The following is a 57,671-nucleotide window of genomic DNA, read 5'->3' on the forward strand; positions in this document are numbered from 1 at the left end:
CATATTGTGGCGGCAAAAGAATTAATTAATCAAATTTATCTTGACGAAAAGATCGAAAAATATATTCTGGATATGGTGTTTGCAACACGTTTTCCGGAAAATTACGGTCTTTCTGAATTGAAAAATTATATCAGCTTTGGAGCTTCTCCGAGAGCGTCTATTAACTTGGCAATCGCTTCAAGAGCACACGCATTTTTAAAAGGAAGGGCTTTTGTAATTCCTGAAGATGTAAAAGAGCTGGCAAAAGATGTGCTGAGACATAGAATTGGTTTAACGTTCGAAGCTGAAGCTGAAGAGATCTCATCAGAAGAAATTGTTAACAGAATTTTAGCTAAAATCCAGGCTCCGTAATGAGTGAAGTGATCATTAGAAAAGCGGTTCAGGAAGATTGTGCTCCAATGTTGGAGCTAATCAAAGAATTGGCTGATTATGAAAAAGCGTTGCATGAAGTAACCTTAACTTTGGAGCAATTCATTGAAGACGGATTCGGAAAATCGCCTGTTTGGGGAGCTTTTGTAGCCGAATTTAATGAAGAAATCGTTGGGATTTCTTTATATTATGACAGATATTCAACCTGGAAGGGAAGAAGATTGTATCTGGAAGATTTGGTAGTGACAGAAAAATTAAGAGGAAAACAAATTGGAAAGAATTTATTTGAAGCAACGATAGAACACGGAAAATCTAATCAATACAGCGGAATGGTTTTTCAGGTCTTAAACTGGAACGAGCCGGCCATTAATTTCTACAAAAAATACAGTCCGAAATTTGATGATGAATGGTTTAATGTTTCAATTGAGTTTTAAGTTATAAATTTCCTGCAAACTATCATCTAAAACCTGCAACCTAAAATGAAAATAAAAGATATTGTAAAAAAAGTCAAGCAAATAGAAATTCGAACTCGCAAGAAGACGGAGGCTACACTGATGGGGCAATATCACAGTGCTTTTAAAGGACAGGGGATGACTTTCTCGGAAGTTCGTCCTTATCAGTTTGGAGATGAGATCCGCAGAATCGACTGGAATAAAACAGCGCGTTTCCGCGAACCTTTTGTAAAGGTAATGGAGGAAGAAAGAGAGCTGACGATGATGTTGGTTGTCGATATTTCTGCCTCAATGGATTACGGAACAAAAACTCAGTTGAAAAGAGAATATGTTGCAGAAATCGCTGCAAGTTTAGGATTTTCAGCGGCAGGAAATAATGATAAAGTGGGATTGATTTTATTTGCGGATAAAGTCTATAAAGTGATTCCGCCACAAAAAGGGAGAAAACATATTCTTTCTATTATCAGTACTATTTTAATGGCAGATTATGTTCCTGCAGTTTCAAAAATCGATAAGGCGATGGAGTACATGATGGGAATTTTCAAGAGGAAATCTTTGGTTTTTCTTTTCTCTGATTTTGAAGATGAATATGATTCCAAAATGTTGAGAGTGGCTTCCAAAAAACACCAATTGCTGGGAATGAGAATTTTCGATGAAAAGGATAATGAAATTCCAGACGTTGGTTATACCTTATTATATGATGCCGAAACGGGTAAGCAGGTTTGGGCAAATACTTCAAGCGCAAGATGGAGGTACACTTTTGCAGAAGCTCAGAAACAGAAAATAAGAAATTTGGAAGAGGATTTTGCCAACAGTTCGGCAAGTTTTATGAATATTAATACAGGGGAAGATTATTCAAAATTGTTGTATAATTATTTCCAGAAAAAATAAAAAACGGGAGCGTATCAACAGGAATTGTTGAAGCTCTGGATTTCAGACTTTAAACTTTGAATCATTAATTAAAATTGAAAAAATTATTATTTATATTTTGCTGTTTAATCTGTGTGAATGTTTTCTCACAGATACTTTCTTCCACCGTTGATAAGAAAACCATTGCTTTGGGAGAAGTAAACAGAATGGTGATCACGATCAATAATCTTCATAATGAAGACGTTTCGGCTGCTCCAAAAAATGAGCTGTTGCCTTTTCATTTTGAAGAAACCAAAGACAGTATTGCCCAGAATCCGGATATTTATTACCGAAGTATTGAATTTGCAGTGTATGAGGAAGGAAAATTTACGATTCCTGAGCTCGAATTTAAAGTAGGCAGTAAAATTTTAAAAACCATTCCTTATGAAATTGATGTCATTAATACGGCTCAGAAAAATGATCCTATTCATGACATTATGAAAAATAAAGAGCTTAAGCTGGAGGCCACAGATTATTGGGAGCTTTATAAGTTTTATATTTTGGGTGTCATTGCTGTTATCTGCTTAATCATTGCGATCTTTATGATCATCAAATGGGGTAGGAAGTCAAAAAGCTCACCGGTTGTAACCACCAATCAGACACTGAAAGAACTGGACTCACTGAAAAAGAAAAAATATGTGGAGAGCGGAAATTACCGTTCCTTCTATGTGGAACTTATCGATATTTCCAGGAAATTCATTACCCAACAATACCATTTACCGGCAGATGTTCTCTTAACGGATGATTTAGTTGATTTAATGAAAAAAAATAATACGATCTCTCAGGAAAATGAAAAGGTGGTGGAAGAGGTGTTTGTGAGAGGGGATTTGGTAAAATTCGCCAAGACCATTCCTGATAATAACATCATGGAAAAAGATTTTGCTGATATCAGAGAGTTTGTAAAAAGATCTTCTAAAGATCTAGAATTTGAAAACTTAAGAAAAGATGTTTAATTTTGAGTTTTATAGTCCATGGTTTTTAGCGCTTTTTCTCCTTTTTATACCTTTATTTATTAGAGATATAAGCCGATGGAAAACGAAAGGGATTAAAGTTCCGACCGTTAAGAATATGGAAACAAGCAGTGGAATTCTGCCTGTCCTTTTTTTACTGAAGTTATCAAAGTATATTATACTTTCAGCACTTATTGTTGCGATGGCACGTCCGCGTACGTTTACCATTTCTCAGGACAGAGATGATACCAAGGGAATTGATATTATGCTTTCTGTAGATGTATCACTGAGTATGCTGGCTAAAGACCTGACGCCGGATCGGTTAACTGCACTTAAGGATATTGCCATAAAGTTTGTTAATAAGCGTCCCAATGACCGTTTGGGGCTGGTGACCTATTCAGGAGAAGCGTTTACCAAAGTTCCGGTGACCTCGGATCATCAGGTGGTTGTTGATGAGCTTAAAAATCTCAATCCGTTGGAGCTTCAACCCGGAACGGCCATTGGTGAGGGGCTTTCCGTTGCTGTTAATCATCTTAAAAACAGCAAGGCGAAGAGTAAAATCATTATTTTAATGACAGATGGGGTGAACACGATTGAAAATGCAATGCCTGCGCAGGTAGCTGCCGAATTGGCAAAAAGTAACGGAATCAAAGTCTATTCGATAGGGATTGGTACCAATGGATATGCTTTGATGCCCACTCAAACCGACATTTTCGGAGATTTGGTTTTTACGGAGACTGAAGTGAAAATAGATGAACCTATTTTACGGGAAGTAGCAGAGATGACGGGTGGAAGATACTTTAGAGCAACTTCAAACAGTAGTTTGGAAGAGGTATATAATGAAATTAATCAATTGGAGAAATCGGAGATTAAGGTTTCTAAATTATATAATTACGAGGAGTATTTTAAAATCTTTCTTTGGATCGCGTTAGGAATGCTGTTCTTTGATGCGTTACTGAGATGGGTGATCTATAAATTTTTAAGCTAATGGTAATGGATTGGTATTTAGGGAATTATTGGTACTTATTGTTGCTGTTGCTTTTACCGCTGCTGGCTGTTTTGTTAGTACATTATCTGAAATGGAAGAAAAAGAAAAGAAAGATTTTTGCGGATGATAAGTTTCATGAAGATTTATTTGAAAAGAAATCGTGGTTTACGAAGTTTTTTCCGGGATTATATCTGTTGGGAACATTATTCTTAATTTTTTCCATTATTGATCTGCTTAATGGTTCTGAAGAAGTAAAGACCAATCAGAAATTAAATAATGTCATCTTCATGCTGGATGTTTCCAATTCGATGAATGCTGAAGATATTGAACCCAGTCGTCTAACGGAAGCAAAAAATCTGATGATCAATACCATGCAGAAGATGAAGAATGACAAAGTGGGTATTGTGATCTTTGCAGGGGAAGCAACCTCTATAATGCCTCTAACAACGGATTACAGCTCTGCAGAAACCTATATCAACGGGATTGAAACCAATTCGATGCAGATTCAGGGAACTGATTTTCTGAAAGCAATGCAGGCTGCCGCTGATAAATTTAAAAATGTAGCAAAAGGGTCTAGAAAAATTGTTTTGCTGAGTGATGGGGAGGATAATGAAGGAAAAGATGATGCTGCGATAAGACTGGCCAATAAAGAAGGGATTACGGTAACCTCAGTGGGAGTCGGTACCGAAGAAGGGGCACCGGTTCCGGAATATGTATTTGGACAGTTAATGGGGTATAAATCGGATGCTGCCGGCCAGACAGTCATCTCCAAAAGGCAGACCGAAGCACTTAAAAAAATGGCAGAATCCACGGGGGGAAGTTATATAGATGGAAATAATATCAGCGAGGCTCCCGAAAGAATCATGGATGCGTTAAGCAGAAAGCAATCTTCGGGAACAACACTGGTGAAATCCCAGAATGCCAATCACTACTACCAGTATTTTCTGGCGGTATCGATATTCTTTTTCTTGCTTATCTTCCTTATCAACCCTAAAAGAGATTTTAATGTCTGATTTCTTTACTATATATAAGGATTTTAACCCAACTTTAACAAATAAAACGCTGTTTCTTAACAATTAAAGGAATAATTTTGCACAGTATGAATACTAAAATCATATTTTTATCGTTAATATTTGCTTTTACGTTCTCGGGATTGCTTTTTGGGCAGAACCATTACAGAACATTAGTATTCGAAGGCAATCAAAAATTTAATGCTAAAGATTATGATGGTGCGTCTGCCAAATACTTTGAAGCCATAAAGTCCAATAGAAAAGATTTTACAGCTCATTATAACCTGGCCAATGCACTATATAAAAGTAAAAAATATGAAGAAGCTAAGACCGAATTTGAAAGAGCACAGAAACTGGCTCAGACCATTCCGGATAAGGCCGCAGCGCTTCATAATATGGGCAATACTTATATGCAGCTGAATCAGCCTGAAGAGGCCGCAAAATTTTATAAGCAATCCCTGAAACAAGATCCCTACAATGAGGCTACCAGAAAAAACTATGAAATCGCTAAATTGAAGGAAAAAGAAAATCAACAAAAAAAACAGCAGAACAACTCAGGTAAAGGAGGCGGTGGCAACGACCAAAAACAGAATGATGATCAAAAAGGAAACCCGAATGATAAAAACCAGAATCAGGGAAGCGGTAAGCAGAACCAGGGTGAAAGTCAGCAGGGAAAAGATCCTAATCAGAATCAAAATAATGAAGGCAAAATGCCTAAAGATCTCGAAAACGCAATTCTAAATAAAGTAAGCGAAAAAGAAAGAGAAACCGCCAGAAGAATTTTGAACAAAAATTCTTATTCGATGCCTGAGAGCAACGAGAAAGATTGGTGATGCATCACAAATTGATTTACATATTAATCATGCTGTCTTCCGTATTTTTTTACGGACAGGTGAGCATAACGATTGATCCGGATAAGAATGATTATTCGGGGAAGGAAGTTGTAAATCTTACAGTCGTGCTGGAAATGAACGGGAGCGAGTATAATCAGCAGACCCCCATCCGTTTACCGGACCTGTCAAAATTCAATATTATAGGAAGCGGTTCTGTTAATAATACATATATCGATCCGGGTACCAATACGGTAATCACCCAGAGAATTTCACAAATAGCTCTTGAGCCAAAACAAAAAGGAAAAATTAAAATAGGATCTGTTTTGGTTACTGTCAATAATAAAATTTATAAAACAGAACCTTTCGATATTCTTGTAAAAGATGTTGAAAAAAAATCGGTCGCTGCCAATAATTCCAATGATCTTTATCTGAATATGGAAATTGAGGATAGGGATGTCTATCGTGATCAGCCTACCATTGCTGTGTTAAAAGCGTATTCCAAGAACATGGATAACCTGAGAAAGGTTAAAAATATCAACCTTCCTAAGCAGGAAAATATTAATGTTTATCCGGTAAGTTTTGCGAAATCTGAAATAGACCCTTCGGATTCAGGAAATCTTGCTTCCCAGGTTCTGGCTGTTTTTATGGTATTTCCTAATGAAGCAGGCTATGTGGAAGTGCCGGCAGTTTCGGCATCTATAAGCTCTTATGCCCATAAAGGCAGAATTCTTTCCAATAAGGTTAAATTAAATGTACGCAAGCTTCCCGAAGGTTCCCCCGATTATTTTAAGGATGCGGTGGGCAGCTTCAGTGTAAAAGTATATCATTCATCCAAAGAAAAAATTGAGGCTAAAAAACCTATTAATGTGTATGTGAAAGTTTCCGGTGAGGGGAACTTATCGGATATGCAACTGCCAAAAATCGAACATTCTCCGGATTACGACGTTTTCGCTCCTAAAGTGACTTCAAATGTTGCTCCTGGAACAACGGGGATTAAGGGTGAAATTTTAGCTAATTATGTGGTCATTCCTAAAAAGGCCGGAGAAATAACCATTAAAACAGAACCATTTGCCTTCTTTAATCCTTCCAAAAAGGAATATATCGATTTGGGACGGGAAACCCTTGCGGTGAATGCTTTTTCCCACGATCAGATTTTAGAGGCCCGTTCTACAGTTGAAAAAGTAAACGAGTATACCAATAATTTTCTGGAAACAGTCAACAGTCCGGTATTGAAAACGACTTCCTTTAAAGTGAAAGAAAAAAGCAAATTCAACTGGTCCATCCTTTTTGTGAATGCGGCAATCCTGATCACTTTATTGGTAGGTTATCTTTTATTTAAGAACCGTCAAAAAAAGCGTAACTTAGTTAAGGAAAATGTACCTACCCGCTCATTAGGATCCATTGCTGAAACTGAAAATGAAATCAGAAGAAATTTTGAGACAGACTTAAATGATTATTTCAGTTATTTAGAAAATCTTAAAGATAGTGGAGATTATCAGAAGTTCTTTCAAACCGTTGATGAGCTGGATGCTGAGACCAGAGGCCAATATATGCAGGAGACTCCGGAAGAGTTCAGCATGTATCTGATGAAGAATAAAAATGCTGCAATTGCTGATGAATACAGTAAGTTGTCTCAGAAAATCCAAATGGAAAAATATGCTCCTGTACCATCACCTGAAGGAATCGATGAACTTTTAAAAGCGATTGTTAATTTATATTCACAGATTAACAAATAATCAATTTATTTTCATATTTTTGCGAAATTTTTAATTACAAAGAGATGGAAGTTTTCAATGATTTTTCAATAAAAGAAATTGTTACCTGCTTTATGGTACTTTTTGCAGTAATAGATATTATCGGTTCTGTTCCTATTGTGGTAAGCCTGCAGCAGAAATTCGGACAGATAGAGGCGGGCAGGGCTTCGGTCACCGCCGGTGCGATTATGATCGTTTTCCTTTTTGTGGGAAACAAAATCCTTAAACTCATTGGTGTAGACGTTAATTCCTTTGCTATTGCAGGGGCATTTGTTATTTTTATTATTGCGCTGGAAATGATATTAGGGATTGAAATCAATAAAAGTTCGGAAGCCAAATCAGCATCCATTGTGCCTATTGCTTTTCCACTCGTAGCCGGAGCCGGTACATTAACGACCACACTTTCCCTTAGAGCTGAATTTCATGATATTAATATTATTTTAGGTATTATTCTCAATACAATTTTCGTATATTTGGTGCTGAAATCTGCCAAATGGCTGGAGAAGAAAATGGGCGAGGCAACTTTATCTATACTGCAAAAAGTTTTCGGAATCATACTCTTGGCAATATCAATTAAATTATTCACCGCAAATTTTGCACAGCTGGTGCAGAATTATATTAATTTTTAAGAATCATGCAGAAGTTTTATAAAGTATTTTTGGTACTGTTTATCGTGTTTATCGCAATCAATCTCTATGCCCTGGATTGGCAGTCGGATGTTTTGTCTGAAGATAACCTGAAGTTTGTTTTCTCTATAGCTTCAGCTGTAATAGGCCTTATTGTTCTTTTCGTTATGGATACATGGAGCAGAATAGGCGTAAAAAAATAATTTTAAATTACATCTTATAAAATATAAACCCTCTTTTCAGTCGAAAGAGGGTTTTTGTTGGTGTAAATTATTGGATGTAAAAAGTGGATCAAGTACAAAAGTTGGGGACCAGGCAAAAGAGTTTAGATAATGTAAGGTAAGATTTTTTGCTCTCGCAGATTTTGCAGATTTTGCAGATGATGCAGATTCTTTTCCTTACACTTTACATATTGAACACGAAGCCCCGCCAAGTTTTTTGACAACTCCCGTTTTAAGTCTCACCAAACCGTTCCACTTATAAAGGACCGCAAAGGTTAAACAAAGAAAATCAACGATACCATCTGTGGAAAATCTAAAGGCGATCTGTCGGAAATAAAAATATTCGAGCATCCGTGGCGATAATATGTAGCCCTCAATTTTATCTTTGATAAAATTCTTGCGACTTAAAAACATAAAGCATTAAAAAATATCTTTGCGGCTTTGCGAAAAACCAACAAATAGAGCAGCATCTGTTTAAATCTGCACGATCTGTGGGGAATAAAAATATTCGAGTATCCGTGGCGATAATATGCAGCCCTCAATTTTATCTTTGATAAAATCCTTGCGACTTAAAAACATAAAGCATTAAAAAATATCTTTGCGGCTTTGCGAAAAACCAACAAATAGAGCAGCATCTTTGAAAATCTGCACGATCTGTGGGGAATAAAAATATTCGAGTATCCGTGGCGATAATATACTGCCCTCAATTTTATCTTTGATAAAATCCTTGCGCCTTAAAAACATCAAGTATTAAAAAAAATCTTTGCGTCTCTGCGAAAAACCAACAGAAACAGCAGCATCTGAAAATCTGCGATCTGTGGGAAATAAAAATATTCGTGCATTCGTGGCAAAAAAATACATCTAAACAATTTCTCCCCAAGTTTTGAAACTGATCCTAAAAAGTTTAAAGAATCTGAGTTGAAATAGTAATGTTAATTTTTGCTAGCGCAGATTTTTCAAATGACGCAGATTTGTTCGCTTAAACTTTACATATTGAAAACGAAGGTTCACCAAGTTGTTAGACAACCGACCTTTTTAAGATTCACAAAGCCGTTCTATTGATAAAAGATCACGAAGATTGAGCAAAAAAATAGCAGTAGTATCTTTGAATCTGTAGGAAATAAAAATATTCGTGCATTCGTGGGGAAAAAGCCACCTGAACAATTTTTCCTAAACTGTTAGACTTGATTCAATAAATGATGATCAATGAATGCTTCGATCTGTACGATTCAGAGGTGCTAACTGTTAATAGCGCTGTATCTATTGACATTATCCAGCTCCGATAGGAGCGACCTGATAATAGACGAAATAAAATTAACGAGAAAGCCCGATATTCCCTTTATGGATTTTCCTTCAGTTTTTCCATTTCCTTTAAATAAGCAGAAAGCGGAGTTCCCGTTCGCTTTTTAAAGGCTAAAGTAAAAGCCTGTTCATTGTTATAGCCCAATTCATCAGCAATTACAGATAATTTGTAGGAACGGAATTTTCTGTCGTCACTCAAACGGTTAATGGCACATTCTATTCGTAAATCATTCAGATAGGTAGCAAAATTTTTACCTTTATAAATATTAATGATCTCCGATAAATAAGCCGTATTGGTAGTAAGTTTCTTTGACAGACTGGCCAGGGTAATTCCTTTTTCCAGATATTCACTGTCCTTTTCAAAAGTTTCCAGATCGGCAAGCACTTTATCGACTATATCTCTTGAAATCGTACAGAAAGTCTTGGTTTTTAGACTCTCTTTCAATTGATTTTCAATAAATTTTTTCTGAAGCTCAAGTTTTAATGTGTAGCTGTTCTTATATTGTTGTGGCTGGTTATATTTGGGGATATTTCCTGAATATTGTTTTACAAAATTGGTGTAAAGTATGTAAATAATTAATATAATTAGCAATATAAGCAATAAAATAACATCCATAATTCATCATTTAGTTATTATACAAAAATAGAGTTTTCCCGGTTATACTTTAATTTTAAATGAGTTCTAAATTTTTCAGAATCGCTTCCGATTTGAGTTCAGTTTCCGTCCATTCTTTTTCGGGATTGCTTTGGGCAGTAATACCACCGCCAACGAAAGAATGAACCGAGTTCTGATACAATTTTGAGCATCTTAAATTCACAAAATACTGAATGGTATCTTCATTTTCAATTCGAATATAACCAGAGTACAATTCGCGTGCAAATTTTTCGAACTTCTGAATGTTTTCTTTGCAAAATTCTTTTGGAATGCCGCAAACTGCAGGAGTAGGATGCAAATCGTTAATAATATTGTCTAAATCCTGAGGGTTTATTTTTGTTGTAAAATCCGTCCTGAGATGTTTAATATTTCCTGAAATATGATCATAAGTTTTAGATTCATCAATATGATCAGAATAATTATTTAAAATATTTCTAATATAAGATGACACGGGTTTTTGTTCTTCAATCTCTTTTTCAGACCAGTCTTCATAGACGGGAAGGGTTCCCGCAAGACTCATAGTTTCAAATTCATGTGTTTTTCGGTTGAATTTCCCCAATACTTCTGAGAAAGCTCCCATCCATGAATTTTCGCCATCAATAAAGATATATCTGAAGGCGTTTGGATAAGATTTGCAGATATTATCAAAACTTGCTTTTAAATCAATTGTATTGAAATTGGTGAAAATTTTTCTACGGGAATACACCATTTTAGGAAGATGATTTTCCTTAATCACCTGAATAACTTTTTCAAGCTGGCTCAGATATTCCTCTTTTTTTTCGGACTCAAATAGATTGTCGTCTTTGGGCAATAGCTCAGTCGTAATACTTGTATTATTAAACTTTTCAATATTTATTTCGATGATATGTCCATTAAAATTCACCTGCCTGATTCCGTCAAATGAATAAAATTGTACGGAATTTTGATCGTTTTTTTCGTCAGTAGAATAGAGTTTTTCGTCGAAGGGAAGTTTAAAATAGATCATCGGTTATATGCTTGGTCATCTTTTATTTGGGAATTTATATCGTCAGTCCCCAGATTTACATTTCTTTCTGCAAAGGTATTATTAGTCTTAAAAATGTCAAAATCATTTACTACTAATTTTGGATCAGTTTCAAAACTTGGAGAGAAATTGTTTAGATGTATTTTTTGCCACGAATGCAAGAATATTTTTATTTCCCACAAATCGCACAGATTTTTACAGGTGCTGCTGCTGGTATTTTTTGCTTAATCTTCGAGATCTTTTATCAATAGAACGGCTTGGTGAGCCTTAAAACGGGAATTTTCAAAAAACTTGGGGTGGCTTTGTGTTCAATATTTAAAGTGTAAGGAAAAGGATCTGCATCATTAGCAAAATCTGCGAGCGCAGAAAATTTCATCTTACATTATCTGAACTTTTTTGCCTAGTCCTCAACTTTTGTACTTGATCCCTAATTTTTAAAGGTGCTTAGCGCTTATCTTAATCAGGCCGCACCCTTCAGATAAGAAGGAGAAGGCTTCGTTATTAATTTCTCGAAGCCCTATCTTACCGAAATTGATCTACCTCAGCCATCAGCGTCCTGAAATAGTTTTGGCATTTCGCGATATGGGTTCCGTACCACGAGAAGGCTTCTCCGTCAACAATGATTATTTTTTTATCAGGAAAAACGTCTTTCATTTCTTCAATATGTTTTTCTCTAAATGGAAAAGGCTCTGAAGACAGCATAATAATATCCGCTGCTGCTAAATCGCTGATCTGAATTTCCGGATAGCGCTTTCTATCTTTAAAAATATTCTCAAAACCGGTTTCTGCCAAAATTTGATGAATAAAAGTATCTGAACCTATTGTCATATAAGGATTTTTCCAAATGAGATAAGCTACTTTTATTTTTGAATTAATTTTAATATCATTTAAAATTTCGTAGATCTTAAGATTAAAAAGCTGAGCTTTTTCTTCTTTATTACAAATCTTCCCAAGGTTTTTAAGCAAATAATAATTGTCTTCAATATTTTCTACATTAGTCACAATTACCTTACAATCATCCATTAAAGATTCAACCTGTTCTTTATTATTTTCTTCCTTATTGGCAAGAATCAGATCAGGTTTTAACGCCCTTATTTTATCGATGTTGATATTTTTTGTACCTCCGACAACGGGTACATTTTTTACTTTTCCTTCGGGATGAATACAAAATTTTGTCCTTCCAATAATTTCCTTTTCGGTTAAACCTAAGTCAAATAAAGTTTCTGTGATGGAAGGAACGAGAGAGACTATCTTCATTAGCGTGTTTTAAATATGTATAAATAAAATCCTTCGTCCATAGGATAAATATACAAAATTTCACGTTTTTTCAAGTCTAATGTAGTATAAATAAAACTTTCGGTAAGACCTCTTGGAACAAATTTCTCACCCGAAGTGGAGACTAAGCCGATTTGGTTGATATTTTTACCGTTAAAATAAGTTTTATAAGTATCTGCATCTTTGCTCCTTAATGCCAGTAAAAATATTGCGTCATTCAGTCCGTATCCGTCATAAGTTAAAGAAGGGGAGTAGTATGCAACATAACCGGCATCCATAATAGAAACCCTGTCTTTTTTCGTCAGATGTTTTGTCCATTCTTTATAACTGGTGTTAAACCCTTTTTTTGTAACCTCCACGCCCTGCATACTTTCATAAAAATTAGTACAAAGATCGAACATCCGCAATACAGTAGCCACAAGGATAATCTTCTTGATGATGGACCATTTGTCCTGAAATTTTTCAGCGCTGAAGAATAAAAAGTAAGCTGTTAACGGAAATAAATATCTGATATAAATGCTCGATGAGTAGCTGGCGATATGGAAGGTGTAATAGTAAATCAGGATGAATAAAGGCAGGAGTTTTAAGTATTTTTTCTCTTCGAAAAGCTGAAGTAAAATGGGGCAAAAAACAATAAGATAGCCTATGAATACTTTGACACTCATCATATTGAAGGTCGATAGATGAGATTTTAATATCAGCGGTAACGGAATATAAAAGTCAAAAAATATCAGATAAAAGCCTGCAAAAAGTAAAATGCCAAGAGCAGAAATACATAATCTCCGGAAAAAATCTTTTGAAAATATTTTTGAATTTAAAATATAAAATATCTGAAAAACAGCAAATTCCGGGCGGATTAAGGGCAGCAAAATACTGTAGTAATTTTTATCCGAGTCAAACTTAATCAGGAATTGATAAAGGATTATAAGAGCCAAAACAGATTCGAGACCGTGGGTTGAATTTAAATACAGCCAGACAGTAAAAAAAATTCCGAACGAGATATTAAAGATTTTTGAAAAGATGTTTCCTCTGAAATCAAAAGCAGAGATGAGCCTATATATCAGAAAGAGCCCGATTAATGCATTGATAACGATAAATGAGTTTTCAGGTTTTATCTGTATGAAAGCGAATAAAGCGAGAATCCACATCCATAGTAAACTGGTTTGGCCGTTTCCCTGATATTCAGGATCCAGGTTATACCAGGGTTTGAAGTGTTCCGCGAAATTTTTAGAATACTGAAAGGTAATGAATGAATCATCAATGATTAAATCATGTTTAATAAGCAGTAAAATAAGGAAAGTCAGACTGAAAAATGCAAATAATATTCTTTTCCACAATATATTTTGGCTGTGGGATAGATTACAATCAGTCATAATAAATAATTTACAGCAATTTACCTGTTAAGAAAAGTCCTGCAACGGAAAAATAAATAATAAGCCCCGTAACATCTACCAAAGTAGCCACAAAAGGCGCGGAAGATGTCGCAGGATCCAGATTTAATTTTTTGAGAATAAAAGGAACCATCGAGCCGGAAAGGGTTCCCCAAAGGACGATGAGAACAAGAGAAACGGCGACACTGAGGCCTACAAATACCCAATGGATACCGTAGTTAAATAACCCTGTTTCATGCCAGACCATAATTCTAAGAAATCCTATCACTCCCAGAATTCCACCGAGAAGAAGCCCTGTAAAAATCTCTTTTTTCATCACGTACCACCAGTCTTTCAAACCGATTTCCTGAAGCGCCATGGCTCTGATAATAAGGGTTGCAGCCTGAGAACCTGAATTCCCGCCACTGGAAATGATGAGCGGTACAAATAAAGCCAACACAACAGCTTTCTGAATTTCATCTTCAAAATAGCCCATTGCAGAGGCTGTAAGCATTTCAGAGAAGAAAAGAATAATCAGCCATGTTCCTCTCTTTTTTACCATTTCTACCAGAGAGGTCTGGGTATAAGGTAAATCTAACGCTTCCAATCCACCAAATTTCTGGATATCTTCTGTGTTTTGGGATTCAATCTGATCCAAAATATCATCAATGGTAACAATTCCTACCAAAACACCGGACTCTGTTACAATAGGGAGAGCGCCTCTGTCGTATTTTTCGAAATACTGTACAGCATCTTCTTTTGAGGTAGTGGTTGTTATGGCCACGAAGTGATTATCCGTTATGTCCGAAATTAAAGTATCCTCTTCTGCCAACAGTAAACTTCCCAGGGCGATATCGTCAATCAGCCGGTTTCTTTCGTCGACAACGTAGAGGTAGTTCATGGTTTCTACCTTGCTTCCTACCTTTTTGATCTGCTGAAGACATCTTTTTATGGTCCATTCCTTACGGATCTGGATATAATAAGGCGTCATCAAACGGGCAATGGAGTCTGAATTATACCCTAAGAGTTTAAGGGCAATTCTCCTTTCCTGAGGATTCAGATGGTTGATGGAATATTTAATCAGTTCATCAGGGAAATCTTCAAAAAGAGCCGTCCTGTCATCGGGAGTCATGGCATTCAGAATTTCTGAAACCTCGTCACTTCCGATGCTTCTGATAGTTTCTTCCTGAAAATCAGGATCAAGGTGAGAGAATACTTCGGCTTTGTATTCTTTCGGAACTTTCAAAAACGCCAAAAGCCTCTCGTCAGCGTGAAGTTCACTAAGAGTCTCTGCAATATCGGCCGGGTTAAAGATAAGTTCGTCTTTAGAATTCAAAACGTTAAGATTTTAGGATATGCAAAAATAGGGCAAATTTTTAAAATTGGAGAATGTTGACATAAAATTAAGGATTTCTTAAGATTTCTGTAGGATATAAATAAAGAACATCCGCTAAAAAACGGATGCTCAAAAAAATTAAATTTAAAATAAAGTTCCATGTGGATGTTATGAAAGGAGGGTACAGATCGGAATATCTGAATACACACATACTCCGTAGCTGCAGCATTGGAAAAAGTCACACTGATCGTCTGCAGTGCATTTTACAATTTTTCCGCCACCGTTGATGGCTTTTTGCTGTTGTCGGTTTAATTTCTTTAAGTTTTTCATAGTTTATCAGGAATTAGTTAATTGCACATCTGATGTTGGAACATCGGTCTTCACAGCACCATAATCCTAGGCAATCATTGTCGGTTCTGCACCTTTTAGCTATGGCAGCGCCGGTGATAACGGCCTGTTCTTTTCTGGAAAGTTTTTTCAGATTTTTCATATTGTTCAGATTTTAAGGTTCAAGACAGGCAAATTCCATACAGGTTCCACCGCAGCACCATCCGTAGACGCATTCTGAATTACTTTTACATTTTTTCAATGCTCCACCATTGATCAGTTGCTGATCTTTTCGTGAAAGCTTCTTTAAATTTTTCATATGATTTAGTTTTAATGTTGAACTAAAATAATAAAAAATTCCATATTATTCACTAGTCAATGAAAATATTTTTAATGTAAATGATTAATTTTTAGAATTATGCAATGTTTTTTTTGATTTACAGCAAATGTGAAACACTTGTGAATACAAGTGGAAAGAGAAGTTTTAAAGTAAATAAAACGTAAAGAAAAATGAAAAAGTTATAAAAAATTAATTTTAAACTATAAACTAAAAACCTGTCTCCGAAGAAGATTTTATTTTTCTGAGTTTCTTTAGAATATCCTTAATGGCCCCATTGGTTCCGATTTTTACAGAGTTGCTGGTAGATCCTAAAAGGCGCATGTTCTTCCGATAGGTGTCGTAGTCTGTTTCGGTTAAAAGATTTCCTTCTGCATCAAAAAGCTTCATACTGACCACAACCTGATTCGAGAAAACATACTTTCCAAGACCCACTTTAAAATACTTTACCTTGGGAACAACCACAAAATCCGCTTCGTTGTTAGTACTGTAATCGATGATGGTTTTTGGGTCAATGCTATCGAAGGAGACCTGGGTTTCAGTCCTGATCATTTTATTTTTTCGTTCGCTGAGGTTATCTGAAACGGCACTGAAAAATGCATGATTAGTGGGTTCCTTTATTTCCTCAATATCAGGTTCTACCTCGGGATTGAAGTATAGGATTTTTTTTATTTTATCGGTTGAGTTTTTCTGCGCTTTTAGAAGGGCAGTTCCCGAAAATAATAATAAAGCAAGCGTAACAAAAGATATAGATTTTCTCATCACTAATTCGAATGCAAAATTACTGCCTTTTAGTTGGATACCATAATTTATTTAAGAAATATTTAACATTTTTTTCTATCAAATTTGATACATGAAATCAATAATGTTTGTGATTTCAAAAAATAGTTGTAATTTTGCAGCCGTTACATAATAATCATTAAACAATATTGGAATGTACTTAACAACAGAAAAAAAAGCAGAAATTTTCGCAAAACATGGAAAATCTGCACAGGACACAGGAAGCGCTGAAGGACAGGTAGCTCTTTTCACTTTCAGAATTAACCACCTATCTCAGCACTTGAAGTCTAATCGTCATGACTTCAACACTGAAAGATCTTTGGTTAAATTAGTAGGTAAGAGAAAAAGCTTATTGGATTATCTTAAGAAAAAAGATATTACAAGATACAGAGCTATTATCGCTGAACTAGGTTTAAGAAAATAATCTGCAAAGATTTACTAATAAAAGCAATCTCGAAAGGGGTTGCTTTTTTGTTTACAGAGTTCCGAAATTATTTTTTTTAGAAGCTATTTCCAGCTATCCACTCTTACTCCTCGCGCCTAAGCTTTTCCATCCCTTGCTGCGGGGTAACCGTTTCTATCTGGGCTAGCAGGTGGTCATCCTTACTAATGATCAGACAAAAATTATACTGCCATTCCTTAGGAATCTGGACATAGTTTAGAAAAAAAATTAGTAACTGAAATGAAATCAAGTCTAAAACTTTGGGAGGCTTCGTGTTCAATATGTAAAATTTAAAGGAAAAAATCTGCATTATTTGCAAAATCTGCGAGAGCAAAAAAAATCAACATTAAAATTTCAACCAGATTCTTTAACCTTTTTGCTTAGTCCCAATTTTTGTGCTTAGCCCCTTAAATGGCCGTCTTCGTGGAAGAATAAATCTAGTTATAACTTCATTAAATATTCTTCATAAAAAAATGAGACACTAAAAAGCATCTCATTTTATATTTTAAAATCTCAATAAAGAGATTCCTTTTTTTAATTAATGTCCGGATTTAGATTCTCCGGCTTCCACATGACTCAGGTATTTCGTGCAATACGCTCCGAAAATCAAAATCATTAGGTAACACACCACCGGAATAATAAATGAATGCTGAACTCCAAAATGATCGGCTAAAAAACCCTGGAAAATAGGAACAATAGCACCTCCCAAAATAGCCATCACGACCAATGAAGACCCCTGGCTTGTATATTTTCCTAATCCTGAAATAGCCAGTGTATAGATATTCGAGAACATAATTGAGTTGAAAATTCCGATTCCTAAAATACTGTACATTGCAATTTCCCCTTGATTAACCATCGCTGAAATCAATAAAATAACATTGATTCCTGCAAAAATAGATAACGTTCTCGCCGGAGCTGCTTTTCCAACGAAGAAGGCAATGAAATTAAGGATGATAAATACCAAGAAAAAGCTGATCTGTGCAAAAGTAAGATCTACAATGCTGAAAATTACCAAAAATACCAAAGCTGCCGCTCCCAACATGAAGATTGCTTTTTTCGCCTGGCTCATCGAATGATTCAAAGAAATGGCGCCTAAGAAACGCCCGATCATTGCACCTCCCCAATATAAAGAAAGATAATTTTTACTGATTGCTTCATTAAATTTCATGGTTTCTTCCAGGAAGCTAATAATGAAACTTCCAACAGCAACTTCACCACCAACGTAGCAGAACATGGCGAAAACCCCAAATTTCAGGTGGTTGTATTTTAATGCTCCCCAACCTTTTACTACTTCTTCTTCGTCCATCTGGAAAGAAGGTAGTTTTACTCTTGAGATCAATAAACCTACCAATAATAGGATTCCTGCGAAGATCAAATAAGGAATTCTTGTCGCCACAGCGCTGAATGAGCCGTCTGCTGCAGAGAAAAATTCAAAAATCAAATGACCTCCCAAAACCGGTGCGATTGTAGTTCCGAAGGCATTGAAAGCCTGCGTCATATTCAATCTACTCGATGCAGAATCTTCAGAACCCAAAAGGGAAACGTAAGCGTTTGCCGTAATCTGTAATACGGTAAACCCTAACCCTAAGATGAATAGAGCTCCTAAAAATAAAGGATAATAGGAGAAAGTGGCCGCCGGATAGAATAGAATACATCCGAAAGCTGCCAATCCGATTCCGAAAAGAATTCCTTTTTTATAACCCACTTTATTGATGGGATCACCTTGGGAAATCGAAATCAGAAAATAAATCAGTGAGCCGATAAAATAAGCTCCGAAGAAACAAAACTGCACGAGCATTGATTCGAAGAAACTTAAGTTAAAGAGCTGTTTTAGGTAAGGAATCAAGATGTCATTCATACAAGTGATGAATCCCCACATAAAAAATAAAAGAGTAATGGTAATAAGCGGAATAGTGTAATTCCGGCCTTGCGATTTTACTTCATTATTGATCATAAACACACATATTTAGCAAAAGAGTTGTTAGGTCTCTTTTTAATTAAAGTCATCACAACGGTTTGAAAATCTTCTTGTTAAGCCATTTTTTAATCATAATTTTAACCTAATTCTTCAAGAAGCATGGCAAATATAGTTGAAGTTCGTGTTTTTATGCAAACTTTATTTTATTTTTAATGTTAAATTTTATTTTTTACATTCATAAATGTTTTGTTATTTGTTTGATAATTTAATTATTTTAATTCCATATTGGTAAAATATTTTCAACTTAATAATTTTGATGCCTGTTGTTTGTATTTCCCAAACTGAGATATTAATTGATTGACCAGATGAAGCTTGAATAATCAAAATGATGCTTCGAAGATGGCCTGTTTTTATATTTTAATGCTAAAAATTTAAAACATCATTATAATATATTACCTTTGCAAACGAAAATTTAAAGAGTTTAAATAATAATCGTACTCAATACGGAGTACTATAGACGAAAATTTATGAGTATACCTCAAGCGTTTACAGAAACAATTTCTCTTGCAGATGGAAGAGAAATTACCATTGAAACAGGTAAATTGGCAAAGCAGGCTGATGGATCTGTGGTAGTAAAATTAGGCGGAACAATGCTTTTAGCAACTGTTGTAGCTAATAAAGAAGCCAATCCTGGTGTAGATTTTTTACCCTTAACAGTTGATTACAGAGAAAAATTCTATGCAGGTGGTAGAATTCCCGGAAACTTTTTCCGTAGAGAAGCAAGACCTTCTGATCAGGAAATTTTAACGATGCGTTTGGTAGACAGAGTTCTACGTCCGCTTTTCCCTGAAGATTTCCATGCGGAAGTTCAGGTAATGATTTCTTTGATTTCTTATGATGGGCAAACAATTCCTGATGATTTAGCTGGTTTAGCAGCTTCTGCAGCGATTGCTATTACTGATATTCCTTTCAACGGACCAATGTCTGAAGTAAGAGTGGTAAGATTCAACGGAGAATTGGCAATTAACCCAAGCTATGAAGCTTTAAAAGATTCAGAATTGGATATCATGGTGGGAGCTACTAAAGACTCCATCGTAATGGTAGAAGGGGAGATGAAAGAAATTTCTGAGCAGGAAATGTTGGAAGCTATTAATTTCGGTCATGCTGAAATCAAGAAGCAAATTGAAGCTCAGGAAAGATTAGCAGAAAAAGTAGGAAAAGCTTTCCCTAAGAGAGAATATTCTCACGAAAATCACGATGAAGAAATTCGTGAAAAAGTGTGGAAAGAAACTTATGATAAAGTATATGAAGTAGCAAGAACTCCTTCCGGAAAAGAAGAAAGAGGAGAAAAATTCAAAGCGGTACGTGAAGAATTCCTTGCTCAATATGTAGATGATGCAGAAGAATTGGAAAGAGTAACGCCTTTCGTAAAAGTATATTATCATGATGTAGAGAAAGAAGCAATGCGTCAGATGATTCTTGAAGACAATATCCGTCTTGATGGTCGTGATCCTCAAACGATCCGTCCAATCTGGTCTGAGATTGATTATCTTCCTGGAGCTCACGGTTCTGCGATCTTTACAAGAGGTGAAACTCAGTCTTTAACGGCAGTTACACTTGGTTCTGTGAAAGATGCGAACATGGTAGACAGCGTAATCACTCAGCACGACGAAAAATTCTTCTTACATTATAACTTCCCTCCATTCTCAACGGGTGAAGCAAGACCTTTAAGAGGTACTTCAAGAAGAGAAGTAGGACACGGAAACTTGGCTCAAAGAGCTTTACAGGCAGTAATTCCTGAAGAAAATCCTTACACCATCAGAATTGTTTCTGATATCTTGGAATCTAACGGTTCGTCTTCAATGGCAACAGTTTGTGCAGGAACATTAGCATTAATGGATGCAGGTGTACAGATTACAAAACCGGTTTCCGGTATTGCCATGGGATTGATCACGGATACAAAATCCGGAAAATTCACCGTACTTTCTGATATCTTAGGTGATGAAGATCACTTGGGAGATATGGACTTTAAAGTAACAGGTACTGCAGACGGTATCACGGCTTGCCAGATGGATATCAAAATCCAGGGACTTTCTATGGATATCATGGAAAAAGCTTTGATGCAGGCTAGAGACGGAAGATTGCATATCTTAAATAAAATCACGGAAACAATTGCTACTCCAAGAGAAGATGTGAAACCTCACGCTCCGAAAATGGTGGTAATGGAGATTCCGAAAGACTTCATTGGGGCTGTAATCGGGCCTGGTGGAAAAATCATTCAACAAATGCAGAAAGATACCGATACCGTTATCGCTATTGAAGAAATTGGAGAAATCGGACGTATCGAGATTGCAGGAACAGACAGAGAGAAGATCAATGCTGCTGTTGCTAAGATTAACGAAATTACTTTTGTACCGGTTGTAGGCGAAGTTTATCAAGGTAAAGTAGTGAAAGTAATGGATTTCGGTGCTTTCGTAGCGATTGCTAAAGGTACTGAAGGACTTCTGCATATTTCTGAGATCGAATGGGCGCGTTTAGACAAAGTTCCTTATGCAGAAGGTGATGAAGTGGAAGTGAAGTTCATGGGTTACGATGATCGTAAGAAAATGAAACTTTCAAGAAAAGTTTTGTTGCCAAGACCGCCAAGACCTGAGAAAAAAGAAGGTGAACAAAGAGGACCAAGACCAGAAGGACAGAACAACAGATCTGAAAGACCTAACAGACCGGAAGGACAAAGAAGACCGGAAGGAGACAAGCCTGCAGGAGACCAAAAACCTTCAACTGAAGCTTAAGATTGTCACAATCAATTATATATAAAGCCACCGAAGTTCGGTGGCTTTTTTATGGCGTTATGGTATTTTCTTTTTATGATTTACCATAAAAAGTTCTATATTCTTTTTTATACTTTAGCGGCAAAATTTTAAACTATGAAAAAAATAGTATTTTTAATTGCATTATTCTGCACATTATTTACTTATGCGCAAATTGCTCCGAAATTCGTTTATGCTGAAATTGTAGGAGAGTCCCGTTTTTTAAGTAATAAAGTGACTATATCTATTGATTATGGTCAGGCAACTTCTTTTTTCGAGAATAACAAAGTGAAAAATGAAGACGGCAGCAATAAAAAATTTAATTCTATGGTTGATGCCATGAATTATATGGGTGCCTTGGGATGGGAATTTCAACAGGCTTATGTTGTAACAATTGGTCAACAAAATGTTTATCATTGGTTAATGCGTAAAAACTTTACAGAATTACCTGGTGATGTTCAGGAAGAAATGAAAAAGAATTTTCCCACTAAAAGAGATTTATAGAGTATCTTATTTTTAAAATTTATTCTTGGACTTCTTTTAAATCATATATTAAAAATTGATAAAATAAATTGAATTTCAATAGTTTGAAAGGATGTATGTTTGCGAGGGCGATTAATTTTTCGTATATTTGTACATTAATAATTAAAAAGGTCTCTGCCTTTGCTTTCTCTGGAATAGTTTAAAATTACTATTTTCTATCATCAGTTTTCGCTTTTACAGCAGACAATTTTACTATTAATTCCGATAGACTTCGTTTTTAAAGTCATACGGAGACTTAGATACCTTTTTAGGCTTTCGGTAAAACGAAAGGTTTTTTATTCAGAATAACAATTAAATTTTAAAACAATATATGGCGGATTCTTTCTCTAAAAAAGAAAATTTTAAGAAAAAAGTTCAAAAAGCAAAAGAAAAGGCTCTAAAACGTGAAGAGCGTAAAACGAGCAACAACAAAGGAAAAAGTCTTGATGACATGATCATGTACGTAGATGCCAACGGGCAGTTGACTTCTACACCTCCTGATCACGCTGAAAGAGAGGAAATTGATATCAACAACATCCAGTTGGGGGCTGCTCCTATCGAAGAAGAAGAAGTAAGAAAAACTGGAATCATCACATTTTTCAGCGAAAAAGGCTACGGATTTATCACAGAAGATAGATCAAAAGAAAATATTTTCTTCCACAGCAACAACTGTACAGAGCTTGTGAAAAAAGGAAATAAAGTGTCTTACGAAAAAGAAAAGTCTCCAAAAGGTTTTTCTGCAATAGACATTAAAATCGTAAAATAATACACACTATTTTATATACTAAAGAGCTTCATGGTAATGAAGCTCTTTTTATTTTTAGGCTCTCGCAGATTTTGCAGAAAACGCAGATTTTAATTTTTTAATAATTATCAAAAATAATTCGCTAAAAATTCGCCCATTCGTGGCAAAAAATCAGCATCATCATCTGTGAAAATCCGTGCGATTTGTGGGAAATACAACTCAAACATATTAGTTTTAATAAAGATTCTCTCTGATTTCAATTAAAACTTTCGTTGTTTTTTCCAAATCGGGAAACTCGGGAAGTGTCGAAACGGAATGATAATACTCAATAGAACTGATCAGGGCTTCTGCTTTCTCCATTACAGCTTCATACGGCCAGTTTCCGGCTTTGATGTCTAATAGTTCATCACGGTTTTCAACACGAATATTAAGTGAATTGGTTTTGAAAATCTGCTCACAAGACTGCAATAATCGGATGGTGTGCATCATATTTTTACTGTCGTAATTTTGTCCGTGATGTTGATTCACGTTATAACGGTCTTCATTTCGCTCCGAAACCCATTTCCAATATTCGCGGTAATCTTTGCAGTATGTGGAGTAGGCATCAAGGTTGCAGAACAAGTAAGCAATCGGTTTTTCGTCTTTTGGAACCGATGAAACAGAAACCTGATTGGCTTCTTCATGTTGGATAATTCCTTTATAATTCAGATCTCCGGATTCGTTGTAGAAAAGGGCGAAGATTCCTTTGGTGTTGTCGATGTTTACCAAGCCGCATTTCTCCTGTAATAAACCACCCTGTCCTCCATTGTAGGGGAATGTTTTCAGCCATTTTTTTAACGGAATTGAGCCTTGATTTTGCAGGATATAACAAAAATCGAGAATAGATTTTCTTTCTTTATCAATCGGATTTAGTATTTTTTTATTGAGTCCTTTTGCTTTTTTGATCTGAGAAACCGCATATCCCGCAAACGTATCTTTGCATAATCTGGAAAGAAAATCTTCAGGTTTGAGTAAATCCATCAACGGATTTTTCTGCAAAATACAGTCCTCCGGACTTGCCAGAATTTCTAAAATATTTGGATTGTTTTTCTGTAATAATTCAATCAGTCTTCCGATTTCGTAGTATGTAATGTCGTTTGTTTCATTGGAAATTTGCGGAATATAATGTAAACCAAAAAAGTCTTCTTTCGGTAAATAATACACTCCGCGAATATCGGTATCTGAATTTTCCGTGGCCAATCCGAAAGAGCGGCTTCCGGAAATGGCTTCGAAGAGGATGAGGTTTTGGGATTTTATGTGATCTAATTCCATAATTTAATATTTAATCTAATAATATCTCCCTAAAAACCTCCTCCATCTTCACCTTATCCGTACTTCCTCCTTTCAAACTTTTTGCTCTTTCCTCATTATCCAATATCATGCTTTCTAAAAATCGGAATAGTTCCCAGTCATTTGGGTGATGATAAGATTCTCCTTTTGTGACTTTTAAAGCGATTAAATTTTCTATTTTCGTTCTCGTAAAATCATCAACCAAAACTAATAATTCACTGAATAAAACAGGAGGAACCGTTTCTTTTTCTAATATCCATTTTCCTGTTAAAGTTGTTCGAAGGCAGTAGAAATAAGATTTCAGTTTTACTTCGTCGGTTCTGCAGGCTTCCAGATATTTTTTGCTCATGCTTGAGTAATGATAAAATACAGCGATTGGAGAAAAGCATTCATCTGCCAAAGGTTTGAATGATTCATAGAATTTTTCATTTTTTACATAGACGATAGGAGAGTAGAACCAGCTTAATAGAGCCGCATTCGACTTCAACAATAAATGAAAAGTTTTCCTTAAATCCCATCCGGAACCGTCCAGATCGTCTTCGGTCATAAATTCTATGGTTTCATCTTTATCCCACGGCGAAAGATACCAGTCTTTTTCGTGTTGGTATATGAAATGTATGTCGTAATCGCTGTCGGGTGAAGCAAAACCCCAAGCCCGGCTTCCGGATTCTACGGCAAGAAGTATCTCTACGCCCCGTTTTTCCTCGACTTCTTTTAGTTTTTCTAGTATTTTTGGTGTCATTTTTTTTAATTTATGATGCAAAATAATAAATTATCTGCGCAATCTTTTTACACATGGTGTTTGATACAACGATCTTTTTCGAGATTTTCCAAAGAACAATCAAAGTCCGCATCTGATTTAGAAAAAGAACAATCTCTAAAAGGTTTTGTAATAAGAGAATAGAAGTTTGCTAAGCAAAAATGTGGAATCACATTACAACAATGTAAAACTACAAGACAAAAATGTAAAGTTACAACGCAAGAAAGTAAAACTACATCGCAAGAATGTGGAATTACATCGCAACAATGTAAAACTACAATGCAAAAATGTAAAGTTACAATGCAAGAAAGTAAAACTACATCGGAAGAATGTGGAATCACATCGCAACAATGTAAAGTTACATTAGAAGAAAGTAAAGTAACAATGCTAAAAAGTGAAACTACATCGTGCCAATGTAGAATGACATCGAGAAAAAGTGAAAATACATTGCAAAAAAATAAAGTTACATCCTAAAAATGCAACTTTACTTTGAAAAAATATTGAAATTCTGTCATTCAATATTTTTCGATTTTAAAAATAAATTATTTTCTTTTGGTAAATTCGATGGCAGAGACGGTGGTGTATTCCCGGGAAGTGGCTCCGTATAGACTTTTTACGTATTTCTTAATCTTTAGGGAGATGGCATAGACTCCGGTTTCTTCTGCATACAGAATTCTGTCGCGTTCTATGATTTTAGTGTTCAGCTCAGACTCGGTCTGGTCTACGACAAGGGTTGTCGCTTTTAATGAGTCATGATAGGTGTTGAGGTTTTGTAATTTGATGTTGTCTTCATTAGGCGTATAAGCGGGTAGGGTAGACAGCATCTGTAAGAGCAGACCAAAATTTTCAGCTTTTGAGGTAAAAGACTGTCGGGAAGTGGATGAGGTTTTGGGTGCTTCTTTGCCTTCTTCAACCGGTGTTTTGCTCTTCCTTGAACTGCCCTGAATGGTCTGAGTTAAAGATCTTGCCTGATTTAAAGTTCCCTGCGGTAAGCCTACAATTTCCAATACATTGATGATTTTGGTACAGGTGGAACTTAAATTTTCGAAAGCAGTCTGACGGGCAACGATGGCATTTTTATTAGCGCTTCTTTTGTCTCCAACTTCTGTCAGTTTTGCATCAGCATCGGTGTATAAAGTCTGAAGACTCGGCACTGTAATGTCGGCAATCGGTGGATTGTAAAGGCTGTAGGTAGAAACTTGTTGGGTAATTTTTTGAAGGTTCGCTACATTTTTAGCGTGACCTACTTCTGAGGTGCTTGACATATCAATTGTGTTTTGGGTTAGTGATTCAAATATAGAAATTATTTTGAATGTGTGATAGGTTTTGTGTAAATATTTGATTTTTAGGATGTTATGTTGATTTGAGGTAATGGAAAAGACCGGAATTGCTTCTGGTCTTTTTTAATTTTGTGGTCTTTTGCTGGCGCAAGCGTCTCGCTTGTGATGTAGTATTTATTGGTAATGGGACGAGCGAGACGCTCGCAACAGAGAGGTCTTATTTACTTAGCGTAACCATAGAATTTTTCTTTATCTTTTATTAATTCCATAATCTCCTTTACGGTTGTTTCTATTTCTGGAGGTATTTTTAATTCTAAATTTTCTTCATTGGGATTATTTAATAACATGCTTATATAAAATAATACGGCATATTTCTCCTGTAGATTTTTACCAAAATCAAGATTTCTAAAAAGTTTGAGAACTAAATTTTTCTGTTGATGAATTAATAGATCTACAATAAAATCTTCTAAATTATCAGAGTCATCTTGTACAATTGAATAGACTCTACTTTCTAAATTATTAAATATTCCGTTCCAAATTTCTGCAATAATCAAGTTTTGTGGATCAGTATTGTTTTGCGATAATAGATTAAGCGACTCTTTCTTTTTTATATTTTGATTGTAATAAAGTATAGCTAAATTATTTGTAGCATTTGTATTGTGATCTTTAATTGCCAATAAATAATATTTTTCAGCTTCTTTGTATTTTTCTTGTTTTTGGTATAGGAATGCTAAGTTAAATAAAGCATCCTTATCATTTTTTTCAATAGATTGAAGATAGTAATGTTCTGCTAAATCATGTTTTTCTTGTTTTTGGTATAGGAGTGCTAGGTTAAATAAAGCATGGTTATCATTTTTTTCAATAGATTGAAGATAGTAATCTTCTGCTAGATCATATTTTTCTTGATCTTCGTAGATAGTGCCTAAGTTGTTTAGTGCTTTATTATCACCTCTCTCGATAGCTTCAAGATATAGTTTTTCTGCTTGTTCATAGTTTTTTTCATTTTGATAAAGTATGGCTAGGTTAAATAATGAGCGAGAATCATTTTTTTCAATTGCTAATTGATAATATTTTTTAGCAAGATTGGATTTTTTTTGTTTATTATATATAACGCCTAGATTATTTAAAGAGTCAATATTACCTTTTTTAATTGTTAATAAATAATATTTTTCTGCTCGTTCGTAGTTTTCTTGTTCCTGATATAGTCGAGCTAAATTAAATAATGCGCCGTCATCTTCATTGTTTTCATCAATTGCCATTAAGTAATATTTTTCTGCTAGATCATATTTATTTTGCTTTTGATAGAATATGCCTAGGTTGAAAATAGCATTAATGTCATTATTTTTAATAGCTTTAAAGTAGAATTCTTCAGCTTTTTCATATTTATGTTCTTTTTCATAAATTATTGCCAAATTATTTAAGGCCTCATCGAAACCATTTTTCAAGGCAAGTATGAAATATTTTTCCGCTTGTTTATACTTTTCTTGATTTTGATAAATTATGGCAAGGTTATATGACGCATCACTAAATCCTTTTTTGATTGCTTGTAAATAGTAATGTTCTGCTTTACTATAATTTTCTTGGTCTTCATAAATTACTCCTAAAAAATTAAATTTAACTCCATCTTCTTCGTTTTCTAAAGAATTTACTAAGTCAAGAGCATGTTTGTGATTATTTTTTTCAAGTTCTTCAATGGCTTGATTTAAAATTTCGTATGATTTTTTTGGTAAATGTATTAGTTGTGATTTTTTGTTTTTAGAATTGATTTCTTCTGTCAAATTTAAAATTGAATCTCTTTGTATAAGGGATATATATTTGCTTTGGCTCAGCGCTTTAGATAAAATTAAGGCATTGTCATAATCTATTTTTTTATTTACCAATAAATCAATATGATTATTAACCAGATTTTTAAAATCATTAGCATCATACCAATTTTCTAAAAATATGCTAAGACATTTTGCTTTTCTTTTTTGTTTGGGATTGCCCTGCGTGAAAATTAACCACATATTAAAAAAACGTTCTGAAATTCTATACAGATGGTTTTTTTTTGAGGTTCCAATTTTATCAACAATACCTTTTAATACCAAAGTTTTTAGATTTGCAGAAACGAGTTTGCTTTCCAAACGAGTTTTTTCAACCAGTTGTTTAGTGGTGCAGGCTTCCCATATGAAAGCCATCTCCAAAACAATCTTTCTTAATTGAGCGGGAAGGTAATTTAATCTTTCTTGGTATAAAGGTGTAACATGATCCATGATTTTTTTCAGATAATCATATCCATGAGATTGTGAGTTCTGTAATACAATCTGTATAAAAAACTGAAGGGTTCTTGGTAAACCATCTGTTAAAATTCTAATATTTTCCAGCTTACCAGGATTGTTTTTAATGAAATCTTTTAATTCTGTGATGTCAAGCGAATCTGCCCAATGATTTAGAAGTAAAAGCATTTCTTCTTTACTCAGACTCTCTAATCTATGTTTTCTAAAAAATTCATAAAATGGCATATCATATTTCCAAAAATGTTCATCCATTCTGGTACTTCCTGCAATTATTTCTATATCATTGTAGTTAATTAGAGTTTCTCGGAGTAAATTTCCATCGTCACTGAAGTTCTCAATAATTCTGTCAAAATTATCTAAAAGTAGAACTATCTTCTTTTTATGTTTTATGCAAGTTTTATGAATTACATCATATAGATGTCTTGTATAATTTTGAGTTGTATCAAATTCTTCAAAATCTTTTCTATTCTCATTTATAGCGAATTGATGTTGTAACTCTTCAATTACTTGTTCCCATAAATCAAATAGGCGATAAATACCAGCTTGTTCTTCCGCAAGATTTATTGGGATGTATTTCTTGTTAAGTTCTCGATTTTCATTAATTTCTATTTCAATTCTTTTGAGAAGTGTTGATTTTCCGCTGCCTCTTCTTCCGAGTATTAGCTCATGTTGTAATGAGTCATTGGTGTCCTTATTCAATAAAGCTTGAGTAATTATAGTAAATTCAGCATCTCGAATAATGAAATTTCGCTTGATTGATTCAAAATCGCTATTTGCGGACTGGTATAAGTTTAATTGATCTATGAACCAATTACTTCTTTTTGTATTGGAATTATGATGCATTGTGTATAGGATTATTTTGTTTCCAATATTCTTTTAAGAATGGTGAGATGAAAGTATAACTTTGGGTATTTTCTACGATATAACCATCTTGTTCTAAATCATTAACAAAATCCATAAAGTTGTTTTCTTTTTCGTATTTCACGGCGATATTATAGAGTGTCTGTATACTAATGTTTTCCTTGTGAGCAATATGTGTCAAAATTTCATTAATAAAATTAAAATCTTCTTTTGGTAGGTAGTCCATTAGTCTTTTCTTCCAATCTGAAAAATGGTCATTGTTTTTAATAATTGTATTAAAAGCTTCATCTATGATGTCATTTGTTACAGTAGAGTTTTTAGTTTTAATAGCTTTTTTATCAATTTCATCAAGAATTAAATTTATAAAATAGGGTACAAAGTATTGAATTTTACTTTTGATATGTTCAATTAAGTTTTCATTGTATTGTATGGAAGCGCCATTAGTAACTTTATTTATGTATTCGGAAACCTCAACGTCCGTTAATGGTTGATAAATGATCTTGTATAAATCATTGACGTCTGAATTTCTTCCTGCAATTGCATTAACTACATAATGAATACCTATAGAGCCAGCTAAAACAAATTGAATTTTTTTAAAATCATCTTCTTGTCTCCAATGGCGAAGGTTTTTTAGAATATTTAGTGCTGTGTCTTTTTGATCTTTTAGAAAAAGATTGTGTAACACTTCTGGTAACTCATCTATCAATAAGACAATATTTTCTCCATCCTTATCTAGCTGAGGAATTAAGCTATTGATTTCAGATAAATAGTCAATTCCAGTAGTTTCTATTTTTATACCTGAAGTGCTTATTTCAGATATCTTCATTTTTGCTATATAGTTTTGAATTAGCGTTTTACTTTTTTTAAATTTGCTTAGACAGATAATTATCAAATCATAAATTGTTTTATAAAATTGCTTCTCATCATCAATTCCTTGTACATTTCTAAAAATCAGTTTGTAGTTTTCCTTTGGGTTTTCTGTTAGAAATTTCATGACAGAGGTTTTTCCAACTCTTCTTGGTGCTGCCAGAAGCACATTGTTTCCTTTTTCTATTTCTCTCCAAACATCATTTTCAAAGTCTTCTCTCCTGAAATAGAATTTGCCTGTCGCTTCTTTGCCGATTATTATACTAGGTGATATCCAATTTTCCATTTAACAGTTGTTTTATTGTTTATTTGATTTGACAGCAAATATACTGCTAAATTTTTTAACAGCAATATTTTTGCTAAAAATTTCAATACATTAAAATAGCTCTCATTAATGAGAGCTATTTTTTTATTTTCTAAACTTCTTCTTTTTATTCCACGGTGCATTTTTCTGCACATCTCCCCGCTGCCGCACGAATCCTTTCGTGTGGCATTTTTATTATCCAATAATTTTTTTAAAGTTTTTATCTTTATAAAAATATAATGATGAGTCATCATTATAAGTTCTACAATCCTGGGGTATATTTCATAAGTTTTGCTAAATATTTTAAATGATTTTGGTTATTAAACCACACGATGCAATCGTGCGGCAGCGAGGGGAGAAATATAGGGAGCTGAACAAAATTTAATTAAATACCTTGAAAAATACTTAAAATAAATATAAAATCGACAAGTAAAATTGCTAAAATATTATTGGAAGAGCTTTTGGATAATATTAACAAGACTAATTTAAAGAATGATATATTATAATGAGTCTTTAGGAGACACGTCTTTTCTATTGGCGGGCTTATTATATTCATTAACGAAAGAAGATTCAAATATTGATAAAACAATTTGGATTGATGATAGTTTGATTACTAAAGTTAATCGAGTTGATAATATAATACTAATTGAAGGAATTATGATTTGGGGTAAGAATAATACTACTGAACAATGGGTAGACCCTTTTAAATTTAAAATGAATTTTAATAGCAATTTTATTGATCTTATATTTTTATTTAAAGACTCAGATTTAAGTGAAATATCTTATGAAAATTTTAGAGATAATCGTGATTATTATTCTAATGAAATTGAGAGCTGGAAACATAAATTTCATTATAAGGATAAACTTAATCACGGAAATAATGAATAATAATGTTAAAATATAAAATTTCGGCAATACATCCTTACACAAAAGACCGGTAGAAGCAAAAAAGATGCAAATTTAAATGTTAATATTCGTATGGGATTGCGTCTCACGATAAGAATTAAAACGTTAAGATGCATCCAAACCTACCGAATTAAGAATTTTTCGCCACAATTATGAAGATTTATTTTTGCATATTATTCATTTAATGTGACTTTATGGTGAATATTACTCTTTGATTTTGCTTTTTTTATGTCATGTGTGGAAATTTTTAACACTTCATATATTTCTGATAATTCATTAAATCTATTATTTTTTTAATTTTTAATGCTTTAAATAATGCTTCATTCTTTATTTTTTTTTGAATTTTAATTAAATAATTCAACTTTAATCATCTGTAATTCAGTTGTTTATTTGTTTGATTTGTTAATTTTTATTAACAGATTTACAGCATATAAAAAACTATAGATATGAATAAAAAATTAGGTCTTATAACGACTGCTGTGCTTTTCTTTAGCGGGCAGTTGGTTGATGCTCAAACTAGTAAAAGAGATACTATACCAAAGGAAAAACATATCGACGAGGTTGTTATTTTAGGGTATAATAATAAAAGATTACTTAAAAATAGTAATACTTCTGTTACTACAGTAACAACCGAAATGATTGAAAACCGCCCTAATGTTAATGTTCTTGCATCTATCCAAGGGCAGGCTCCTGGTTTGCAAATTTCATTCAATTCGGGTTCTCCAGGGAGTAATAAAATAACGGCACTAATTAGAGGAGTAGGATCAATTGCAGGATCTAATTCACCATTATATGTTGTTGATAATATTCCTGTTTCTGAAACTTATTTTAGAAGTATTAATCCTGATGATATTGCGAGCGCCTCAATTCTTAAAGATGCTGCTGCGACCTCAATTTATGGAAATAGAGGCTCAAACGGTGTCATTATAATTACCACTAAGACGGGAAAGTATAATTCAGGATTGAAAGTAGGGTATTCTTCTAACGTGGGGGTAAGTATGCTTCAAAAGCATAAATATAATATCGCTAACTCTCCTGAAACATTAAGACTTGAAAAGGCAAATAATACAGGATTAGGGGCTACTTTGACAGATGATGAAATTGCTAACTATCCAACAACTCAATGGGATAAAATATTTTTTAGAAAGGGATTTACACAAAATCACTCACTAACATTACAGGGAGGAGGCGAAAATATATCCAATTTTACATCTTTAAATTATTTGGATCAGGAAGGTATCGTTAAGAATACAGATTTTAAGAGAATGTCGGTAAGAAATAATCTTCAGGGTAAATCAAAAAATGAAAAATTTAATTTCTCAACTAATATAGGTTTAACTTTTTCGAGAAGAAATCAGTTAGAACAAGAAACAAGAACTGATATTAATGCGAATGTGCTTCAAAACCCTTTGCAGGGTTTATTAACTTCATTGCCGTATTTAGATCCTAATGTATATGTAAGTGGACAACAGTTATTTGATCAGTTTGGCTCTCCAAGTTTTCAAATTGTTCCATACATGTTGATGGATTATTTAAATCCTGGAAATATTCCAAGTAGATTTGACGAATTTAGGTTGATTGCTAATGCGATGGGAAAATACAAGTTTACTGAAAATTTAAGTGTTCAATTAATGACAGGTGTAGATTACTCGAATGAAACACGTATGTTTGCTAGAGCACCTTGGTCATACCTTGCTGCTGCTGGTAAACCTGCAAATGTAGAATTCGGAGGTCTTGAGCAAAGATCTGATACAAAAGATCTATCAATAAGTAATGTTTTAAAGTTGACTTATGAAAAAACTTTTGCAGAGAAACACCATTTGGAGGTGAGCGCATTTACGGAGTATTTAAAATATCATAGAATTACGAGTTCTTTTACTCAGAACGGTTTGGATCCTAAAACATGGGTTTTTGGTGCTGGAACGGGTTGGGTGAATTTTACGCCCACTCCTTCGCCAGGACTTTATAGATCTATCGCTACAGCTGGTAAAAATGACGCAGGATTATTTTCTTACTTTGGAGTATTAAATTATGATTATGGTAGCAAGTATGGTATTTCTGCGAGTATTAGAAGAGACGCTGCATATAAATTTGCTGATGATAATAAATGGGGAACATTTTGGTCAGTGAGTGGTAGATGGAATATCGAGCAGGAAGAATTCATGAAGTCATCTTCATTTGGTCTTTTAAAATTAAGAGCATCTTATGGAACACAGGGTAATCAGAATATTGTAGCCGCAGCCGCAGGATTGAATCCTATCTATTTAGGTGCAAATTTGGTAAGAGCATTAACTTCAACAGTAGGTTCAGGATATGGATTAAACCCACAACTAAGCACTACTATAGCAAAAGAGGATTTGAGGTGGGAAGTACAGAAACAAGCTAATATTGGTTTGGATTTCGATTACAAAAGTGGGGTAATTTCTGGATCAGTTGATGTATATGATAAAAGGACAAATGATTTGTATAGTATATCACCATTATCTGCTGTAACAGGTCAATATATGATTAATAGTAATGTAGGGGATATGTATAATAAAGGTGTTGAACTGTCTTTAAGATCAAATATATTTAATAAAAAGAATTTTAAATTATCCATATTTGCTAATGGTGCATATAATAAGAATAGGGTAACTAAGTTAGCTACTGGTAATACTATTCCAACTAATCCGTTTTTAACTACAAACAATACGAATACTCTTTACGGAAGAACTGCTGAGGGACATATGTTAGGTGAATACTTTATGGTTCCATATTTGGGAGCCGATCCTAAAGATGGAACTGCTCAGTTCTTAGACAAAAATGGAAATATAACAAAAACCCCTACCAATGATGACAGAAGATGGACTGGGAAATCCTTTTTACCAGTTTACCAAGGTGGATTTGGATTGAATGCCAATTATAAGGGATTTTTCTTAGATATATTATTTTCATACGCTGCCAAAGTATGGAGGTATGATGCTGATTTAAGTAATTTAAGTAGTCCTTCAAATATTGGAGTATTTCCAATTACAAGAGATGTGCTAAATGCTTGGACACCAAATAATACCAATACTGACGTTCCTGTTGTAACTGATATCACTGGTGCTAACAATGCTTCTACTTTCTCAGATAGATTTCTGAAGGATGCTTCTTATATAAGATTAAGAAACGTCACATTTGGATATAATTTTGGAAAAGAAATATTAAAAGATACTGCTGTTTCACAGCTGAGATTGTATATACAAGCAGAAAACTTCTATACTTGGACAAAATGGAGAGGATTTGATGCTGAAGGAGGTTTATCTTCAAATCAGGGAGGTTTTCCAACTCCAAGAGTCGCCACTTTAGGAATCGATGTACAATTTTAATAAGGACAAATAAAAAATTAAAAAAAATGAAGAAAATAATATTAATAATTATTTCAATTATAACGATCTCTATAATTAATTCATGTAAGGATGCATATGATATTATTCAGGACGGTGAATTTAGTGAAGCTGCTACTTTTCAAACAGTGAATGATATGCAGAAATTTTTGAATAATACTTATGATAGAGTAGATGTGTCAAATGAAATTGCAATTTCATCAATTTTTACAGATGAATTAGGAATTGGTAGCCAAAATGGAGGACAAAATGTTAGTTTATATAATTTTGTTCTTACACCGGGAAATGGATTTGCTTCGGGAATTTGGTTAGCACATTATAGTGCTATCAATTCTGCAAACCGATTAATTGAAGGAGCTAAATTAATAACTCCTAGCTCGTCCGATCAGCAGGCTTACGATTCAATTTTGGCGCAAGCTTATGCGATCAGAGCATTTGCTCATTTCCAACTTCTTTGTTATTTTGCACCTAATATTAAAGACAATAGTTCTTTAGGAGTTATATTAGTTACTAAAGTTCCTCAAAGTAATGATAAACTTCCTAGAAATACAGTAGGTGAAGTCTTTGCGTCTATTGAAAGTGATCTAAATTTTGCTTATACTCATCTTGATCCTATAAAATTACCTTCTACAAGTTCTTCTGCTTATAAATTTGTTTCTAAAACATTTATTGACGCATTAAGAGCAAGAATGTATCTATACAGAGATAATTATACTTTAGCTGAGCAATATGCAGATACAGTTATCAATACTTCAGGATTAGTATTAACTACAGCAGGTACTGTTGAGACAAACGGTGATGGTGTAGCAAATACTGCATTTTATGGAAGTTATACAACACCTTCAACCAGCCCTTATAAGAGTATGTTACAGGATTTTACAAGAGGTGAGATTATCATGTCATTAGATCGTCCAGTTGGTAAATCAGCTATTGCTGGTCAATTCTATTTTAATAGAACTAATCTTACAGGAGGACCATATATGGATTTGAGTAGAGGAATTTATAATATCATTAATATTTCTGGCGATGTAAGAAAGCATGCATATATTGATCCTACATCTAAAATTGATCCAAACTACCAATCTCTTCCTTGGGGACAATATCTTTTGAATGATGTACTTTGTATAGATAAATACTCTGGTAAGGCTGGAACTGCAAATGGGGCTGAATTGCTGAGTGATTTGAAGCTATTCAGGCTCTCTGAAATGTACTTTATTAAAGCTGAATGTAGGATTGCGGCTAGTGACCTAGTAGGTGCTGCTTTAAGAATAAAGGCCGTTAGAGATGCTCGAAATTATATTGCTCCAGTAGTACTACCAGTATATGCAAATGCCTCCGCAGCATTAAAAGATATACTTAAAGAAAGAAGAGTTGAGTTAGCACTTGAAGGTCATAGATACCTCGATTTGAAAAGGCTAGGAACTGCAGCTGGTGTTACTAAAACTGAAAGAGATCCAAAAGACGTTGAAGGATATACGAATAAAGAAATTGATATTACAGATTATAGATTTACTTTACCAATCCCTTCGGATGAGATCAATGCAAATCCTATCCAACAAAACCCAGGATACTAATAATATTTTAAAAATTTGATTATTAGTGTTTAAGGAATATTGAAATATGATTAGAACTCTCCTTTGAATGGGTACGCTGGTCAGACCTGAAACTGAAAGGCGAAAAATATAAACTGCCCTTCCCTCAGGGAGCGATTGACGCAAATGATCTATTAAAGTAATTCACGACTTCTGATTCTGCAACAAATTGAAACAGCATAAAAGTAAGCTGCTAAAAATGTAAATAGAAATATGGATAGCAGACAAGCAATACATCTGCATTCCAATTGATCATAAAAACAAATTTTAATATATTTAGCAGAGGTTATTTTTTTATTAGAATAGCCTCTGTTTTGCTTTAAAAGTATACGACCCTTTTTGTTTTGAATCAACCCTCATCAACCACTGATTCCTTCAGTATGAATAGCGTCGGGTGAACCCCCGATGAATACATATTACATGATAATAAAACCCTGAAAGGGTTGAATAATTTAAAGGAAATTCCAAAGGCAAAATAATGTAAATATAAATTTTGAACCGTTGATTAATCAGCCCTCATGCAATTAAGTGTAAATTTTTAGGATTTAAGTAAATAAGCTAAGGTTTGTACTATTTAGCAGAAACCATGTTATTCTGAAAACTCTTCGGCGTTACCCCCGTAAACTGCTTAAACATTCTCGTAAAATAATTCACATCTGAAAATCCGGTCTGGTAAGCAGTTTCCTTAATGCTATTCTGGCTCGCCAACAATTCTTTAGCCCGATTAATTCTTTCCTGTAAAATAAACTCATTGGGGGAAGTTCCCAATTCATCTTTAAACATTCTAAAGAAATTCGATTTACTGACATAGGCTAATTTCGCGATGCTGTCAATAGAAAGTTTCTGATGGAGATTTTTTCTGATATAATCCACCACAAAACCGATTCTCGATTTATTTTTAACAATATTTTTCTCTACCATTTTCCTGGCCTGAGTCTGCATCAGCCTGATCAGAAGCTCCTTCAGGGCAAAATCAGCCATAATGTCTTTTTGAGAATTATCATCCATCGCAATCCGCATAATATTGTTAGTGGCAGCGGCTAGAGATTGGTTGTTAAAGAGAAAATATTCTTCAAGATCGATATTCCATTGAGAGGTCTCGTCAATTTTTGGGAGGTCATAATTTAAATGGTTAAGAGAATCTTCAATAAATTCAGGATTCAGGCTTAGAGAAATACATTGGGATGGGGTTTCATCCGCTTCAGGAAAATCTATCACCATGGTCTCTCCTGGTGATACAAGTACACTTTCCCCCGGAAAATAGTCGAAATAACTCGTTTTATCCAGTTTCATATGTTTTTTACCACGAAGCATGGCCGTAAAAGCTATTGTTTCAAAATGCAGTTTTACGTCGAAAGCGGCCTTATGTGTTTCATAAATGCTGAATTCACAATTGTTCAGATTGAATTTCGTCTGATTTTCAACCAAATGAATCAATTGGCTTTCCCGCTTCAATTCAGGAGTATTCAATAAAATCTTGTTATCATTCATTTCTAAACATTTAGGAGTACCTGTTTACTCAAATATAGAAATTTCTGAGCTTATGATTTTGTTAATGAAATTATAAAATTCTGTTCAAGTACTATTTTGATATTTTTTTGTACGATTATGCTATTCGAATATCACAGGTAAGTGTAATTTGGTAACAGATAAAAAATTAAAACGTACGTATATGAGCACACTAACAGAAAAGGAATCAGCGACTACTTTACAGTGGCCTGAATTCAAAAACAGATATGATAATTATATCAACGGACAATTTACAGCACCTGTTAACGGACAATATTTTGACGTCGTTTCGCCGGTGGACGGAAGAAATTTTACACAGGCAGCCCACTCTTCAAAAGAAGATTTGGAATTGGCAGTGAACGCAGCGGAAAAAGCATTCCAGACCTGGAAAGATACTTCATCTACGGAAAGAAGTATTATTTTAAATAAAATTGCTGACAGAATTGAGCAGAATTTAGAATATATCGCAACGGTGGAAACGATTGATAACGGAAAAGCTGTTAGAGAAACATTGGCCGCGGATATTCCTTTGGCTGTGGATCATTTCAGATATTTTGCTTCGGTCATCAGATCTGAAGAAGGTTCTCACAACGAACTGGATAAAGATACGGTTTCACTTATTGTTCACGAACCGCTAGGTGTTATCGCTCAGATCATCCCGTGGAATTTCCCGATTTTAATGGCAGTCTGGAAGTTAGCGCCGGCATTAGCTGCAGGAAACTGTGTAGTCCTAAAGCCAGCAGAAAGTACTCCGATTTCCATCATGGTCTTAATGGAATTAATCGGTGATTTGCTTCCTCCGGGAGTTGTAAACGTTGTAAACGGGTTTGGAGCTGAATTAGGAAGAGCGTTGGTGACCAACCCTAAAGTGAATAAGGCTGCATTTACAGGTTCTACGGCAACAGGTCGTTTAGTAATGCAATATGCAACAGAAAATATTATTCCGGTAACATTGGAATTGGGAGGAAAGTCTCCAAACGTTTTCTTCAGTTCGGTAATGGATGCAGATGACGAGTTTTTGGATAAAGCGATCGAAGGAGCAGTACTTTTTGCTTTAAATCAGGGCGAAATCTGTACTTGTCCGTCCAGACTCCTGGTTCAGGAAGACATTGCAGATGCCTTCATTGCTAAAGTGGTGGAGAGAGTGAAAGCTATTAAAGTAGGAAATCCTCTTGATAAAACGGTGATGATGGGGGCACAGGCTTCTCAGATTCAAAAAGACAAAATCCTTTCTTATATTAAATTAGGGAAAGAAGAAGGTGCAGAAGTCCTTATAGGAGGAGATGTTAACAATGTTGGAGAAGGTCTGGAAAACGGATATTATATTCAGCCGACCATCTTCAAAGGAAACAACAGAATGAGAATCTTCCAGGAAGAAATCTTCGGACCTGTTTTGGCCTTTACCACGTTTAAAGATGAAGAAGAAGCTCTTAAAATCGCTAACGACACCATTTATGGATTAGGAGCAGGTGTGTGGACCCGAGATGCTCACCAACTTTACAATATTCCGCGTCACATTCAGGCGGGAAGAGTATGGGTTAACCAATACCATTCATATCCGGCCGGAGCCCCTTTCGGAGGGTATAAACAGTCGGGAATCGGGCGTGAAAATCACAAAATGATGCTCGATCACTACCGTCAGACCAAAAATATGTTGATTTCATACAACAAAAACAAACTAGGTTTCTTTTAATTTTAAATATTAGGGCGTGCCCGTTTTCCCCGTCTCGGCAACGGGGAAAAACGGTCGGGCTATCCAGGGCTCCACTTCGTTCCGGTGTTCCGCTGCGCTCCACACTCTCGCTTTCAGCGAGACCCTTCCTATCCCTCACGCAAACAAAAGTTGTCCTTACCTTATCGAAATTTCCGGGTAAGAAGGAAAATTTATGCCTTTATTAAATCTTGACAAGATTTTCAAAAATAAAAAACTTAGAGGCTGTTTAAATTTTATTGCCAAAAATTTTTATAGCTATTTTGAGATGGATTTTTTGCTTCGTGTTTGCAGATTTAGCGGGCTAAATCAAAAATAGGAAGTGAGAAATACGCTCAAAAGAGCTATAAAATGGAGCAAAGATCAACTTTATTAATGATAATAAATAAAACGGTAAAATTTTAAATAGGCTCTTAGTGATCTTATTTAAATGGAACGCCTTTGCGACCTTAAAAATATGCGACCCAATGAGCAAAAAATCTTTGCTCCTTTGCGTTAAAAAAAATCTATTCACAAGATAATACAAACAAAACTAAAAACTAACTCGAAAAAAATCAAAATATGATTCCAAAAACAATGAAAGCCGCAGTCGTTCAGGGCTACGGACAACCCTTAAAAATAGAAGAGGTTCCTGTAAAGGTTCCCGGAAGATATGAAGTACTGGTAAAGGTAATCGCCTGCGGGGTTTGCCATACCGATTTACATGCGGTGGATGGCGACTGGCCGGCGAAACCCAAAATGCCATTAATTCCGGGTCATGAGGGTGTCGGAATAGTGGTGGCCTGCGGACCCGAAGCTCAGGTGAAAGAAGGAGATGCGGTGGGCGTTCCGTGGCTGTATTCTGCCTGCGGATGCTGTGATTACTGTATTACGGGTTGGGAAACCCTTTGTGAAGCCCAGAAAAACGGAGGATACAGTGTAGATGGTGGTTTTGCAGAGTATGTAATTGCTGATTCAAGATATGTAGGACATTTGAAATCAGATGTCAACTTTTTAGAAATTGCTCCGATTCTGTGTGCCGGAGTTACCGTTTATAAAGGTTTAAAGGAAACCGAAACCAAGCCTGGAGAATGGGTAGCCATTTCCGGAATTGGTGGCTTGGGACATGTTGCGGTACAATATGCCAAAGCAATGGGAATGCATGTTGCCGCGATTGATGTGGCAGATGATAAATTAGATTTAGCCAAAAAATTAGGCGCAGATTTGGTGGTCAATGCAAAAAACACAGATCCTGGAGAATATTTACATAAAGAAGTCGGCGGAATGCAAGGCGCTTTGATTACCGCAGTCTCACCAATTGCCTTTAAACAGGGAATCGATGTCCTGAGAAGAAAAGGAACCATCGCATTAAACGGACTTCCACCGGGTTCATTCGAACTCCCAATTTTTGAAACGGTACTCAAAAGAATTACCGTAAGAGGATCTATTGTAGGAACCAGAAAAGATCTTCAGGAAGCACTGGATTTTGCTAACGAAGGTTTGGTAAAAGCAACGGTAACTTCTGCAAAACTGGAAGATATCAATGATGTTTTTGATAAAATGAAAGCAGGACAGATCGATGGCAGAATCGTTCTCGATATTGCCGGATCAAATTAAATTTTATGGAATGTGAAGAGGTTCGGTGGAATATATTTCGCCGAACTTTTTTAACTTTATACAGGAAAAGTCATTGCAAGGAGTAAAGCGAGGAACTAATCTCAAAAATATTTACAAATCCTTGTCATTCCTTAGGAATTTCAGCAAAGAATTTTGAAAATATTTTTTTAATCATAAGCCTGGATTCCATGCTTCTCTTCGTTACGCTCTGAATGGCAAAAACTCTGCAAAGAAAAATTGTTATTAATTCAATAAAAATAAAGCAAAATGGAAACTAAAATATCAAGACTTTCAGTCACCGAAAAAGCACTGGAAGTGGTTTGGGAACTCGAAAAAAAATATGGCGACCTCATGTTTTATCAGGCCGGTGGCTGTTGTGAAGGAACCCAGCCCCAATGTTTTGAAAAAGGAGGGTATTTCCCGAGAATGAATGACGCCATGATCGGAACCATCAACAGTCATGAATTCTGGATCGACCGCGATTTATTCGAATACTGGCAATATTCACATTTTACGTTAGATGTTGTCGATGGTTTCGGGCCGGGTGGGTTTTCCCTGGAGACCCCTTTAGGGAAAACATTTAAAGTAATTTACAGACTTTTTACCCCCGAAGAGCTTGAAAATTTAGAACCTGTAAAACGAAGTGAATAATTAATATTAAAAGATCTGCTCAATCAGCAAAATCTGCGAGATAAAAATATATAAAGTTGTGAAAATTTACCTCACGCAGGTTTGACAGATAACGCAGATGTTTGCGTTATAAAAATCATTAGTGAAATTTGTGTTTAAGCAAATCAAACCTTCACAAATCGATTCACAAACATCGAAGCTACCAACTGTCCTACCGCATTTAAAACCGTTGCCAAAGGATCAACCAAAGTTCCGATGATCATCACCGCAGGAATGGCTTCCTGAGGTAATTTATATACTGAAATCATCAGCATTTCACCAATATAACCGCCATTCGGAATCCCACCGGCGACGATACTAACGAAAACAGTAATTCCTAATGCCAAAAGCAAATTCATAGGATCAAAAAAATCTCTTCCGATAATCAGAAAAGCCACGTAAATCTTAATGATGGATGACATCGACGAACCATTTTTATGCAAAGTCGTTCCAATCGGAATCACAATATTCGAGATCTGACTGGGAATCCCAATTTTTGAAGCAGCCTGTAAATTGGCGGGCATGGTCGCAAAACTGCTGCAGGTACTCAATGCCGTCAGCGTAGGAAAGATCGCATTTTTCCAAAAGCTTTTAACTCCGTGTGAGCCTTTTGCCATAAAAGCGTACAATGAAAAAAATACTATGAAATAGATCACTCCGGCAATATAATAAAGTCCTAAAGGTTTAGCATAAAATCCGAAAAGCTGAGGTCCCAAAGTAGCCACCTGAAATGCGAAGTAAGCACCCAGACCAATAGGAGCGACTTTCATAATCAGTAAAAGCAATTCCTTCATTACTTCATATCCCGAGGCAATAAATGCTCGGAAGGGCTGTCCCTTTTCTCCTGCTTTTCTAGCAGAAAATCCTGTCATAAATGCAAAGATCAAAAGAGCCAGCATATTTTGTCTTGAAAAAAGCTGGGTAAATTCTCCAACGGTAAAAAATCCCACGATTCTGTTTCCCCAGCTGTCGTTATTAGCCGCTTCTTCCACAATTTCTGAGCTTCCGGAAACCCCTGAAACAGGAAATAAATACACTGCGAAAATCGTAAAAACTGCAGCCGTTACAATGAAAAAAAGAAAGGTCAGAGCCATGGTCATCATGATCTTTCCAAACCTGGATTGCTGTTCCTGCGAAGCAATAGAATTGGACACCGCAAAAAATACCAACGGAACTACGCTCACGAAGAGGAGATTCAGGAAAATATCTCCTAAAGGTTTCAGGTAATCAACAAAACCGGGCATAACAATGCCAATGATGCTTCCAACTGTGATTCCTAATAACAAAAGTAAAATTCCTGAGTAGTTTTTCAACACTTCTTTCATGTGTGCTTTTTAATCAAAGATAGCTTTATTTTTAACATTGCGTTATATTATTTTCAGTGATAAAATGCTTAAATTTGAGTAAACATCGTTTCTATGGCTTATATAGATTACTATAAAATTTTGGGCGTAGACAAAAGCGCCACACAGGAAGATATTAAAAAAGCATATCGGAAATTAGCAAGAAAGCTGCATCCCGATCTTAATCCAGATGATAAAGAGGCTGAAAGAAAATTCAAAGAACTTAATGAAGCCAATGAGGTACTCAGCAACGTGGAGAACCGTGCAAAATACGATAAATACGGTGAAAACTGGAAGCATGGCGAGGAATACGAAAAAGCTCAGCAACAGCAAAGGCAATATCAACAAAGTCAGAGCGGAAGTTACGGTAGCGGATTTTCAGGCGCTGATTTTGGAGAAGGAGAGGATTTTTCTGATTTTTTCCAAAGCATGTTTGGTGGAGCGGGAGGAGGCTTCGGAAGGAGTTCGAGAGGCAGTGCTTCGGGGAAATTTAAAGGTCAGGACGTCAGTGCAGAATTGAATGTAAGTTTAAAAGATGCTGCAACAACACATCCTCAGACTTTTGAGATCAATGGTAAAAAAGTGAGAATTACGATTCCTGCGGGGATCTATGACGGACAGCAGATTAAACTGAAAGGTCATGGAAATCCGGGGGTGAACGGAGGTCCGCACGGAGATTTATACATCACCTTTAATATTGCGGCTGATCCTAATTTTGAAAGAGTCGGAAATGATTTGAAAACGAAAGTTTCCATTGATTTGTATACGGCTGTTTTAGGCGGTGATGTAAAAGTAAATACATTCGACGGAAGTGTAAACCTGAAAGTAAAGCCCGAAACCCAAAACGGAAATACAGTGCGACTGAAAGGAAAAGGTTTTCCCGTGTATAAAAAAGACGGTGAATTTGGAGATTTATTTGTGACTTATGATGTGAAATTACCAACGAATCTCACTGAAACACAAAAAGAACTTTTTGAACAACTTAAAAATTCCTAAGCCATGAGTGAAAGAATATCGCGAGAGGAACTCGCAAAAATATACAATATTGAGATCACTTTTTTTGATGAATTGGTGAATTCAGGATTAATTACAATTCAGACCGAAAATGAAATACGCTATCTGATGTACGAAGATTTACCCAATTTTGAACGGTTTACGAACTGGCATTACGATTTGGAAATTAACCTTCCGGGATTGGAAGTGATTCATGAAATGCTGAAAAAAATGGATGACCTCCGACAACGAAACCGTGAGCTGGCGAATAAACTTTCGGCAATCGGGGATAATTTTGTTGATGGTTGATGGTTTGGAGTTAAATGGCGGAGGAGTCCTGAAGGGACGACTTACATCAGGATCGGATGCTAATCCGATTGAAAGATAAATGATATCATTATCCAGTCATACAGAAATGATTTTAGCCAAAATATAATCCTCCCCCAATATAAATGTAAATTCTAAATTTTTAATTTAGCTTTGCAGATAGAAATTAATAATTATGAGTGAAGAAAAGGTGATTGTTTTAAAACCTAAAAGAAAAGATTTCGAAGATATTTATTTTAGCGGAAATCAGGGAAGTTTATTTTTTTCATCGACGACGAGAGGAAAAATGATTACAACAATTGTGGTCGGTTTGATTTTGCTGATTATGTTTTTCTTCAAAGAGGATTTTTCGGAGGAGAAATTCGGGATTTTATATTTTGTTAGTTTTTTGTTTCTGCTTTGTGCAGTTTTCCTTTCGGTGAGCATTAACAAAGTTTCGAGATGGAAAAAACAGGTGACTAATTATTTGAATAAGTTAGAACACTGCAAAATTTACGAAATCAGATTCAATGACAATTTTTTCACCGTAAATATAGATGATGAAAAAGAAACCAGCGAATGGAAAGATTTTAATTATTTCGATAGCAATAACGAATTTATTACCGTTGAAGGAAAATACAGCTATATGTTCCCGAGGAAGTCGATGAGTGAGAAAGATTATAGCTTATTGAAACAGGTTATAAAGAAAAATAGCACAGAATAGCATAAAAAAACTCAGAGCAAAACACTCTGAGTTTTATTTTTTATCATGAAAAGTCGATTAGTCTAACCAACCCATTTCTCTCATCCAATCGTCGTTGTAGATTTTTCCAACGTATCTCGAACCATGATCGTGTAATAAAACAACAATTACATCATCTTTAGTAAACTGATCTTTCATCTGAACCAAAGAAGCAATGGCGCTTCCCGCGGAATAACCACAGAAAATTCCTTCATCTTTAGCCAGTTTTCTTGCATAGATCGCACCGTCTTTATCCGTTACTTTTTCGAAATGATCAATTACCGACATATCGTAGTTTTCAGGAAGGATATCTTCGCCAATCCCTTCTGTGATGTAGGTATAAGCATTTCCTAAGTTCACTTCTCCAGTCTCATGGATCTCCTTTAGGATAGAACCATACGTATCAACACCAATGACTTTAATATCAGCATTTTTCTCCTTGAAGAAGGTTCCACAACCAGTAATGGTACCGCCCGTTCCAGCTCCAACAACGAAGTGTGTCAGTTTTCCTTCCGTCTGTTCCCAGATTTCAGGAGCGGTAGACTCGTAATGAGCTGCTCTGTTGGATAAATTATCATATTGGTTCACATACCATCCGTTTTCTGTTTCTTTCGCTAATCTTTTGGATACAGAGTAGTAAGAACGAGGGTCGGTAGGCTTCACATCTGTCGGACAAACGATTACCTCAGCTCCCACGGCACGAAGAATATCACATTTTTCTTTTGACTGTTTAGAGTTGGTCACGAAAATACATTGGTAACCTTTAATGATGGCGGCAAGCGCCAATCCCATTCCCGTATTTCCGGAAGTTCCCTCGATGATCGTTCCACCGGGTTTCAGCCTTCCGTCTTTTTCGGCATCTTCAATCATTTTCAGAGCCATTCTGTCTTTTACAGAGTTTCCGGGATTGAAAGTTTCCACTTTGGCTAAAACCAATGCCGGGAAATCATCACCCAACACTTTATTAAGTTGTACCAAGGGGGTATTTCCTATCGTTTCAAGAATATTTTTTGCGTATTTCATAAATGTTTTATAAGCCTCACAAAGATACAGTTTTCAAATGAGTTCGCTGAATTGAGTTCTGATAAATTCGGTTAAGATTTGTTAAGGCTGTATCAGAAAAAAGACGAAATAATTAATAAATCCACAATTGAGAATTAATTTTTTTAGGAGCTTATTCCCGCTTTCCGTTACAATTCCTCATTACGCGTCTAGGCTTCGCTCCGTCACTCCATTCCGGGATTTTCACTGCAATCGGGGCTAGGGGCTTGGGTGGTTCCACTGGAAATTAGTCATTACGAGGAGTAACGACGAAGCAATCTATTCAGCCTGCAATTTTCGTCAGATGGTTTCAACTTTGGTTCCTAATGATGCGATGCTGAAAACTTTTATCGATAATAAATTTTAAACACCTGTAAAAATTCACTTGCACAGCAAAATTTACCATTCACCAGTCAATCCCTCACTAACTATACTTAATCGCCTTGACCGGAGAAATTTTACTGATCAGATAACTTGGGATAATTAAAGCCAACCCTGAAATAATCAAAATTCCTACAGAGATAGAAATAATCGCAATAGGATTTAAATCTACGGGAACAGTGCTTACGTAATAATTTTCCGGATTCAGTTTAATAACACCAAAAAACTTTTGAATCAGGATCAGTCCAAGTCCGATGGCATTTCCATACAAAAGACCGGGAACCATGATAATTAAAGTATAATTAATAAATGTTGCACGGATCTGAGAATTACTGGCTCCCATTGTTTTCAGTAAACCTATAGAATTGGTTCTTTCAATAATCAGAATAAGAAGAACCATAATGATATTAATGACCACGACGATCAGCATAATAATGATGATCAATGCAATATTGGTGTCAAATATGCTTATCCAGTCCGTAATTTGCGGAAACTTTTCAGTTGCTTTTTCAGCATAATTTTTGTAACCGATCAGTTTTTCAATATCCGGAAAATCTTTGTCGATGTCATTCACGTTTTTGAGAAAAATATCAATTCCTCCTGCCTCATCAGGCTTCATATCCTGAATTTTCCGAACATGATTGATATCCCCGATAACGAATTGTTCATCAATCATTTTGATATCGGTCTTATAAATCCCCAAGACTTCAAATTTTCTGTAAATCGGCTTTTGATCAGCTTTTGAAAAGACTGTGACAATGCTGTCTTTTACCTTCAGGTGAAGATCGTTGGCTATTTTCTGAGAAATGGTAACCCCATTGTTATATCCTTTTTCTGTAACAACCGGAGTGTTTCCTGAAACAAGGAATTTCTTAAATCGTAAACTGTCGAAATCTTTTCCTATTCCTTTAAAAATAATTCCTGAAAAGTTATGTTCATTACGCATAATTCCTGTTACGGTAGCATATTTCTGAACGCTTTCCACATCAGAAAGCTCTTTGATTTTTGGAATATTCAATCCCTGATTATCAAGAACTGAAGTATTGTAAGAAGAATTGGAACGTGTAGAGCGTACGGTAATATGCCCGCTGAAATCTGCCAGTCTCTCTTTAATGGCTTTCTTGGAACCGAAACCTGTAGACACGGTAATCAAAGAAACAATGATTCCCAGAGCCACCGAGAGGCGGCCAATGAAGATGATCACCCTCGAAAGGTTATTTTTGTTATCTTTGGAAAACGCTATTTTTCTGGAGAAATAGATGGGAAATTTCAAGCTTATGAATTTAGATTTCAAAATTAAAAATTTACTTCTTATTTGCCTAATTTTTTTAGGAGTATTCAATCAATATTATTCTCAGACTGAAGATAAAGCCGGATTTAAAACGGGAGCCGATCAGCCTGAGGTTTATTTGCCTTTGCTTAAAGGGAAAACAATCGGAGTTGTCACCAACCAAACCGGATTAATGAGCGACAGAACCCATGTTGTAGATTTTCTGGTGAAAAACGGGATTAAAATCAAATCTATTTTTGCGCCTGAACACGGTTTCCGTGGCGATGCCGATGCCGGTGAAAAAGTGAAGAATGGAGTAGATGTGAAAACCGGAATTCCTATTGTTTCCCTATACGGAAATAATAAAAAACCAAAACCTGAGCAATTGAAAGGAATTGATATTATTGTTTTTGATATTCAGGATGTTGGCGTTCGTTTTTATACTTATATTTCGACATTAACGTATTTGATGGAAGCCGGAGCTGAAAATAATGTGGAAGTGATGGTTTTTGACAGACCAAATCCTCATGACGGCTATATTGACGGACCTGTTTTAAAGAAAAAATGGACAAGCTTCGTCGGAATGCATGAAGTTCCTGTTGTGTATGGATTAACAATCGGAGAATACGGGAAAATGGTAAACGGAGAAAAGTGGCTGAAAAATAAAGTTCAGGCAAAATACACTTTAATTACGATGAAAAATTATCATAAAAATCAGCGGTATGCTATTTTAGATAAACCTTCACCCAATTTGCCAAATGATAAATCTATCAACCTATATCCAAGTTTATGTTTCTTTGAAGGAACGCAGGTTTCTGTTGGAAGAGGAACGAATTTACCTTTCCAGATTTACGGCTCGCCCTGGACGAAAGATTTACCTTATCAATTTACTCCAAAGCCTACTTCTGGTGCCAAAGATCCGTTTTTAAACGGAAAATTGTGTTATGGTGAAAATCTTTCTGATTATAAAAAAGATCTAAAAGAATTAAACCTGGAATGGGTAATTAAAGCCTATAAAAACTATAAAAATCCGCAACAGGATTTTTTCTTAAAGAATTTATTTTTTGATACCCTGGCGGGAAGTGATGAGTTGAGAAAACAAATTGTTGCCGGAAAATCTTTTCAGGAAATTAAATCTTCCTGGAAATCTGATTTAGCTCAATTTGAGAAAATTAGAAGTAAATATATTGTGTACGAAAAATAAAGAAAAGTGAATGGTCAATTGTCAATTTTGCTCTGCAAGTCAATGTTTAAAATTCACGAGCGTAAGCGAATTCATGACTGACCATTCACTTTTAAATATCAGTCAAAATTCTGAGGCGGATTTTTATCGTTCTTTCCTTTATTCAAAATAAAAAGTCCGATTGACAATCCAATCACGCCTGCTCCTGCTGTCATTAAGGCTCTTTCGAGCTTATCAGGCTGGTCATTTCCCAGAAAATTCATTAGAAATAAAATTCCGAATGTGATCAGGCTGATGATGATATGGTTTCTTCCAAATAATTTCATTCTATCTTAATTTATAAGAGATCATAATACCTCCGCGGTAAGGCAGAAACTCTCCACTGCGATCCCATTCGCGACCCATTCTGTCTTCCAGCTTGTCATAACGATCTCCGCTTACTTTATCATATCCTTTGTAGAAACTTTGCATGGATCCAATTCCTGCATAGATGTCTACATTCCATCTTTCTTTAAATTTAAACTGATATCCGCCTACGATCCCCAGAATGAAAGTATATCCTTTTTGGTAAAGATTAGAGTTTACATAAGGTGTAACTTCGCCATCTTTATGAGTGTAGAAACTATCACTCCAGTAGCTCCATTTCTGGATATTGAAAGATCCTCCCGTGATGTTTGCTCCAACATAAAATTTATCAAATGCCTTACTGAAATAATACCTTCCGTCGAAGCCTAATAAATAAGCCTGCGCATGCTTTCCCGCGAAAGATTTCCAGGGCGATATAAACAGGTCTCCTTGCACCGTTATGTTTTTGCTTACCTGATGTTCTATTCCTACATTAACAATTCCTACAGGAGCCAGCAATGCATTTCCTTTTATATAGACACTTTTTTCTGATTGCTCCGCTTCCTGAGCATTCATTGTTCCTAATGCAGATGCGGTTAGGAAAGCTGCTAAAAATTTGTACCTCAAACCCTATGTTTTTTAGTAGATTATTTTATTTGATTTAATAACTCTTTCGCTAACTGTGAGTCTTTACCAGCTTGCACTGCAAGAGTTTCAGACATTTCAGCGTAGGTTTTCGCCATATCTTTATTACCTGTTAAATAATAGAGTTTTGCCAGTATGTATGTATTTTCAGATGTTTCACCTCTCATCACTGATTTTTCGGCCCATTCTGCCGCCTTTTTTAAGGAAGCTGAATTTTTTACATGTTCAGAAAATACCCATGCTGTCTTTAATAATTCGTTGGTATCAAAAGAATCAGAGTTTTTATAGTATTCCAGGGCTGCCTTCTCGTATTCCGGATAGTTGGCATTCTGTTCATAATAGCTTAACTTGGTCTGGTTGAGCCTCACCTCAGCATCGTGCTTTCCCACCAGCGGTTCCGCATTTTTCATAAAAAAAACTTCATCAATTCTTTTATTTCTGTCATCAATAGATTGAGCTATAATTTTTGATAACTTGATCTGAGCATCAAATTCTTTATAGGTCTCCTCAGGAAGATGCTTAATGATATCAGATTTTTTATCAATGAAAATTTTATAATTTTTATCTTCAGGAGATTTTAGAAAAAATAACAAAAATCCGATGTCATCTTTTGAAAGCTCTTCCGTTTTGTTTTTATTTTCAAAGTATCTTTCGGAAGCATTTTTGGCAAAATCATAATCTGAAGATGAATTGAGTTTCATAATATTGATAAGAAATTCCGGATCTTTCTCGCCTTTGGCAAAGCGCTCTTTCAGAGAACCCTTTTTATTGTTCGGAGAATTAACATCCTGAGCCATGGCTAAAAACGGACTTTCTTCCATATATCCGTAGTTTTGTGATACCAGTTCGCCGTCACCATTTAGAAATAAATAGGTAGGGTAGGAGCGAACGCCGTACTTTGCTGCAATTTCGCGGCCTTCCCCTTTTTCCATATCGAATCTTGCGTTGACAAAATTAGAATTGTAATAATCTCCGACGGATTTTTGGGTGAAAATATTTCTTTCCATCATCTTGCATGGTCCGCACCATGAAGCGTAAGCATCCATAAATATAATTTTATTCTCCTTTTTTGCCTTCGCAATCAGTTCTTTAAAAGGTAATTCTTCAAAACGAATCGCTTCCTGAGCAAAAACAGCCGTTGCTGCAGACAAAAACAGAGTAGAGATGATCTTCTTCATTCCTTCAAATAATTAAAAAGCGAATATACTTAATTTCGTGCTAACAGGATGTTAAAGGGAGCTTAAAATATAGTCAAATCTTGGGGCTTCTTTGCGGATTAATTAAAACCTAAAATGAAAAATAATCTGTAAAAATTTAAATAAAATTAAAAATAGAAATAATAAAAATTGTTTTGTGAAATTTTAAACATAAAAACTATGAAAAAACCGCCTCAAATGAAGGCGGTTTAAAAAATATCCTAAGAAAAACTAATTTTTAATAATTTTCTTAATGACGGTACTTGCGTTTTCCTGTTCGATCTTCAGAAGATATACCCCTTTTTCAAGAGTAGAGATAGGAATACTCTCATTGTTTTCAGAATGTAAAACCATTTGTCCGGCAGCATTGTAAAAACTTACTTTAAACCGGGCTTTGTTTTTTCCTGTTTTGATATGAATGTCATCCGCAGCAGGATTCGGATAGACTGCAATATCCTCTTTTCTGATTTGCGGATCAGAAGTTTGTAAAGAAGAGAAAGAAATAATGTCCTTTAAAACGCCTAACGAATACGTGCTCAGATAGACTTCTGCTGTAGTATCATTGATAAAACGAACCGCACCGTCCCGGATTATGGTGTCGAAGTAATCAGATGAATTTTTTTCCTGCCATACCACTCCTGCATTATTGCTGTAGATGACTTTTGACGGACTGTTTGTGGTGGTGGCAGCAATCCCGACAATCTGCCCGTTTTGTACCGTAGAATATTCTACTTTGGTGATGGGACCATTATAAATTTTGCTCCATGTAGTTCCAAAATCTGTGGAACTGTAAATTCCGTTTGTTGTCGCAATAGCGTATTGATTATTATTTAAAGGATTCTGTGCAATGCTGTTGATGTAATTCGGAAGATCAAGCCCCGGCACGGTAGTTTCCGTCCAGTTAATGCCTCCGTTGGTGGTTTTGAATATGCTGTTTCCAATCGTCACCATCGCACTTTCAGAATTACCCGGATTCATTTTTATTCCTGTTATGGCATAATCATAAGGATATGTGGGGAAATTAAGATCAGAAATTACCGGACTGCTGAGATTGGTGAAATCGATTTTCGTTAAAGGGGTACTCCCATTATACGTAGCAAACCAGGCAATAGTAGGATGTTGAGGATCTGTCTCTGCAGCTGTTAACAGATTGTCGTAGGTATCGGTCACTTTAGTAGTCGTCGCTCCATAATCATTACTTATTTTTAGGGCTCTTGGAAATACGGTGGGATCAAAAATATAGGCTCTTCCGGCTATATTTTTGTCAAAAAAGAAAGGAGCCATAGTCTGTCCGTAAGGAAAAGTTCCCAATGGATACACCGTTGTCGGATTTTCCTGATTGGTATTGAGATTTCTTACCGTATATCCCCATTGTACTCCGTAGATTAACTGATCCTGATTATTTTGATCTTTTAAAGTGTAGAGACTTCCCATATTGGTAAAAAACGGATTGGGAACAGTCGTAAGCGTGATTCCGCCATCGGTGGATATTTTTGGAAAACGCTCATTGGCGATCAGTACCTGATTGGTATTTTGAGGATTAAAAGCTGCCCCGTGAGGGTAAAAATAAGAGGTTCCGTCATCGAGACCATTGTGGAAAGTAGTTGTCCATGTATTTCCTCCATTGGTGGTAACTGCAATTTTATGGGCTCCCATGGCCAGAACATGGTTGTGACTGTTGGGATCCACCATTAGCTTAACCATTCTCAATGTTCCCAATGGGTCATTTGAAGACCAATCTATACCCACTTGCTCTGTCCAGCTGGCAGCGCCATCGGTGGTTTTATATACCGCCTGATGCATATTGGGCATAGTACCGGGAACAAAATGTGAGGTTCCGGCGTAAATAACCGAAGGATCCTGAGGATCAACAGCGATAGACTCCAGAATAATATTGTTTAAAGTCTCTGTCCAGGTAGCTCCTGCGTCTGTGGAGGTAAGAAAACCTCCCTGAACAGGCTGCGGACCAGATCCTCTTGCGATATAAAGTATCTGTGGATTTTGAGGATTCATTGTCGCGTCAGACAATTCCAGATCCCCGGAATCGTATACATTTATCCAGTTGGCTCCTCCGTCTGTGGTACGGTATAATTTTCGGTTCTGAGGCACCGGAGATCCCACACTTTGCATTACAATCATAAGGGCAGTATTCATATTGCCGTCATCATAAATGGAATAATTACCGATAGCATCGGTTTCACCGGGAGGAAGGTTAAACTGTTTAATAATCTGTAAGTTGCCTAAGCTTAGTACAGTAACTTTACTGTTGCCACTCGATCCGAAATCTTCAATAAAGCTAAGAGCCGTCCCGTTATTAATAAGGCGCATTTCCTTAATATTCGGTGCTTCTGTGGGGTAGGGCAACGTGTAGAGAACATTCCATGTACTTCCGTTGTCGGCGGACACCAGAATGTGCTTATCCACATTCGTTGTTGCATAAATTCTGTTACCAATGGTTTTATCATAAACAAAATTCTGCATGCGCCCATATTGGGGATTACCTGTAAAACTTACCTGAGCAAGACTTATTTTGCCCACAACTGTTAATAATACCGTCAATAGTAATTTTTTCATAATCTACTTTTATTTAATGTATACAAATGTATTTTTTCAATAATCTGTATAAAAAAATATGGATAGAAATAGTGAGACGGTCTTTGGAAAAAGTGTGACAGCTTTATTTAAATCCCTGATATATAATCGAATAAGTTGCTTGAATTCGTTAATAACATTTTTCTTGAAATTCTTTCTTTTCTCTTCCTGCACGCTTCGATGGTGATATTAAAGATGGATGAAATTTCTTTTATGGAAAGATTCATATAAATATAACTGATGAATCGGATATCATTTAAGGTAAGATCGGGATGTTTTTCTTTTAGATTATCAATAAATTTACTGTTGATTCTTTCAAAATGCGTGAGAAAATCATCATGATAATCTTCCTTTGTGAGAATTTCTTTTAACTGATCCAGCTGCTTTGAGAACTGATCATTTTTAAGCACTATAGAATTCTTTTTTAATTTTAAAATATAGTTTTCTATTTTATCATTTCTCTGTGCAATATGAATGGCATTGGCGGCAAGCTTTCTGTTCCTGCTTTCAAGTTCATTTTTTAATTTTTCTTTTTCTAAAAGAGACTCGGTTTCTTTTTCCCTGATCTGCTTTTCCAGCAAAAGATTGTCATTTTCTTTATTTTTTAAATCTAAACTGATAATTTGCTGATTTTTTTCCGCCAATGTCCTTTTCTGGCGATTTTTTAGATATATAATACGAAAAAAACAGCTTAAAAGAGCTAAAATCAGGAAACAGAATGCGCCGATATAAAACTTTAATTTTTTCTCATTATAAAGTTCTTTTTGAGAATCCTGAAGCCTCAGCTTAATCTCGCTATTCTGATACATAGCCTTATTTTTAATGGCATTTACCGAATCCTTAACCACAATGATAGAATCTTTATAGGCCAAAGCCTTTTTGTAGTCTCCAGTCTCAAAATATAAATCTGAAAACTGACTGTAGATCTCTTTTCTGTCCGGATAGTTTATATTCGTCTTTCTTGCTTCTATGGCGTATGACAATGCTTTTTCATATTCTTTTTTGCCTTGAAAAATTTTAGATAAAATCAGGAACGTCTCCATTCTGTTCACCTTTTGATTTTTTGCCTTCAGCGTTTCGCGAATCGGTTCTAAAAGGTGCAATGCCTTATCAAAATCCTTCCTCTGAAGAGAATTTTGTGCATCACTAATGGTGATATCGACCAGAATCAGGGGCTTTTTTAATGCTTGAGCCATAGATTTTGCGATCTGGATATACTCTGAAGCTTTATCGAGCTGATGGATCCTGTTGTAAAGATTGGCCAGATTATCGGCATAAATTGCAATTCCCAGGCTGTCTTTATTGTCTAATGCCAGTTCGTAGGCTCTTTTCTGATGCTTCTCAGATTCTTTGTATTTTTCCTGTTCAAAATAAACCAGTGCAATATTATTGAGAACTGTTTTTTCATTGTCTTTTGTAAGATGCTTCATGGCAATCGCGTAAGCCTGGAGGTAGTAGTCTAATGCCTCACTGTAATCGGACATTTCATAATAATTCAGTCCGATGCAGTTGGTTGCAATAAACTCCTGATTATACCAGTTATTGGATTTAGCCAGAGTTTTCAGGTCAGCAAATATTTCCAAAGATTGGGTGTGGTCTTTTTTATAGAGGGCATCGACTCCTTTTTTGATCAGGATGTTGGCATATTCAATAGAATTTTTCTTTTGTGCCATCCCAAGAACAGGGAATAAAATCAATAAGGATATTACAATATAATGCTTCATCAATACGGTCTAAAATTTCAATCTGCGATTAAAATTACATAAAAATACGCATCAAGTCTAAAACTTGGAACGAAATTGTTTAAGTGTCTTTTTTTGCCGCGAATGCACGAATATTTTTATTTCCAGCAGATTTTTAAGATTTAGAACCTATTAGCAGAAAATCAGAAATTTTAAAAATTGGGGTGCACTTCTATACAGATCAGTTTTAAGCTTAGATAACTAAATTGTTAAAAAACTTTTGTGACTTTTGACTACGTAGAAATATCATTCATTGACTGAAAGGAGATAATCTTCGATTCGTGGTTTAATTTTTTACCTCGGATTGTCTGATGTTGTTTTTGTTGGTTTTTCGCAAAGCCGCAAAGATATTTCTTAATGCTTTATGTTTTTAAGTCGCAAGGATTTTATCAAAGATAAAATTGAGGGCTGCATATTGCAGCTACGAATTCACAAATATTTTTTATTTTCAGCTGATATCACATATTTAGAACCCATCATTTTCAAAAACTTAAGTGTACTTCTATGCAGCTTAATATTAAGCTTAGATAACTAAATTGTTAAAAAACTTTTGTGACTTTTGACTACGTAGAAATATCATTCATTGACTGAAAGGAGATAATCTTCGATTCGTGGTTTAATTTTTTACCTCGGATTGTCTGATGTTGTTTTTGTTGGTTTTTCGCAAAGCCGCAAAGATATTTCTTAATGCTTTATGTTTTTAAGTCGCAAGGATTTTATCAAAGATAAAATTGAGGGCTGCATATTGCAGCTACGAATTCACAAATATTTTTTATTTTCAGCTGATATCACATATTTAGAACCCATCATTTTCAAAAACTTAAGTGTACTTCTATGCAGCTTAATATTAAGCTTAGATAACTAAATTGTTAAAAAACTTTTGTGACTTTTGACTACGTAGAAATATCATTCATTGACTGAAAGGAGATAATCTTCGATTCGTGGTTTAATTTTTTACCTCGGATTGTCTGATGTTGTTTTTGTTGGTTTTTCGCAAAGCCGCAAAGATATTTCTTAATGCTTTATGTTTTTAAGTCGCAAGGATTTTATCAAAGATAAAATTGAGGGCTGCATATTGCAGCTACGAATTCACAAATATTTTTTATTTTCAGCTGATATCACATATTTAGAACCCATCATTTTCAAAAACTTAAGTGTACTTCTATGCAGCTTAATATTAAGCTTAGATAACTAAAGTGTTAAAAAACTTTTGTGACTTTTGACTACGTTGAAATATCATTCATTGACTGAAAGGAGATAATCTTCGATTCGTGGTTAAATTTTTGCCACAAATGCACGAATATTTTTGTTTCCCACTGATCGCGCAGATTTTCACAGATGCTGCCGCTGATATTTTTTTGCTTACTCTTTGTGGTTTTTCATAAGTAGAACGGCTTTGTGAGACCTAAAAAAGAGCAGTTATCAAAAAACTTGGGAGCCTTGTGTTCAAAAAAAATTCAGAAAGTAAATCTGTATCATTTGAAAAATCTGCGAGAGCAAAAAATAATTTGCGTTTGGATGTTAGATTTATTTTTCAAATTGATTTTAAAAATATAAGTAGAATAAGTAGCAGACAAATTTTAGTAAACTTCAATAAAACGCTCAAATAATTAAACTAAAATGAGAGCTATCTTTGATATTATAAAATTTCATGTTAAATTCGGGGCTGCGTTATATTAAGTAAATTACCAAACAAATTTTCGGTTTATGAAATTACCTACTGAATTAGGAGATGAATATGTAAACACAGTTCTTTCCGATCTCTCTCTGAAAGATCTTCCAAATGAAGAGTGGAAGCTGATAGAAGATTTTGAAAATTATGCTATTTCAAATTATGGACGGGTAAAAAGCTTGGAGCGTTGGGTTCCGCTTCCTGCCGGAGGAGAGCAAAAAATATTGGATAGGATTATGAAGCCGCAATTTTTCAGGT

At 35.2% G+C, this 57,671-nt stretch carries 49 protein-coding genes (2 of these 49 only partly in view); 25 read left to right on the forward strand and 24 right to left on the reverse strand.

Annotated elements, in window-relative coordinates; translation table 11 throughout:
* The 10 genes from VUJ46_RS21490 to VUJ46_RS21535 form a co-directional block, all read left to right on the forward strand.
* A protein-coding gene (locus VUJ46_RS21490; RefSeq protein ID WP_326982698.1) for an AAA family ATPase crosses the window boundary here: on the forward strand, positions 1-351 show its 3' portion. The gene continues 654 nt to the left of window position 1, outside the view; 351 of the gene's 1,005 nt are visible here — the last part of the coding sequence; its start codon lies beyond the left edge, outside the window; it ends in the stop codon at positions 349-351.
* A complete protein-coding gene (locus VUJ46_RS21495; RefSeq protein ID WP_326982699.1) occupies positions 351-803 on the forward strand; it encodes a GNAT family N-acetyltransferase in 453 nt (150 codons plus the stop codon). The genes VUJ46_RS21490 and VUJ46_RS21495 overlap by 1 nt, the downstream gene beginning before the upstream one ends.
* Positions 804-848: 45 nt before the next feature.
* A complete protein-coding gene (locus VUJ46_RS21500) occupies positions 849-1,712 on the forward strand; it encodes a DUF58 domain-containing protein (protein ID WP_326982700.1) in 864 nt (287 codons plus the stop codon).
* 74 nt (positions 1,713-1,786) lie between these two features.
* Positions 1,787-2,683: a BatD family protein gene (locus tag VUJ46_RS21505; RefSeq protein ID WP_326982701.1), complete on the forward strand. Its 897-nt coding sequence runs from the start codon at positions 1,787-1,789 to the stop codon at positions 2,681-2,683.
* Complete coding sequence (locus VUJ46_RS21510) at positions 2,676-3,668, forward strand: vWA domain-containing protein (RefSeq protein WP_326982702.1); 993 nt, start codon at positions 2,676-2,678, stop codon at positions 3,666-3,668. Before VUJ46_RS21505 ends, VUJ46_RS21510 begins: the two co-directional genes overlap by 8 nt.
* A gap of 5 nt (positions 3,669-3,673) precedes the next feature.
* Positions 3,674-4,681, forward strand: a complete 1,008-nt coding sequence (locus VUJ46_RS21515; RefSeq protein WP_326982703.1) for a vWA domain-containing protein — start codon at positions 3,674-3,676, stop codon at positions 4,679-4,681.
* Positions 4,682-4,767: 86 nt separating this feature from the next.
* Complete coding sequence (locus tag VUJ46_RS21520; protein WP_326982704.1) at positions 4,768-5,511, forward strand: tetratricopeptide repeat protein; 744 nt, start codon at positions 4,768-4,770, stop codon at positions 5,509-5,511.
* Positions 5,512-5,540: 29 nt separating this feature from the next.
* The gene (locus VUJ46_RS21525) at positions 5,541-7,247 is read left to right on the forward strand and encodes a BatD family protein (RefSeq protein WP_326982705.1); all 1,707 of its coding nucleotides are present in this window, start codon (positions 5,541-5,543) and stop codon (positions 7,245-7,247) included.
* A gap of 44 nt (positions 7,248-7,291) precedes the next feature.
* Complete coding sequence (locus tag VUJ46_RS21530) at positions 7,292-7,894, forward strand: MarC family protein (RefSeq protein ID WP_267406444.1); 603 nt, start codon at positions 7,292-7,294, stop codon at positions 7,892-7,894.
* A 5-nt stretch (positions 7,895-7,899) separates the two neighbouring features.
* Entirely contained in the window at positions 7,900-8,094 is a 195-nt protein-coding gene (locus tag VUJ46_RS21535) for a hypothetical protein (RefSeq protein WP_326982706.1), read from the forward strand.
* A 1,357-nt stretch (positions 8,095-9,451) separates the two neighbouring features.
* On the opposite strand, the gene VUJ46_RS21540 is transcribed toward VUJ46_RS21535, so the two are convergent.
* The 9 genes from VUJ46_RS21540 to VUJ46_RS21575 all read right to left on the reverse strand — a co-directional run bounded on the left by VUJ46_RS21540 (position 9,452) and on the right by VUJ46_RS21575 (position 16,479).
* Positions 9,452-10,030 (reverse strand): helix-turn-helix domain-containing protein, encoded by a 579-nt coding sequence (locus VUJ46_RS21540; protein ID WP_326982707.1) that lies wholly within the window; start codon positions 10,028-10,030, stop codon positions 9,452-9,454.
* A 55-nt stretch (positions 10,031-10,085) separates the two neighbouring features.
* The gene (locus VUJ46_RS21545; protein WP_326982708.1) at positions 10,086-11,054 is read right to left on the reverse strand and encodes a chorismate-binding protein; all 969 of its coding nucleotides are present in this window, start codon (positions 11,052-11,054) and stop codon (positions 10,086-10,088) included.
* 540 nt (positions 11,055-11,594) lie between these two features.
* Positions 11,595-12,329 (reverse strand): ABC transporter substrate-binding protein, encoded by a 735-nt coding sequence (locus tag VUJ46_RS21550; protein WP_326982709.1) that lies wholly within the window; start codon positions 12,327-12,329, stop codon positions 11,595-11,597.
* Positions 12,329-13,720, reverse strand: a complete 1,392-nt coding sequence (locus VUJ46_RS21555) for a hypothetical protein (protein ID WP_326982710.1) — start codon at positions 13,718-13,720, stop codon at positions 12,329-12,331. The genes VUJ46_RS21550 and VUJ46_RS21555 overlap by 1 nt, the downstream gene beginning before the upstream one ends.
* 10 nt (positions 13,721-13,730) lie before the next feature.
* Positions 13,731-15,053, reverse strand: coding sequence for a magnesium transporter (gene mgtE / locus VUJ46_RS21560; RefSeq protein WP_326982711.1), 1,323 nt, complete (start codon positions 15,051-15,053; stop codon positions 13,731-13,733).
* A 168-nt stretch (positions 15,054-15,221) separates the two neighbouring features.
* On the reverse strand, positions 15,222-15,383 hold the full coding sequence (locus VUJ46_RS21565) for a bacteriocin-like protein (protein WP_267406431.1): 162 nt from the start codon (positions 15,381-15,383) through the stop codon (positions 15,222-15,224).
* A 13-nt stretch (positions 15,384-15,396) separates the two neighbouring features.
* Positions 15,397-15,543: a bacteriocin-like protein gene (locus VUJ46_RS23025; RefSeq protein WP_442784936.1), complete on the reverse strand. Its 147-nt coding sequence runs from the start codon at positions 15,541-15,543 to the stop codon at positions 15,397-15,399.
* A 12-nt stretch (positions 15,544-15,555) separates the two neighbouring features.
* The gene (locus VUJ46_RS21570; protein ID WP_326982712.1) at positions 15,556-15,699 is read right to left on the reverse strand and encodes a bacteriocin-like protein; all 144 of its coding nucleotides are present in this window, start codon (positions 15,697-15,699) and stop codon (positions 15,556-15,558) included.
* A gap of 228 nt (positions 15,700-15,927) precedes the next feature.
* Positions 15,928-16,479 carry a pyruvate decarboxylase gene (locus VUJ46_RS21575; protein WP_326982713.1) on the reverse strand — a complete coding sequence of 184 codons (552 nt, stop codon included), beginning with the start codon at positions 16,477-16,479 and terminating at the stop codon, positions 15,928-15,930.
* Between the two features lie 172 nt (positions 16,480-16,651).
* On the opposite strand from VUJ46_RS21575, the gene rpsO reads away from it, so the two are divergent.
* Entirely contained in the window at positions 16,652-16,921 is a 270-nt protein-coding gene (gene rpsO, locus VUJ46_RS21580) for a 30S ribosomal protein S15 (protein WP_326982714.1), read from the forward strand.
* A gap of 556 nt (positions 16,922-17,477) precedes the next feature.
* Here the strand turns inward: rpsO and VUJ46_RS21585 are convergent.
* A complete protein-coding gene (locus tag VUJ46_RS21585) occupies positions 17,478-18,893 on the reverse strand; it encodes a sugar MFS transporter (RefSeq protein ID WP_326982715.1) in 1,416 nt (471 codons plus the stop codon).
* A 491-nt stretch (positions 18,894-19,384) separates the two neighbouring features.
* Here VUJ46_RS21585 and VUJ46_RS21590 point away from each other — a divergent pair, with 491 nt between their 5' ends.
* From VUJ46_RS21590 to VUJ46_RS21600, 3 genes are all read left to right on the forward strand, one after another.
* On the forward strand, positions 19,385-21,649 hold the full coding sequence (locus VUJ46_RS21590) for a polyribonucleotide nucleotidyltransferase (RefSeq protein WP_326982716.1): 2,265 nt from the start codon (positions 19,385-19,387) through the stop codon (positions 21,647-21,649).
* A 135-nt stretch (positions 21,650-21,784) separates the two neighbouring features.
* On the forward strand, positions 21,785-22,171 hold the full coding sequence (locus VUJ46_RS21595) for a hypothetical protein (RefSeq protein WP_326982717.1): 387 nt from the start codon (positions 21,785-21,787) through the stop codon (positions 22,169-22,171).
* A 349-nt stretch (positions 22,172-22,520) separates the two neighbouring features.
* On the forward strand, positions 22,521-22,955 hold the full coding sequence (locus VUJ46_RS21600; RefSeq protein WP_326982718.1) for a cold shock domain-containing protein: 435 nt from the start codon (positions 22,521-22,523) through the stop codon (positions 22,953-22,955).
* A 213-nt stretch (positions 22,956-23,168) separates the two neighbouring features.
* On the opposite strand, the gene VUJ46_RS21605 is transcribed toward VUJ46_RS21600, so the two are convergent.
* The 5 genes from VUJ46_RS21605 to VUJ46_RS21625 form a co-directional block, all read right to left on the reverse strand.
* Entirely contained in the window at positions 23,169-24,245 is a 1,077-nt protein-coding gene (locus VUJ46_RS21605; RefSeq protein ID WP_326982719.1) for a nucleotidyltransferase domain-containing protein, read from the reverse strand.
* A 10-nt stretch (positions 24,246-24,255) separates the two neighbouring features.
* Complete coding sequence (locus VUJ46_RS21610; protein ID WP_326982720.1) at positions 24,256-25,005, reverse strand: nucleotidyltransferase domain-containing protein; 750 nt, start codon at positions 25,003-25,005, stop codon at positions 24,256-24,258.
* Positions 25,006-25,565: 560 nt separating this feature from the next.
* Positions 25,566-26,288 carry a hypothetical protein gene (locus VUJ46_RS21615; protein ID WP_326982721.1) on the reverse strand — a complete coding sequence of 241 codons (723 nt, stop codon included), beginning with the start codon at positions 26,286-26,288 and terminating at the stop codon, positions 25,566-25,568.
* A gap of 236 nt (positions 26,289-26,524) precedes the next feature.
* Positions 26,525-29,422 (reverse strand): tetratricopeptide repeat protein, encoded by a 2,898-nt coding sequence (locus VUJ46_RS21620; protein WP_326982722.1) that lies wholly within the window; start codon positions 29,420-29,422, stop codon positions 26,525-26,527.
* On the reverse strand, positions 29,412-30,593 hold the full coding sequence (locus VUJ46_RS21625; protein ID WP_326982723.1) for an AAA-like domain-containing protein: 1,182 nt from the start codon (positions 30,591-30,593) through the stop codon (positions 29,412-29,414). The genes VUJ46_RS21620 and VUJ46_RS21625 overlap by 11 nt, the downstream gene beginning before the upstream one ends.
* A gap of 510 nt (positions 30,594-31,103) precedes the next feature.
* Here VUJ46_RS21625 and VUJ46_RS21630 point away from each other — a divergent pair.
* From VUJ46_RS21630 to VUJ46_RS21640, 3 genes are all read left to right on the forward strand, one after another.
* Positions 31,104-31,499, forward strand: a complete 396-nt coding sequence (locus VUJ46_RS21630; protein ID WP_326982724.1) for a hypothetical protein — start codon at positions 31,104-31,106, stop codon at positions 31,497-31,499.
* Positions 31,500-31,963: 464 nt separating this feature from the next.
* Entirely contained in the window at positions 31,964-34,867 is a 2,904-nt protein-coding gene (locus VUJ46_RS21635; protein ID WP_326982725.1) for a SusC/RagA family TonB-linked outer membrane protein, read from the forward strand.
* A 26-nt stretch (positions 34,868-34,893) separates the two neighbouring features.
* Positions 34,894-36,459: a RagB/SusD family nutrient uptake outer membrane protein gene (locus VUJ46_RS21640; protein WP_326982726.1), complete on the forward strand. Its 1,566-nt coding sequence runs from the start codon at positions 34,894-34,896 to the stop codon at positions 36,457-36,459.
* A 588-nt stretch (positions 36,460-37,047) separates the two neighbouring features.
* On the opposite strand, the gene VUJ46_RS21645 is transcribed toward VUJ46_RS21640, so the two are convergent.
* On the reverse strand, positions 37,048-37,968 hold the full coding sequence (locus tag VUJ46_RS21645; RefSeq protein ID WP_326982727.1) for a helix-turn-helix domain-containing protein: 921 nt from the start codon (positions 37,966-37,968) through the stop codon (positions 37,048-37,050).
* Between the two features lie 181 nt (positions 37,969-38,149).
* Here VUJ46_RS21645 and VUJ46_RS21650 point away from each other — a divergent pair, with 181 nt between their 5' ends.
* The 3 genes from VUJ46_RS21650 to VUJ46_RS21660 all read left to right on the forward strand — a co-directional run bounded on the left by VUJ46_RS21650 (position 38,150) and on the right by VUJ46_RS21660 (position 41,944).
* On the forward strand, positions 38,150-39,679 hold the full coding sequence (locus tag VUJ46_RS21650) for an aldehyde dehydrogenase family protein (protein WP_326982728.1): 1,530 nt from the start codon (positions 38,150-38,152) through the stop codon (positions 39,677-39,679).
* Between the two features lie 579 nt (positions 39,680-40,258).
* Positions 40,259-41,293, forward strand: a complete 1,035-nt coding sequence (gene adhP / locus VUJ46_RS21655; protein ID WP_326982729.1) for an alcohol dehydrogenase AdhP — start codon at positions 40,259-40,261, stop codon at positions 41,291-41,293.
* A gap of 267 nt (positions 41,294-41,560) precedes the next feature.
* The gene (locus VUJ46_RS21660) at positions 41,561-41,944 is read left to right on the forward strand and encodes a DUF779 domain-containing protein (RefSeq protein ID WP_326982730.1); all 384 of its coding nucleotides are present in this window, start codon (positions 41,561-41,563) and stop codon (positions 41,942-41,944) included.
* Between the two features lie 143 nt (positions 41,945-42,087).
* Here the strand turns inward: VUJ46_RS21660 and VUJ46_RS21665 are convergent, their stop codons facing one another.
* A complete protein-coding gene (locus VUJ46_RS21665; RefSeq protein ID WP_326982731.1) occupies positions 42,088-43,287 on the reverse strand; it encodes a dicarboxylate/amino acid:cation symporter in 1,200 nt (399 codons plus the stop codon).
* A gap of 93 nt (positions 43,288-43,380) precedes the next feature.
* Here VUJ46_RS21665 and VUJ46_RS21670 point away from each other — a divergent pair, with 93 nt between their 5' ends.
* The 3 genes from VUJ46_RS21670 (at position 43,381) to VUJ46_RS21680 (ending at position 45,328) form a co-directional block, all read left to right on the forward strand.
* A complete protein-coding gene (locus tag VUJ46_RS21670) occupies positions 43,381-44,301 on the forward strand; it encodes a J domain-containing protein (RefSeq protein WP_326982732.1) in 921 nt (306 codons plus the stop codon).
* 3 nt (positions 44,302-44,304) lie between these two features.
* Complete coding sequence (locus tag VUJ46_RS21675) at positions 44,305-44,607, forward strand: chaperone modulator CbpM (RefSeq protein ID WP_326982733.1); 303 nt, start codon at positions 44,305-44,307, stop codon at positions 44,605-44,607.
* A 193-nt stretch (positions 44,608-44,800) separates the two neighbouring features.
* Positions 44,801-45,328 carry a hypothetical protein gene (locus VUJ46_RS21680; RefSeq protein WP_326982734.1) on the forward strand — a complete coding sequence of 176 codons (528 nt, stop codon included), beginning with the start codon at positions 44,801-44,803 and terminating at the stop codon, positions 45,326-45,328.
* Positions 45,329-45,385: 57 nt separating this feature from the next.
* Here the strand turns inward: VUJ46_RS21680 and VUJ46_RS21685 are convergent, their stop codons facing one another.
* Together VUJ46_RS21685 and VUJ46_RS21690 are read right to left on the reverse strand one after the other, a co-directional pair.
* Positions 45,386-46,369: a PLP-dependent cysteine synthase family protein gene (locus VUJ46_RS21685; RefSeq protein WP_326982735.1), complete on the reverse strand. Its 984-nt coding sequence runs from the start codon at positions 46,367-46,369 to the stop codon at positions 45,386-45,388.
* Between the two features lie 442 nt (positions 46,370-46,811).
* The gene (locus VUJ46_RS21690; protein ID WP_326982736.1) at positions 46,812-48,041 is read right to left on the reverse strand and encodes an ABC transporter permease; all 1,230 of its coding nucleotides are present in this window, start codon (positions 48,039-48,041) and stop codon (positions 46,812-46,814) included.
* A 4-nt stretch (positions 48,042-48,045) separates the two neighbouring features.
* On the opposite strand from VUJ46_RS21690, the gene VUJ46_RS21695 reads away from it, so the two are divergent.
* On the forward strand, positions 48,046-49,242 hold the full coding sequence (locus VUJ46_RS21695) for an exo-beta-N-acetylmuramidase NamZ family protein (protein WP_326982737.1): 1,197 nt from the start codon (positions 48,046-48,048) through the stop codon (positions 49,240-49,242).
* Between the two features lie 98 nt (positions 49,243-49,340).
* Here the strand turns inward: VUJ46_RS21695 and VUJ46_RS21700 are convergent, their stop codons facing one another.
* The 5 genes from VUJ46_RS21700 to VUJ46_RS21720 all read right to left on the reverse strand — a co-directional run bounded on the left by VUJ46_RS21700 (position 49,341) and on the right by VUJ46_RS21720 (position 55,723).
* Positions 49,341-49,547 (reverse strand): hypothetical protein, encoded by a 207-nt coding sequence (locus VUJ46_RS21700; RefSeq protein WP_326982738.1) that lies wholly within the window; start codon positions 49,545-49,547, stop codon positions 49,341-49,343.
* Between the two features lies 1 nt (position 49,548).
* On the reverse strand, positions 49,549-50,193 hold the full coding sequence (locus tag VUJ46_RS21705; RefSeq protein WP_326982739.1) for a DUF3575 domain-containing protein: 645 nt from the start codon (positions 50,191-50,193) through the stop codon (positions 49,549-49,551).
* Positions 50,194-50,213: 20 nt separating this feature from the next.
* Positions 50,214-51,389 (reverse strand): thioredoxin family protein, encoded by a 1,176-nt coding sequence (locus VUJ46_RS21710; protein ID WP_326982740.1) that lies wholly within the window; start codon positions 51,387-51,389, stop codon positions 50,214-50,216.
* A gap of 249 nt (positions 51,390-51,638) precedes the next feature.
* Positions 51,639-53,981 (reverse strand): T9SS type A sorting domain-containing protein, encoded by a 2,343-nt coding sequence (locus VUJ46_RS21715; RefSeq protein ID WP_326982741.1) that lies wholly within the window; start codon positions 53,979-53,981, stop codon positions 51,639-51,641.
* A 107-nt stretch (positions 53,982-54,088) separates the two neighbouring features.
* On the reverse strand, positions 54,089-55,723 hold the full coding sequence (locus VUJ46_RS21720; protein ID WP_326982742.1) for a tetratricopeptide repeat protein: 1,635 nt from the start codon (positions 55,721-55,723) through the stop codon (positions 54,089-54,091).
* A gap of 1,725 nt (positions 55,724-57,448) precedes the next feature.
* Here VUJ46_RS21720 and VUJ46_RS21725 point away from each other — a divergent pair.
* On the forward strand, positions 57,449-57,671 hold the 5' portion of the coding sequence (locus tag VUJ46_RS21725; protein ID WP_326982743.1) for an NUMOD4 domain-containing protein. Its footprint extends 1,427 nt past the window's final position; the window shows 223 of its 1,650 coding nt (coding positions 1-223); its start codon is at positions 57,449-57,451; its stop codon lies beyond the right edge, outside the window.

The sequence above is a fragment of the Chryseobacterium sp. MYb264 genome (assembly GCF_035974275.1).
Lineage (GTDB): Bacteria > Bacteroidota > Bacteroidia > Flavobacteriales > Weeksellaceae > Chryseobacterium.

What these genes read in the sequence shown, in the direction of transcription:
- VUJ46_RS21590 (WP_326982716.1), top strand. Translation starts at nt 19,385, where the DNA reads ATGAGTATACCTCAAGCGTTTACAGAAACAATTTCTCTTGCAGATGGA.
- VUJ46_RS21650 (WP_326982728.1), top strand. Translation starts at nt 38,150, where the DNA reads ATGAGCACACTAACAGAAAAGGAATCAGCGACTACTTTACAGTGGCCT.
- VUJ46_RS21680 (WP_326982734.1), top strand. Translation starts at nt 44,801, where the DNA reads ATGAGTGAAGAAAAGGTGATTGTTTTAAAACCTAAAAGAAAAGATTTC.
- VUJ46_RS21660 (WP_326982730.1), top strand. Translation starts at nt 41,561, where the DNA reads ATGGAAACTAAAATATCAAGACTTTCAGTCACCGAAAAAGCACTGGAA.
- VUJ46_RS21600 (WP_326982718.1), top strand. Translation starts at nt 22,521, where the DNA reads ATGGCGGATTCTTTCTCTAAAAAAGAAAATTTTAAGAAAAAAGTTCAA.
- VUJ46_RS21525 (WP_326982705.1), top strand. Translation starts at nt 5,541, where the DNA reads ATGCTGTCTTCCGTATTTTTTTACGGACAGGTGAGCATAACGATTGAT.
- VUJ46_RS21665 (WP_326982731.1), bottom strand. Translation starts at nt 43,287, where the DNA reads ATGAAAGAAGTGTTGAAAAACTACTCAGGAATTTTACTTTTGTTATTA.
- VUJ46_RS21585 (WP_326982715.1), bottom strand. Translation starts at nt 18,893, where the DNA reads ATGATCAATAATGAAGTAAAATCGCAAGGCCGGAATTACACTATTCCG.
- VUJ46_RS21700 (WP_326982738.1), bottom strand. Translation starts at nt 49,547, where the DNA reads ATGAAATTATTTGGAAGAAACCATATCATCATCAGCCTGATCACATTC.
- VUJ46_RS21555 (WP_326982710.1), bottom strand. Translation starts at nt 13,720, where the DNA reads ATGACTGATTGTAATCTATCCCACAGCCAAAATATATTGTGGAAAAGA.
- VUJ46_RS21635 (WP_326982725.1), top strand. Translation starts at nt 31,964, where the DNA reads ATGAATAAAAAATTAGGTCTTATAACGACTGCTGTGCTTTTCTTTAGC.
- VUJ46_RS21565 (WP_267406431.1), bottom strand. Translation starts at nt 15,383, where the DNA reads ATGAAAAACTTAAAGAAATTAAACCGACAACAGCAAAAAGCCATCAAC.
- VUJ46_RS21575 (WP_326982713.1), bottom strand. Translation starts at nt 16,479, where the DNA reads ATGAGAAAATCTATATCTTTTGTTACGCTTGCTTTATTATTATTTTCG.
- VUJ46_RS21625 (WP_326982723.1), bottom strand. Translation starts at nt 30,593, where the DNA reads ATGGAAAATTGGATATCACCTAGTATAATAATCGGCAAAGAAGCGACA.
- VUJ46_RS21510 (WP_326982702.1), top strand. Translation starts at nt 2,676, where the DNA reads ATGTTTAATTTTGAGTTTTATAGTCCATGGTTTTTAGCGCTTTTTCTC.
- VUJ46_RS21520 (WP_326982704.1), top strand. Translation starts at nt 4,768, where the DNA reads ATGAATACTAAAATCATATTTTTATCGTTAATATTTGCTTTTACGTTC.
- VUJ46_RS21615 (WP_326982721.1), bottom strand. Translation starts at nt 26,288, where the DNA reads ATGTCAAGCACCTCAGAAGTAGGTCACGCTAAAAATGTAGCGAACCTT.
- VUJ46_RS21670 (WP_326982732.1), top strand. Translation starts at nt 43,381, where the DNA reads ATGGCTTATATAGATTACTATAAAATTTTGGGCGTAGACAAAAGCGCC.
- VUJ46_RS21545 (WP_326982708.1), bottom strand. Translation starts at nt 11,054, where the DNA reads ATGATCTATTTTAAACTTCCCTTCGACGAAAAACTCTATTCTACTGAC.
- VUJ46_RS21535 (WP_326982706.1), top strand. Translation starts at nt 7,900, where the DNA reads ATGCAGAAGTTTTATAAAGTATTTTTGGTACTGTTTATCGTGTTTATC.
- VUJ46_RS21720 (WP_326982742.1), bottom strand. Translation starts at nt 55,723, where the DNA reads ATGAAGCATTATATTGTAATATCCTTATTGATTTTATTCCCTGTTCTT.
- VUJ46_RS21620 (WP_326982722.1), bottom strand. Translation starts at nt 29,422, where the DNA reads ATGCATCATAATTCCAATACAAAAAGAAGTAATTGGTTCATAGATCAA.
- VUJ46_RS21605 (WP_326982719.1), bottom strand. Translation starts at nt 24,245, where the DNA reads ATGGAATTAGATCACATAAAATCCCAAAACCTCATCCTCTTCGAAGCC.
- VUJ46_RS21550 (WP_326982709.1), bottom strand. Translation starts at nt 12,329, where the DNA reads ATGAAGATAGTCTCTCTCGTTCCTTCCATCACAGAAACTTTATTTGAC.
- VUJ46_RS23025 (WP_442784936.1), bottom strand. Translation starts at nt 15,543, where the DNA reads ATGAAAAATCTGAAAAAACTTTCCAGAAAAGAACAGGCCGTTATCACC.
- VUJ46_RS21630 (WP_326982724.1), top strand. Translation starts at nt 31,104, where the DNA reads ATGATATATTATAATGAGTCTTTAGGAGACACGTCTTTTCTATTGGCG.
- adhP (WP_326982729.1), top strand. Translation starts at nt 40,259, where the DNA reads ATGATTCCAAAAACAATGAAAGCCGCAGTCGTTCAGGGCTACGGACAA.
- VUJ46_RS21515 (WP_326982703.1), top strand. Translation starts at nt 3,674, where the DNA reads ATGGATTGGTATTTAGGGAATTATTGGTACTTATTGTTGCTGTTGCTT.
- VUJ46_RS21695 (WP_326982737.1), top strand. Translation starts at nt 48,046, where the DNA reads ATGAATTTAGATTTCAAAATTAAAAATTTACTTCTTATTTGCCTAATT.
- VUJ46_RS21540 (WP_326982707.1), bottom strand. Translation starts at nt 10,030, where the DNA reads ATGGATGTTATTTTATTGCTTATATTGCTAATTATATTAATTATTTAC.
- VUJ46_RS21570 (WP_326982712.1), bottom strand. Translation starts at nt 15,699, where the DNA reads ATGAAAAATTTAAAGAAGCTTTCACGAAAAGATCAGCAACTGATCAAT.
- VUJ46_RS21595 (WP_326982717.1), top strand. Translation starts at nt 21,785, where the DNA reads ATGAAAAAAATAGTATTTTTAATTGCATTATTCTGCACATTATTTACT.
- VUJ46_RS21685 (WP_326982735.1), bottom strand. Translation starts at nt 46,369, where the DNA reads ATGAAATACGCAAAAAATATTCTTGAAACGATAGGAAATACCCCCTTG.
- rpsO (WP_326982714.1), top strand. Translation starts at nt 16,652, where the DNA reads ATGTACTTAACAACAGAAAAAAAAGCAGAAATTTTCGCAAAACATGGA.
- VUJ46_RS21530 (WP_267406444.1), top strand. Translation starts at nt 7,292, where the DNA reads ATGGAAGTTTTCAATGATTTTTCAATAAAAGAAATTGTTACCTGCTTT.
- VUJ46_RS21640 (WP_326982726.1), top strand. Translation starts at nt 34,894, where the DNA reads ATGAAGAAAATAATATTAATAATTATTTCAATTATAACGATCTCTATA.
- VUJ46_RS21645 (WP_326982727.1), bottom strand. Translation starts at nt 37,968, where the DNA reads ATGAATGATAACAAGATTTTATTGAATACTCCTGAATTGAAGCGGGAA.
- VUJ46_RS21675 (WP_326982733.1), top strand. Translation starts at nt 44,305, where the DNA reads ATGAGTGAAAGAATATCGCGAGAGGAACTCGCAAAAATATACAATATT.
- VUJ46_RS21495 (WP_326982699.1), top strand. Translation starts at nt 351, where the DNA reads ATGAGTGAAGTGATCATTAGAAAAGCGGTTCAGGAAGATTGTGCTCCA.
- VUJ46_RS21715 (WP_326982741.1), bottom strand. Translation starts at nt 53,981, where the DNA reads ATGAAAAAATTACTATTGACGGTATTATTAACAGTTGTGGGCAAAATA.
- VUJ46_RS21500 (WP_326982700.1), top strand. Translation starts at nt 849, where the DNA reads ATGAAAATAAAAGATATTGTAAAAAAAGTCAAGCAAATAGAAATTCGA.
- VUJ46_RS21710 (WP_326982740.1), bottom strand. Translation starts at nt 51,389, where the DNA reads ATGAAGAAGATCATCTCTACTCTGTTTTTGTCTGCAGCAACGGCTGTT.
- VUJ46_RS21610 (WP_326982720.1), bottom strand. Translation starts at nt 25,005, where the DNA reads ATGACACCAAAAATACTAGAAAAACTAAAAGAAGTCGAGGAAAAACGG.